This is a genomic window from Accumulibacter sp. (assembly GCF_029255285.1).
Classification (GTDB): Bacteria; Pseudomonadota; Gammaproteobacteria; order Burkholderiales; family Rhodocyclaceae; genus Accumulibacter.
This window is the reverse complement of the sequence record NZ_JAPUVI010000113.1, coordinates 1-40783: the sequence shown is the minus strand read 5'-3', so window position 1 is coordinate 40783 and position 40783 is coordinate 1. Positions and strand designations below refer to the sequence as shown.

The 40783-nt window shown below is 64.3% G+C and carries 32 protein-coding genes, 1 tRNA gene, 1 other RNA gene and 1 pseudogene; 17 read left to right on the top strand and 18 right to left on the bottom strand.

Annotation, left to right across the window (positions count from 1 at the left end; all coding sequences use genetic code 11):
- Positions 1-258, bottom strand: a transfer-messenger RNA (tmRNA) gene (gene ssrA / locus Q1M07_RS18695); the annotation flags it as partial.
- Between the two features lie 39 nt (positions 259-297).
- Here ssrA and galU point away from each other — a divergent pair.
- On the top strand, positions 298-1194 hold the full coding sequence (gene galU, locus Q1M07_RS18690) for a UTP--glucose-1-phosphate uridylyltransferase GalU (protein ID WP_300456794.1): 897 nt from the start codon (positions 298-300) through the stop codon (positions 1192-1194).
- 12 nt (positions 1195-1206) lie between these two features.
- Here the strand turns inward: galU and Q1M07_RS18685 are convergent, their stop codons facing one another.
- Positions 1207-1935 (bottom strand): M50 family metallopeptidase, encoded by a 729-nt coding sequence (locus Q1M07_RS18685; protein WP_300456791.1) that lies wholly within the window; start codon positions 1933-1935, stop codon positions 1207-1209.
- 292 nt (positions 1936-2227) lie between these two features.
- Here Q1M07_RS18685 and ybiB point away from each other — a divergent pair, with 292 nt between their 5' ends.
- Entirely contained in the window at positions 2228-3220 is a 993-nt protein-coding gene (gene ybiB, locus Q1M07_RS18680; RefSeq protein WP_300456788.1) for a DNA-binding protein YbiB, read from the top strand.
- A 117-nt stretch (positions 3221-3337) separates the two neighbouring features.
- Positions 3338-3730, top strand: a complete 393-nt coding sequence (locus Q1M07_RS18675; RefSeq protein WP_300456785.1) for an NUDIX domain-containing protein — start codon at positions 3338-3340, stop codon at positions 3728-3730.
- A 54-nt stretch (positions 3731-3784) separates the two neighbouring features.
- Here the strand turns inward: Q1M07_RS18675 and Q1M07_RS18670 are convergent, their stop codons facing one another.
- Positions 3785-4126: an ArsC family reductase gene (locus Q1M07_RS18670; protein ID WP_300456782.1), complete on the bottom strand. Its 342-nt coding sequence runs from the start codon at positions 4124-4126 to the stop codon at positions 3785-3787.
- Between the two features lie 65 nt (positions 4127-4191).
- Positions 4192-4860: an OmpA family protein gene (locus Q1M07_RS18665; RefSeq protein WP_300456779.1), complete on the bottom strand. Its 669-nt coding sequence runs from the start codon at positions 4858-4860 to the stop codon at positions 4192-4194.
- Positions 4861-5126: 266 nt separating this feature from the next.
- On the opposite strand from Q1M07_RS18665, the gene Q1M07_RS18660 reads away from it, so the two are divergent.
- The 3 genes from Q1M07_RS18660 (at position 5127) to Q1M07_RS18650 (ending at position 9553) form a co-directional block, all read left to right on the top strand.
- Positions 5127-5297: a hypothetical protein gene (locus Q1M07_RS18660; protein ID WP_300456776.1), complete on the top strand. Its 171-nt coding sequence runs from the start codon at positions 5127-5129 to the stop codon at positions 5295-5297.
- 123 nt (positions 5298-5420) lie between these two features.
- Positions 5421-6677: an ABC transporter substrate-binding protein gene (locus Q1M07_RS18655; RefSeq protein ID WP_300456773.1), complete on the top strand. Its 1257-nt coding sequence runs from the start codon at positions 5421-5423 to the stop codon at positions 6675-6677.
- On the top strand, positions 6674-9553 hold the full coding sequence (locus Q1M07_RS18650; RefSeq protein ID WP_300456770.1) for a response regulator: 2880 nt from the start codon (positions 6674-6676) through the stop codon (positions 9551-9553). Before Q1M07_RS18655 ends, Q1M07_RS18650 begins: the two co-directional genes overlap by 4 nt.
- Before the next feature lie 438 nt (positions 9554-9991).
- On the opposite strand, the gene Q1M07_RS18645 is transcribed toward Q1M07_RS18650, so the two are convergent.
- A complete protein-coding gene (locus tag Q1M07_RS18645) occupies positions 9992-10894 on the bottom strand; it encodes a DMT family transporter (protein WP_300456766.1) in 903 nt (300 codons plus the stop codon).
- A 97-nt stretch (positions 10895-10991) separates the two neighbouring features.
- Between Q1M07_RS18645 and Q1M07_RS18640 the strand changes: the two genes are divergently transcribed.
- The 3 genes from Q1M07_RS18640 to Q1M07_RS18630 all read left to right on the top strand — a co-directional run bounded on the left by Q1M07_RS18640 (position 10992) and on the right by Q1M07_RS18630 (position 13749).
- A complete protein-coding gene (locus tag Q1M07_RS18640) occupies positions 10992-11891 on the top strand; it encodes a LysR family transcriptional regulator (RefSeq protein WP_300456764.1) in 900 nt (299 codons plus the stop codon).
- A 131-nt stretch (positions 11892-12022) separates the two neighbouring features.
- Positions 12023-13036 carry an NAD(P)-dependent alcohol dehydrogenase gene (locus tag Q1M07_RS18635; protein ID WP_300456762.1) on the top strand — a complete coding sequence of 338 codons (1014 nt, stop codon included), beginning with the start codon at positions 12023-12025 and terminating at the stop codon, positions 13034-13036.
- A 263-nt stretch (positions 13037-13299) separates the two neighbouring features.
- Positions 13300-13749 (top strand): PhaM family polyhydroxyalkanoate granule multifunctional regulatory protein, encoded by a 450-nt coding sequence (locus Q1M07_RS18630; protein ID WP_300456760.1) that lies wholly within the window; start codon positions 13300-13302, stop codon positions 13747-13749.
- A 72-nt stretch (positions 13750-13821) separates the two neighbouring features.
- Here the strand turns inward: Q1M07_RS18630 and Q1M07_RS18625 are convergent, their stop codons facing one another.
- From Q1M07_RS18625 to Q1M07_RS18585, 9 genes are all read right to left on the bottom strand, one after another.
- Positions 13822-14988, bottom strand: coding sequence for a CaiB/BaiF CoA-transferase family protein (locus Q1M07_RS18625; protein WP_300456757.1), 1167 nt, complete (start codon positions 14986-14988; stop codon positions 13822-13824).
- Positions 14985-15479 (bottom strand): hypothetical protein, encoded by a 495-nt coding sequence (locus Q1M07_RS18620; protein ID WP_300456755.1) that lies wholly within the window; start codon positions 15477-15479, stop codon positions 14985-14987. Before Q1M07_RS18620 ends, Q1M07_RS18625 begins: the two co-directional genes overlap by 4 nt.
- On the bottom strand, positions 15476-16708 hold the full coding sequence (locus Q1M07_RS18615; RefSeq protein ID WP_300456752.1) for a phenylacetate--CoA ligase family protein: 1233 nt from the start codon (positions 16706-16708) through the stop codon (positions 15476-15478). Before Q1M07_RS18615 ends, Q1M07_RS18620 begins: the two co-directional genes overlap by 4 nt.
- 132 nt (positions 16709-16840) lie before the next feature.
- Positions 16841-17656 (bottom strand): ABC transporter ATP-binding protein, encoded by an 816-nt coding sequence (locus Q1M07_RS18610; protein WP_300456749.1) that lies wholly within the window; start codon positions 17654-17656, stop codon positions 16841-16843.
- 79 nt (positions 17657-17735) lie between these two features.
- Positions 17736-19073: an ABC transporter substrate-binding protein gene (locus tag Q1M07_RS18605; RefSeq protein WP_300456746.1), complete on the bottom strand. Its 1338-nt coding sequence runs from the start codon at positions 19071-19073 to the stop codon at positions 17736-17738.
- 85 nt (positions 19074-19158) lie between these two features.
- A complete protein-coding gene (locus Q1M07_RS18600) occupies positions 19159-20235 on the bottom strand; it encodes a branched-chain amino acid ABC transporter permease (RefSeq protein ID WP_300456743.1) in 1077 nt (358 codons plus the stop codon).
- A 15-nt stretch (positions 20236-20250) separates the two neighbouring features.
- Complete coding sequence (locus Q1M07_RS18595) at positions 20251-21180, bottom strand: branched-chain amino acid ABC transporter permease (protein ID WP_300456740.1); 930 nt, start codon at positions 21178-21180, stop codon at positions 20251-20253.
- Between the two features lie 12 nt (positions 21181-21192).
- Complete coding sequence (locus Q1M07_RS18590) at positions 21193-21975, bottom strand: ABC transporter ATP-binding protein (RefSeq protein ID WP_300456737.1); 783 nt, start codon at positions 21973-21975, stop codon at positions 21193-21195.
- A complete protein-coding gene (locus tag Q1M07_RS18585; RefSeq protein WP_300456734.1) occupies positions 21975-23933 on the bottom strand; it encodes a long-chain fatty acid--CoA ligase in 1959 nt (652 codons plus the stop codon). Before Q1M07_RS18585 ends, Q1M07_RS18590 begins: the two co-directional genes overlap by 1 nt.
- 238 nt (positions 23934-24171) lie before the next feature.
- Here Q1M07_RS18585 and Q1M07_RS18580 point away from each other — a divergent pair.
- Positions 24172-24847, top strand: a pseudogene (locus tag Q1M07_RS18580) (Crp/Fnr family transcriptional regulator).
- 19 nt (positions 24848-24866) lie between these two features.
- Here the strand turns inward: Q1M07_RS18580 and Q1M07_RS18575 are convergent.
- From Q1M07_RS18575 to Q1M07_RS18560, 4 genes are all read right to left on the bottom strand, one after another.
- Positions 24867-28568 (bottom strand): hypothetical protein, encoded by a 3702-nt coding sequence (locus tag Q1M07_RS18575; protein ID WP_300456732.1) that lies wholly within the window; start codon positions 28566-28568, stop codon positions 24867-24869.
- A gap of 3 nt (positions 28569-28571) precedes the next feature.
- Entirely contained in the window at positions 28572-29954 is a 1383-nt protein-coding gene (locus Q1M07_RS18570) for a toll/interleukin-1 receptor domain-containing protein (protein WP_300456729.1), read from the bottom strand.
- A gap of 193 nt (positions 29955-30147) precedes the next feature.
- Complete coding sequence (locus Q1M07_RS18565; RefSeq protein WP_300456726.1) at positions 30148-33810, bottom strand: EAL domain-containing protein; 3663 nt, start codon at positions 33808-33810, stop codon at positions 30148-30150.
- Positions 33811-34070: 260 nt separating this feature from the next.
- Positions 34071-34144 (bottom strand) — tRNA-Gly (locus Q1M07_RS18560).
- Between the two features lie 122 nt (positions 34145-34266).
- Between Q1M07_RS18560 and Q1M07_RS18555 the strand changes: the two genes are divergently transcribed.
- The 7 genes from Q1M07_RS18555 to Q1M07_RS18525 all read left to right on the top strand — a co-directional run.
- A complete protein-coding gene (locus Q1M07_RS18555) occupies positions 34267-34623 on the top strand; it encodes a hypothetical protein (RefSeq protein WP_300456723.1) in 357 nt (118 codons plus the stop codon).
- Positions 34624-34635: 12 nt separating this feature from the next.
- Complete coding sequence (gene miaB / locus Q1M07_RS18550; protein ID WP_300456720.1) at positions 34636-36006, top strand: tRNA (N6-isopentenyl adenosine(37)-C2)-methylthiotransferase MiaB; 1371 nt, start codon at positions 34636-34638, stop codon at positions 36004-36006.
- Complete coding sequence (locus tag Q1M07_RS18545; protein WP_300456717.1) at positions 36003-37025, top strand: PhoH family protein; 1023 nt, start codon at positions 36003-36005, stop codon at positions 37023-37025. Before miaB ends, Q1M07_RS18545 begins: the two co-directional genes overlap by 4 nt.
- Positions 37012-37476: an rRNA maturation RNase YbeY gene (ybeY, locus tag Q1M07_RS18540; protein WP_300456714.1), complete on the top strand. Its 465-nt coding sequence runs from the start codon at positions 37012-37014 to the stop codon at positions 37474-37476. The genes Q1M07_RS18545 and ybeY overlap by 14 nt, the downstream gene beginning before the upstream one ends.
- Before the next feature lie 102 nt (positions 37477-37578).
- Positions 37579-38424 (top strand): transporter associated domain-containing protein, encoded by an 846-nt coding sequence (locus tag Q1M07_RS18535; protein ID WP_300456711.1) that lies wholly within the window; start codon positions 37579-37581, stop codon positions 38422-38424.
- The gene (gene lnt, locus Q1M07_RS18530; RefSeq protein WP_366984264.1) at positions 38414-39949 is read left to right on the top strand and encodes an apolipoprotein N-acyltransferase; all 1536 of its coding nucleotides are present in this window, start codon (positions 38414-38416) and stop codon (positions 39947-39949) included. The genes Q1M07_RS18535 and lnt overlap by 11 nt, the downstream gene beginning before the upstream one ends.
- Before the next feature lie 76 nt (positions 39950-40025).
- A partial coding sequence (locus Q1M07_RS18525; RefSeq protein WP_300456708.1) for a LysR substrate-binding domain-containing protein occupies positions 40026-40783 on the top strand: 758 nt, incomplete at its 3' end.

Below are 40783 nucleotides of genomic sequence, written 5' to 3'. Positions count from 1 at the left end.
CGGCTACGTCCTCAGCAGGCCTAAGCGGCCAGTGCGAAACGCTCATCGTTGGCGTTTATGGATTTGCGCGGATTACGTCCGTCGCCTCTCGGGCCGCCTGCTCGCCTTCTGTCACCCTGTCGAAGCCAGTACACCCCCGCAGTGGTGGAGGTGGCGGGAATCGAACCCGCGTCCAGAACGCTTCCGGTTCGCCGGAATTACGACCATGGTAGGGATTATGGGACTGCCCGCCGATGAATTCAAGAACTCCTTGCGTTCGCGATACAATCCGCGCTCAGCAACTCGATGGTGACGCAAATGAAACCCGATGCGACCGTCCAGAAGGCCGTTTTCCCGGTCGCCGGACTGGGAACGCGATTTCTGCCGGCGACCAAGGCCAGCCCGAAGGAAATGCTCGCCGTGGTAGACAAACCGCTGATTCAATACGCAGTCGAGGAAGCCTACGCGGCTGGTATTCGAGAAATGATTTTCGTCACTGGGCGCAACAAGCGATCGATCGAAGATCACTTCGATGCTGCCTACGAACTCGAGGCCGAACTCTCTGCGGCGGGCAAGGACGATCTGATGGAAGTCGTCCGCTCGATCAAGCCGGACGACATGGACTGCGTCTATGTACGCCAAGCCAGGGCACTCGGGCTCGGCCATGCCGTGCTCTGCGCCGAACGGCTGGTACGCGGCGAACCGTTTGCCGTTTTGCTGGCTGACGACCTGATGATCGGCGAGCCCCCGATCATGCAGCAGATGTGCGAACTGTTCAGTGAGCATCACTGCAGTGTCCTGGCCGTGCAGGAAGTGCCGCCTGACCAGACCAACCGCTATGGGATCGTCAAAGGCGAGCCCATGGCGCCCGATCTGGTCGACGTCAGGGGATTGATCGAGAAGCCGCACCCGAGTGCCGCCCCATCCAATCTGGCGGTCGCCGGTCGCTACATTCTGACACCCGCTGTTTTCGACCTGATCCGCGTGCAGCAACGCGGCGCGGGTGGCGAAATACAACTTACCGACGGCTTGGCGGCCCTACTGACGACGGAACGTGTTCTCGCCTATCGCTATCGCGGCAAACGCTACGACTGTGGCAGCAAACTGGGCCTCATGCAGGCGAGTGTCGTACTCGGCGAAGCCCACCCCGAACTCGGCCCCGAGTTCGCCGCCTGGCTGCGGCAGCGGCAGGCGCCGTGCGCTTCTGCCGACTGAGCTGACACGCGATCAAGGCGAGGACCGTGTGGCCACTCGCAGTCCGGCGGTCAGCACCGCCAGCGATGTGGCCGCGATCACGCCGCCCCAGAACCAGTAGGGCAGCCACAGGGCCTGCGCGATGACGGCGGTGTCGGATGCGTGGCTCCGGCCGCCGACCGTCGCGCTGGCCGAGAACATGTAATCGAGATCGCGCAACCAGCTCAGGCACAGCAAGGCCGCAGTCAGGCGTAGGACGAAGGCGACGCTGTCCTCGCTCAGCCAGAGAGCGACGGCCGCGAAGAAGAGCGCGCAGCCGATGAGAAAGAAGACGCCAAAGGGGTTGCGTGCCCAGCAGATGACGATGGTCAGCAAGCCGCCGGCGAGCAACCAGAGAACGGCCCGCGAAAAGCGCGCGCCGCGCGCCAGAATGAGCAGAAGGCTGCCGGCAAGACTCGGTCCCAGCAAACCTCCCGCGGCGACCAGCGCGCGCGCGCCCGGCCCGCCGCTACCCTGCCACTGAGCGGTGCCCGAGCCGTCGGAATGGAGAACGAAACCGACGAATTCGCCGCCGATCAGCAGCGCGCTGAAGCCGTGGCCAAGTTCGTGGGCAGCGCTCGCCAATAGCGAGAATGGATAAAGGATCGCCTGACCGTAAGGCAATTGCCAGACCACGGCGATCAAGACCAGCACCCAAAGCAGGGCACGCAGAGGTCGGTTGGCAGGGGCGTTGGCCGGTAAGCGCAGCGATGGGCTTGCCATGTTAGTCACTCCCGCGCAGCATCGAATGCCGCGAAGTTGTTGCGAAGCTCGGCGCGAAGCAACGCGCTGTCGGCCGCGTGCAGAAAAGCGTCGAGGAATTTCTAAGCCGAGACCAGCTTACCCTGGGCAGCATGGCGCAGACAAGACCGATCGCGCTGCCGGCAACGCTGCACGACGCGCCGAAATGCGATACCTTCTGCGATTCGCCTCGGCCTGACCAGCGACCATTGATCGGTCTGTCAGACGACGCGCTCCGCCGCCACGAGGCGCGGCGGGAAATTGGGGAGACGACATGGATCTCGAGGCTTGCATCAGGGAAATCGGGCGCGGCGCCAACGGTGCTCGCGGTCTGGAGCGCGCGGCGGCACAGCAGCTTTACGGCGCCATGCTCGACGGCGAGGTGCCTGATCTCGAGTTGGGTGCGATCGTCATCGCGCTGCGGGTGAAAACCGAGACGGTCGACGAAATGGCCGGCTTCCTCGCCGCCACCAATGAACGACTGTCCGTCCTCGTCCCGCCACCAGGAGAAATCCGCCCAGTCGTCATCCCGACCTATAACGGTGCCCGCCGCAGTGCCAATCTGACGCCGCTGCTGGCGCTCCTGCTGCAGCGTTTCGGCGTACCGGTGCTCGTGCATGGGCTGAACGACGATGGCCACACTTACGGACGAGTCACCAGTGAGCAGATCTTCCAAGCCTTCGGTCTGCCATCGAGCGCGAGCCTGCAACAGGCGCAAACCGCAGTGGACGAAAACGGTCTTGCTTACCTGCCCTTGTCGGTCCTTTCTCCCGGCCTCGAGCGGCAACTCGCCTTGCGCCGCCGGCTCGGCCTGCGCAATAGCGCGCACAGCATCGTCAAGATGCTCGATCCCTTTGCCGGCCAAGGCCTGTTGCTCACCGCCGCCACCCACCCGGATTACATCATCAGCATGCGCGCCGTGCTCAGCTGCTTCGGCGCGCATGCCTTGCTGCTGCGCGGCACCGAAGGCGAGCCTTTTGCCAATCCGAAGCGCCAGCCGCTTATCGAATACCTGCACGACGGACTGAACGAGCCTCTCGTCGCCGCCGAGCACGACAGTCTGAGCAAGCTGCCCGCCTTACCCGAGAACGGCGGCGCCGAAGCGACGGTCAGCTGGATGCGCGGCGTTTTGGCCGGCGATATCCCTCTGCCACCCCCAATCGCCAGCCAAGTGGCCTGCTGCCTCTACGCCAGCTATCGCAGCGAGGACTTCGATCAGGCGATGCGACTGCTGACCAGCGGACGCCATGGGCTGCGCGTCTCGTAAGTCGTCGGCGCCGCGTCCCGGCGAAGTCCATCAAGGCGGCGCGGCGTGCCGTCGCGGCGGTTCTTGCTCGGCCACTGACGCTCCGCGTCTCCACCATTTCCAACCATGGAACCCCTAATGATCAAGCGACAGCGAGCGACAGTGATCGTCGAATTCGAACGACGGATCCTGGTCGTCGAAAACCGTGGTGGGCTGATTCTGCTCCCGGGAGGAGGCATCGGTCCACACGAAAGCCAGCAGCACGCGGCGGCCCGCGAACTCGCTGAGGAAACCGGTCTGGTTGCCGAATCGGTACGTTTCCTCTTCAGCCACGAGTCACCAAGCAACTGCCATCACGTCTTCTGGGCCGTCGCCACCGGTTCGCCGCTGGCCGGCGACGACGCGACGGCCTGGCATCTGCACGACCCGGACGACCCGGCGTCGAGCCGCCGGATGTCGCAGGCAACGCGGCAAATCATCCAAAGGTTTCTCGTGTGGCGGGCAGAAAATCCTGCCGGATTATCCGGGTGATCAGGTTGAGCCCGGTCTGGCAGCCGGCGGCCACCGACTAACGAGGCGCCGTGCTCAGGTCAGGATGGCGTATGTCTCCGCGCTGAAGCCCACCAGTAAGCACGTTCCGGTGTCGAGCACCGGCCGCTTGATCAGCGTCGGGTGCTCGGCCATCAGACGCAGCGCTTTTGCTTCGTCGACCTCGGCCCGCTCTTCCTCGGTCAATTTTTTCCACGTCAGGCCGCGCGTGTTGAGCAGCGAGCGCCAGCCGACACGGCGGCTCCAGTCTGTCAGATGCGCTGTGGCGACACCCGGCTTGCGGTAGTCGCTGAACTCGTAGGCGACACCGTTGGCTTCAAGCCAGGCAAAGGACCTTTTCATGGTGTCGCAATTCCTGATGCCAAAGATCGTGATCATCGCTTCCCCGTGCCGGAGAGCCTCGCACGAACTGACGACGGTGTCGGCCGGCGTCTGGTTCGGGATCAAGACATCGGCGGCCGGACGAATATCTCGACGCGGCGGTTCTGAGCGCGGCCAAGCTCGCTGGCATTCGAAGCCACCGGCTCGTCCTGACCCCGACCGAAGGCCTGCAGGCGCGAACTCTCGACGCCACGCCCGGCAAGATAGTTGGAAACGGAGCGCGCACGATCGAGCGACAACTTCCGGTTGCCGTCAGGCGTACCGGTACTGTCGGTGTGTCCGACGATGGTACCGGTCACGCCGCAGTACTCGCGGATCGTACTGGCCACGGAATCGAGCGTTGCGGCGAAAGAGGGGCTGATATCGGAACTGCCACTGCGAAACATCACGGCGCCTGGAATGTCCATTTTGACCGAGCCGTCCGGCTGCTCGGTCATGCCGATCATCTTGTTGTATTGTGAGCCGACCAGCGCACCGGTCAGGGCGCCCAACAATAATCCATTGCGCACACCGACCGACGATTTCTTAGCCACCGAGCCGCCGACCACGCCGCCGAGAACGGCGCCGGCAACCGCGCCGATGGCGGCGTTCTGGGCGTTGCTGTTGCCACCGCCGCCGAGCGGGCGGCAAGCACCAGACCCCGGCGCGGCGACCTGTTGCGGCGGTACGGTCGCGCAGCCGGCAACGGCGACCGCAGTTAAGGTCACGACGGCAAATCGATTCAGTTTCATGTGTGCTCCTCCCCTTTTCCCTGGCAATGCGCCGACCACAGGGTGCGGCCAGCCGTAATGGATTATCTTTGTATCCTGCGTGCCGCCCATTCGTCAAGCCCTTAAACATGCTCTGAAGTGAAAGCCTTAGCGAAGTGGCGTAGAATCTCCTGCGCTTTTCTGCCCCGGTTTCACCGGCTCGTTAATGGGGTAAAGGTACGTGCCCTTCCTGAGTCATACCGGAGTTGCCAGACACCCCGGGCCCCTGCGGCTGTTTTGGGAGAACCATGGCGCGCCTGAACATACGCCACAGCGCCGCCTGGCGGGGAATGTCGCCACCCTCGACGCCGCACCGGCTACCTTACTCCCGGACAAGGTACCGGATAGGCACGCACGGCGACATCCCGCTCGGTTTGCTCGGTCAGGCCACGGCGGATTCAGCCAAGGAAGCCGGATGAACGTGCCGCCCGCCCTACCCACCTTTACCGAAGCCGCGACCACGGCGGCCGCCCGGAGTCCGGAGGCCAGGCGCCGCGTCGCCGTCCGAACACAAGCCATTTCCGCACATGAAAGGCAAACGAATGAAAAACAAATACTTGTTCGTCTGCCGTCTGCTGTCGATGCTGACCAGCGTTCTGCTGATCGTGTTGACCTGGCGGGCATCACCAGGCCTCGCCGCGGAGCTCCGGCCTCCCGTACGGGTCGGCTTTGACGGCGCCTTCGGCACTACCGGAACCATCACCTCGGAGGCCATCAAGTACGGTCTCGAGATGGCCATCACCGAGATCAATGCGGCCGGCGGTGTGCTCGGCGGGCGGCGCATCGAGCTGGTAGTCAAGGACAACCGTGCCAATCCGGCGCGTGGCAAGGCCAACATGCAGGAATTCGGCGCCATGCCCGACGTGGTCGCGGTTTTTGGTGGGGCTTTCAGCACGGTCATGCTCGAGTCGCTCGGTACCGCACACGACGCCAAAATCGTTCTGCTCCTGCCCTGGGCGTCGGCGGATGAGCTGATCGACAACGACAGGCAACCGAACTACGCCTTCCGCATAGGCATCCACGACGATCTTTCGGCCCAGGCCATGCTTGGCCGGGCGCGCGCCCTGGGATTGAAACGCATTGGGCTGATGGTCGCCAACAGTGGCTGGGGCCGCAGCAACCTGGGGGCCTTCGAGCGCCATGTCAAGAAGATGCCCGACATGAAGGTGGTCGGCGTAGACTGGCACAACGCCGGCGCTACCAGTCTGATCGACAAATACGACCAACTGCGCAAAGCAGGCGCGCAGGCCATCATGCTGGTCATGACTGGTTGGGAACTGGCGGCCTTGTTGCACGAGATCGGCCAGCGGCCGCGCGAAGCATTCCTGCCCTTCCTGGCCCACGGCGGCGGGGTGATCGGCTGGCGGCTGTTCGACGCGCATGGCGCCGTGCTCAGACGCCTCGATTTCAGCGTGGCGCAAAGCTTCAGCCTGTTCCGTATCCCGCCGGCCAAGGCTGAGGCCATGGCGGCCAAAGTGCGCGAAGCCTACGGCATTGATCTCTACCGGGACTACGACGGCCCGGTCGGCTTCGCCAACGCCTACGACCTGATGCATATCCTGGCGCGCGCGATCCATCTGGCGGGCAGCGCCGAGCGCGCCAAGGTACGCGACGCCATGGAGCAGGTGCGAAACTATGATGGCCTGATGCGCCGCTACGCGCGGCCTTTCGAGCACGGGCGCCACGAAGCCGCCAGTTTGGCGCAGATCGTGTTCACCCACTACCGCGCCGATGGCGTGCTGGTGCCGGTGGACGCCAACGCCAATCGCACTCGTCAGCCGGCGAACGAACGACGATGACCCTGGTTCTGCGCACCGCAATCGCCGTCGCCGCGATCACCATCGCCCTATTGATGGTGGTCGGGGCCGTGTCGTTCGTCGCCATGCGCGACATGACCACCGAATTGCTGGTGCGCGCCGAGGTCGACACCGCACAGCTCGCGGCAGTACGGGTCGAGGAACGGCTGCGGCGCATGAAGGATACCGCCGTCTCCGTGGCGGCCAACCCGATCGTCACCAATGCGCTACTCGACAGCGCCGGCCGGGAAGCCTATCTGCTGCCGCTGTTGCGCGCCTCGGTACCGGCCGACGCCGAGAACGCCTTGATTGCCTTGACCGACTACGCGGGGCAGATCGTGCAAAGCTCCGCCCGAAAGACCACACTGAACTCGACAGACCGGACGTGGCTCGCTTCAGTAGTCGAAGTCGGCCGCTCCGCTGCGCGGCTGCGTAGGGACGGCGAATCGTCAGGCGGCGCGGCGCAGACCCGTCTCACCGGCCTGATGCTGGCCTGGCCAGTCGTATTTCCGCCTACCCAGGCCGTCGAAGGAGCGGTCCTGGTGGACTTGCCCATGGAGGACATCATGACCAGCCGGGTCGCCGTCAATCAGGTCGAGATCGTGCAAGGAGAGGTTCGGCAGGTGGGAGAAGTGTCGGTCGTGGGCGACGAGATCCTGGTGTCGCTGCAACTCGACGCGCCCCTGAACGGACTCGGTCTGGCGTTGCGTTCGAAGATGAACCGCTCGGTGATCGACGAGGCGATCCAGGCGCTGCTGATCCGTTATCTATGGCTGGGTGCGGCCCTCACCGCGCTGACCGCGCTGGCCAGTGCGCTGGCCGCGCGCCGCCTGTTGCGCCCCTTGCACAATCTGGCCGAGGCGACCGGCCGGGTGGTCACGGCCGCCTCCTACGAAAGGCGCTTCGACAGCGGTGGCAGTGCCGAGATCGCCGCCCTGGACGACGCCTTCAACGCCATGATGGACCGTCTTCACCAGGCCGCCGAACGCGAGCGCGCCACCCAGGAGATCCGCTTTCGCACGGTAGTCAATAGCGTACCCGACGCCATTGTCACCTTCGACGGTGCCGGCAACATCGAGAGCTTCAGCCCGGCGGCCGAGCGGATCTTCGCCAGCCGCGTCGAGGATCGGATCGGCCGTCCGGCGCTTGACTTGGTCGCCGATTTCGACCGGGACTCTCTGGCCAACCGCTTCAAGGGGGAAATGGAAGACTGTGGCGCGAGCGGCGAGATTCATGGCCGGCGCGGCGACGGTAGTGTTTTCCCGATGGACTATTCGATCAGCGCCATCGATCTGAACGGCGAGAGGCATTTCGCCGCCACCTTTCGCGATATCACCGCGCGCAAGGAGGCGGAGGTGACGCTACGTCGCCTCAATCAGGAACTCGAGGCGCGCGTGGCGGAACGTACAGCCGAACTTTCGGCCGCGAAGGATCTGGCGGAAGCGGCGAACAAGGCGAAGAGTGCCTTCCTGGCCAACATGAGCCACGAGTTGCGCACGCCGCTGAATGCCATCATCGGATTCTCCGAACTGATGCGGCGCGATGCCCGGAGCGGTCGCGCGGCACTGACGCAGAGCCAGAACGAGAAGCTGGACGCGATCCATCACGGCGGGGAGCATCTGCTCGCGCTGATCAACGAAGTGCTCGACCTGTCCAAGGTCGAAGCTGGTCAGGCAAGTTGCAACCTTGGCGACTGCGATGTCGAGGTGCTGCTCAGGGACATGCGGGAACTGTTCGGCCAGCGCGCCGCGCAGAAAGGCCTGTCGCTCAAGGTCGAGCGGCAGGCGGATACACCGCGCTACGTGAGGACCGACACGGGCAAGTTGCGCCAGGTGTTGATCAACCTGGTGGGCAACGCCGTAAAGTTCACGGCCCAGGGCGGCGTGGTGCTCGACGTCTGCCGGGCGCCGGGAGCGGCGGCGGCCGGTCGCTGCCGGCTGCGTTTTGCCGTGGGCGACAGCGGCCCCGGGATCCCGGTCGACGAACGCGAGCGCCTGTTTCAGGCTTTCGCGCAGACGCAGTCCGGGATGCGCAGCCAGGAAGGCACTGGCCTGGGCCTGACGATCAGCCGCGAGTACGTGCGCCTGCTCGGCGGCGACATCACACTTGAGAGCGCGCCGGGTCAGGGCAGCCGCTTTTTCTTCGATCTCGACCTGGAGGCGGTTGCCGCCGCGGCGCCCGTGGTCAGCCAACGCATGGTGGTGGATTTGGCAGCTGGGCAGCAGCGTTACCGGATTCTGGTGGTCGACGATCTGGAATCGAACCGCTCCCTGCTTGTCAAGCTGCTTGAGCCGCTGGGTTTCGAAGTGGAGGACGCTGCCAACGGCGAGGAGGCGCTGCGACGCTGGCGCGAATGGCATCCCCATCTGATCTGGTTGGACATTCGGATGCCGGGTCTGGACGGCTACGAGGTGACGCGGCGGATACGCGCGGCCGAGCCCGAGCGGCGCACGCAGATTCTGGCGATCACGGCAAGCGCCTTCGACGACGAACGGGAGCAGGTGCTGGCGGCCGGCTGCGACGGATTCTTGCGCAAACCGTTCCGTCCCGATGAACTGCTCGAAATGATGGAGACGCACTTGGGGATCGTCTATGAGTACGCCGAAGACGAGACAAAAGGGCCGGCCGATCTGTACACGATGGCGGCGCTGCCTGGCGTGGCACGCCTGTGCGATCTACCGGCCGAACTGCGAGACCAGTTGCGAGACGCCGTCTTGTGTCTGGACATACAGCGCACCGCCGAACTGACACAGGAGGTGGCCGCGCTGGATTCGGAACTAGGAGCGTGGCTTGCCAGCGAGGCGCGGGAGATGCGTTACGAACGGCTGCTCAAGCTGTGCGAGAGCGACCCGGGCAGCATGCAGGAACAATCTCTGTGACCCCGTGCCGCTGCCGAGCTAACGCAAAAGCACGGCAGCTCGACAGACGGCCTCCTGGTGGTCGACGGCTTGCCAAACGATCTGAGGCTGGTGACGTCGTGCTGGCGAAACCGCCATGGCGTAGTTGGCGGCTTTGCACACCGCGCTGGTTTGGGTGTGCGAAACCTTCCCATCCAAGTGGTGTTGGGCGTTCTCCCGTGCGGCGGCTCGAAGGAAGGAGCGGGAAAAGCCATGGCCAGATCGCTTGAGCGACTACTCCTTCGGTCGGTGGTCGTGGAAACGACGGGACGAACGATGTCGCCGGGGATGGTAGTTGCGAATTTTCAGATCCCTCCTGGCTCCGCTGCAACTGCCGGCGACAGCGAAATCGGGGCATTCGTTTGCTACGGCAGTCGACAGTTCCATCTGTTGCCAATATTCCCCGGTGATGAAAGCAAGCTAGCCTCCTCGGCTGACCAGCAGCACTCCCGCGACGACCAGCGCGGCACCCGCCAGTTGCGCCGCCGAGATGGGCTCGGCGAGCAGCCACCAGGCGAGAAATACGGTCATTAGGGGGCCCAGGGTACCGATCAGCACGGCCTTGGCCGAGCCGATACGGCGGATCGCCGCCGATTGCATGAATACCGGCAGTATCGTAGAGAAAACGGCCATCGCCAAACCGTAGGCATAGACGGCCGGCGGCTGGAGCAAGGCAGTCAGCGGTTGTGTAGCCAGGAAATGCCACTGGGTGGCGACGGTCGAGACGATCATTGCCAGCGCCGTGAAGCGCGCCGAGCCCAGCCGTTGAATTGCCGGTCCGCTGCCTGCGAGATAGAGGGCGTACGAAAGTGACGATCCGAAGACGAGCGCGACCCCGGTCAGCACCGTCGTCATTTCGCCGGCGACCTGCAGGTCGTGCGCGAACGCGAGTGCGATTCCTGCGTAGGACAGCAACAGCGAGGCGATCTGTCGTCGGGTTAACGAGGCGCCCATAAAGAGGGCGCCGATCAGCAGGGTCAGCGTCGGATACGTGAACAAGATCAAGCGCTCGAGAGCGGCCGAGATGTACTGCAACCCGAGGAAGTCAAGAATGCTCGCGCCGTAGTAGCCGAGAACCCCGAGGGCGACCAGCAAAACCCAATCGTTGCTGGACAACGGCGCTGCCGAGCGGCTCGCCGCGATGCCCACGCAGAGGAATACGGGTAGGGAAAAGGCCATGCGCAAGGACAAAAGGGTCACCGCATCGACTGTCGCTGCCGCATAGGCCAGTTTGACGAAGATCGCCTTGAGCGAAAAACCGAGAGCGGCAAGTATCGCAAGGGCAACCCCCAGGCGTTCGGAGGACCAGTTTTTCCAGGGCATGGGATCAAAAGACTTGGTAAAGAACGAATGATGGGCTTCATGCCAGCAAGAAACAATTGGTATATTATCAAGACAGCGTTCGTCGGAAACGAACACAATGCACTACGAACTCACGGATCTACGCCTCTTCGTGGCCATCGCCGAAGCGCGAAATCTGACCCGCGGTGCGGAGCGGGCGCACTTGGCGCCCTCCTCCGCCAGCCACCGCCTCCGCCTTCTCGAAGCGCGGCTCGGCACCCCCTTGTTTTTTCGTCAGGCCCGCGGCGTCACCCTTACCCGCGCCGGAGAGGTACTGCTGCGGCACGCGCGACAGCTTCTGGCGCAACTCGAACAACTCCAGGCCGACCTCGCGCCCTACGCCGCAGGCGTGCGCGGTCATGTAACCCTGTGGGCCAACACACACGCGACGCATAGCTTTCTACCTGACGACCTCGCCGACTTTCTGCGCCGTTACCCGCAGGTCAGCGTCACGCTGGCCGAGCATACCAGCCCGCAAATCGTCGTCGCGGTCGCGCGCGGCGAGGTCGAAGTCGGTGTCGTCGCCGAACGTATCGCAGGTGCCGACGTCGAGCTGATTCCCTACCGCGCCGACCGCTTGGTGCTGGTCACGCCCGTGGCGCACGCCTTGGCCAGGCGTGCCAGCATCCGCTTCGGCGAGGTCCTCGATCATCCGTTCGTGATGCTGCACGCTGGATCGGCGATTCACACCTTCACGATGAACGCCGCCGCCGCGCTCGGACGGCACGTCAACGTCCGTATCCAGGTCAGAAGCTTCGATGCCGTCTGCCGGATGGTCGGCGCGGGGGTCGGTATCGGACTCGTGCCGCGCAGCGCCGTCGCGCACGGTACACCGCACGACGCGCCAACCGTGCTCGAACTCGACGAGCCCTGGGCGCAGCGCGATCTGCAACTCTGCGTCCGCCGACGCAAGGACCTGTCCGGCTTCGCCGCCGCGCTGGTGGACTGTCTCGCGGCACGCCAGGACGCGTTCCAATGACCCGGCCGATTGACTGTTCTGACTCCCATCATGCACACTCTTCGGGCGACTGAGCCGTCGAGCCGATCATCGACCTCGATTCGCCGGCCGTTGGCTGGACGCCCGTCCGGCACCTCATTACGGAGCAAAAAATGCGCGTATTTCAGATTCAGGACGATTGGGGAATGGCCAACCTCAAAGTCGCCGACCGGCCGCTCCCTCAACCCAAGACCGGACAAGTCCTGCTGCGGATGCGTGCCTCGTCGCTGAATTACCGTGATCTCGTCGTTCCCGAGCGTGGCTATGGCAGCTTCACCGGAACACTACCGCTGATCCCGGTTTCGGACGGCGTCGGCGAGGTCGTCGAGGTCGGACCAGACGTCAGCCGGGTGGCCGTCGGTGATCGCGTCTGTCCGACATTCTTTCAGGGCTGGATCGCCGGCGAACCCGACCTGCCGCGCATGAAACCTTCACTCGGGGGACCTCTCGACGGCACGATGGCTGAGTTCATGTGTCTTTCCGAAGAAGGAGTCGTCAAGGTTCCCGCCTATCTCGACGACCTGGAAGCCGCCACCTTGCCGTGCGCGGCGCTGACCGCGTGGAGTGCGTTGATGACCTACGGCAAGGTCAAGGCCGGCGAGCGGGTACTGGTGCAGGGCTCTGGCGGCGTCGCGCTTTTCGCACTCAGTTTCGCCAAGCTCGCCGGCGCACACGTGACCGTAATTTCCTCCAGCGATGAAAAAATCGAGCGCCTCGAGGCACTCGGCGCCGACGCGACGATCAATTACCGGACGACCCCCGAATGGTCGAAGCCGGCGCGCGAGATCACCGACGGGCGTGGCTTCGACCACATCGTCGAACTCGGTGGCGAAAAGACCCTGCCGCAATCGCTGCGCTGCATCCGCCCCGGCGGCACCTTGTCGATGATCGGCGTCCTCTCGGGTTCGTCGCTGTCGACGCCGCTCGGTCTGATCATTACCCGGCAGGTACGGCTGCAGGGTATCACCGTGGGCCATCGCGATGGCCTGGAGGCAATGATGCGAGCATTCGCGCAACACCGCTTGCCGGTCGTCGTCGACCGAGTCTTCGAGTTCGACGAACTGAAGGAGGCGTTGAGCTACCTGCAAAGCGGCGCACAGTTCGGCAAGATCTGTCTTCGCCACTGAGCGCGAGCCGCCCGCCCACGGCACGCTTGCTGGTTAGCGCCAGGCGGCTGCCGCGAGATCCGTCGATCGTGATGCTTCTGAGTCGGCGCCCGCTTCGACGACTGAATGGCCATCGGGCTTATCCGGAAGTTGCGCCACGTCGGCAACTCAAGCCAACTCGCCGCTGTCCCATGAAAGGCGGAAATCTGGACGCTGGCCAGCAAACGCCTGGAGTGGCAAAACTTTGCTAACATGCCCCACACACCAACCACCGGAGCAACAACATGCCCAATCAAACCTCATTGATCGATCCACTGAGCTTCGCCAGAAAACTGTGGGGAGGCATGGGCGCTTCCCTGCCCGGCCTGGTGACCCCGACCCTCGACGTCGCCGAAATCGAAAAGAAGGTGGCTGACCTCAAGGCGGTCGAAAACTGGCTGAAGATGAATCTGTCGATGCTGCAGATGACGATCCAGGGGCTCGAGATGCAGTGCGTGACACTCAATGCGGTACGCGCGCTGGGCCAGATGGCAAGCGGTTATGGAACGAACGGTGCCGCGGCGGCCGACGCTGGCCAGTCGACCGCGCCGCTGGCGACAGTGACCGGCAACGACGCGCTCAAGCAGGCCGCCATGTGGCCATGGACACTGCTGCAGCAACTGCAGGAGCAAATGCAGCAGGCGGCCACAGCGGCGGCCTCGACGACGCCGGGTGAAGACGCCACGAAGCCCTGAACCACCCCGCGGCATCGGCAAACGCGCTGACCTCACCCGTCCGCCGTACAGGCGGCGGGCAAGGGTCGCGTGTCAGATGATCGACGCTTCCCGCAAGGCGGTGATCTCGTTCTCGTCGAATCCGCCTTGGCGCAGGATCTCCTCGCTGTGCTCCCCGGCCGATGGCGCGGCGCGCTCGACGGCAAACACCCAGCCGGACATTTTCACCGGCGGCGCATATTGTGTGCAGCCATCGGCCTGTACCGCCATGCCGCGCGCCACGAATTGTGGATGCGCCAGCGCTTCGGCGACGTCGAGCACCGGCGTGACGCAGCAATCGACCTCGGCGAAGAAGTCGCACCATTCCGCCTGACTACGGCTGGCGAAGAGGTCCTTCAGCTCGTGACGCAAGGCCCTTGCGGCGTCGCCACGGGCACCGTGCAGTGCTTGCCAGTCGGGACGGCCGAGCGCCTCGCAAAAAACCTGCCAAAACTTCTGCTCGAGCGGCGCCACGGCCATGTAACGTCCGTCGGCGGTGGCATAGACGCCATAGCCCGCATCGCCGCCGCTCAGGATGTCGCGACCGCGTACCGGCACGGCGCCTGTGCTCTGCAGCGCAAACAGGGGAAAGAGATTGTGCGCCAGCGCGGATTCGCTCATCGCCACGTCGACCAGCCGTCCCTGTCCGCTGCGCTGCGCGTCGAACAGCGCGGCCAGGATTCCCGTCACGGCCGTCATCGCGCCGCCGAGCAAATCGCCGATCTGCAGATTGGGGATCGCCGGCTGCCCCCCATCGACACCAATCTGGTCGAGCACGCCAGCCAGACCGATGTAATTGAGGTCGTGGCCGGCGGCCATCGCCAGCGGCCCGGTCTGGCCATAGCCGGTGATCGCGCAATAGACAATCCGCGGATTGACTGCGCGCAGCGCCGCGTGACCAATTCCCAACTTGTCGCTCACTCCCGGCCGAAAGCTCTCCACCAGGACATCGGCCGTTCGCGCCAGACGCAGAAGAACCTCGCGCCCCCGCGCCTGCTTGAGGTCAAGGCGCAGGCCGCGCTTGTTCCGGTTGACACTGCGGTAGAAGACGCTGACGCCCTGCGGACCATCGCCCAGGATGCGCGCATAATCCCCAGCCGCATGATCTTCGATCTTGATCACGTCGGCTCCCATGTCGGCCAGGTGCAAGGTGGCCACCGGGCCGGGAAGCAGACGCGTCAGATCGAGAACCCGGACGCCAGCCAAAGGAGCGCCGCTCATGGGCTGCCCACGCAACGTTGCAGCCAGCGAGCATCCATATCGATCTCCTTCCCTTTTTCCAATGTCTGGTCGAGAAACCGACCGCGAAACAACCAGCCGGTCGTACCTTGTTGCGGCGACCACGGCGTCTCCCAATCGACCACCGCCAGCCGGACGCGCAGCACATCGACTTCACGGGGCTCGACGCCCTCATCGACGCAAGGCATGGCTGCCGCCAGGCGCGCATGGTCGGCCGGCGAAAGGGCGGTGGCCGACTTGGCGATGCGCGGGCAGGCGGCGGCGAGTCGGCGCTCGCGCATTACCCCGACGACCGAGCCACGCAGCCAGTAAATTGGCGTCCGCAGCAACAACCCGGCGCCGCCCTCGCGAAAAACGACGCAGTCGCCAGGCTGCGGACCCGCCACGGCCAAAGACGAGGAGGCGACCTCCACCTCCGCGAATAGCGAGGCCGACAGCAGCGACGCCACGATGAGCAGAAAGAATCGCTTCACTCGTACTGGCGGCGATCTTCGATCACCCGGCCGTCGTTGGGCAAGGCGGCGCGAGCGCAGAAAGTCACTTCGCCGCGCAATTTGGTAATTTCCCGCAAGCTCGCCCGTAAAGAGGTCGCCAGTTCTTCCGACGGAGAATCGGTTTCGCAGTGCAGAGTCATCCGATCCTGAGCAGACGGATTGTCGACCACCAGACGCACGCGTCCGAGTTCGCTGTATCGCGCGACGATGGCAGCCACCTGCTCGGGGTGAACGAACATTCCCTTGACCTTGGTCGTCTGGTCGGCACGTCCCAGCCAACCCCGAATCCGAACGTTGCTGCGCCCGCAGAGGCTGATCCCCGGCAGCACCGCGGACAGATCGCCGGTCGCAAAGCGGATCAGCGGATAGTCCGGACTGAAGCTGGTGACCACCACCTCGCCGACTTCGCCGTCGGGCAACGGGGTCCCGGTGCCCGGTCGAACGATCTCGAGCAGGACCTCTTCCTCGACGACCAGACCGTCCTCGCTCGGCGTTTCATAGGCGATGAGGCCAAGGTCGGCGCTGGCATACGCCTGGCGCACGACCACTCCACGATCCTTCAAGGTCTGCCGCAGGGCGACCGGCAAGGCTTCTCCTGAAACCAAGCCCTTGCGCAGCGAACTGACGTCGAGACCGAGTTCGTCGGCCTTATCGAGAATGATGCGCAAGAACGAGGGCGTACCGACGTAGGCCGCCGGTCGCAGATCGGCGATTGCCTGAACCTGCATTTCCGTCTGACCGATGCCGGCCGGAAAGACCGGACAGCCCAGCTTGCGTGCCGCGCCTTCGAGCATGAAGCCGGCCGGCGTGAAATGGTAGGAAAACGTGTTGTGCACCAGGTCGCCAGACCTGAAACCGGCCGCGTACAGCGCCCGGGCAAAGCGCCACCAATCGTCGCCACGCCCCTCGGGATCGTAGATCGGACCCGGCGAGGCAAAGACGCGCGACAAGAGCGGCAGCGGCGTCGCCGTCAGCCCGCCGAAAGGCAGCGCCGCTCGCTGCAATCCGATCAGGTCGCTCTTGCGGGTTAGGGGCAGCGCCGCCAGTGCGGCTCGCGAGTCGACCGCCGCGGCGTCGACGTCAAGCAGCAAACGGCCGAAATACGGTGAATTCTGCTTGGCGTGGGCAATCTGCAGCGGCAGCCGCGCCAGCAGCGAGGCTTCGCGCTCGGACGGTGAACGGGTTTCCAGCGAATCAAAGTAGCTCATGATTATCTTGACTGGCGCCTAGGGTGGCTTGGCACGGCCGTGCGAAGTGCATCGGCAGCGCGATGGAAGAGGAAATCGCCCTGGCGGACCGCGCCAGCCAGGAAGGAGCGCGCCGAGGAATCGAGCGCCGCCTCAAGACAGCCAACGTTTGCGCCGGCGATAGTGCTTGACGTCACGGAAGCTCTTGCGTCCGACGGAGGAAAGTCCGAGATAGAACTCCTTGACGTCCTCGTTGGCGGCCAGATCGCTGGCCGCACCCTCCATCACCACGCGGCCGTTCTCGAGGATGTAGCCAAAGTCGGCGTAACGTAGCGCCATATTGGTGTTCTGTTCGGCGAGCAGGAAGGTGACGCCCTCCTTCTGGTTGAGATCTTTGACGATGGCAAAGACTTCGTCAACGATCTGCGGCGCCAAACCCATCGACGGTTCGTCGAGCAGCACCATGCGCGGATTGGCCATCAGCGCACGACCAATGGCGCACATTTGTTGCTCGCCACCCGAAGTATAGGCCGCCTGGCTGCTGCGGCGCGTTTTCAGACGCGGGAAGTAGCTGTAAACCTTGTCGAGTGTCTCAGCCACCGCGGCCTTGCCGTCGGACCGCGTATAAGCGCCGGTCAGCAGGTTTTCCTCGATACTCAGGTGAGCGAAGCAGTGGCGCCCTTCCATCACCTGAATCACGCCGCGCTTGACGAGTTCGGCCGGCGTGAGCGCCTCGATACGTTCGTTGCGCAGGTCGATCGTGCCTTTGGTCACCGCGCCGCGCTCCCCGTGCAGCAGGTTGCTGACGGCACGCAGCGTCGTCGTCTTGCCGGCGCCGTTGCCACCCAGCAGGGCGACGATTCCGCCTTCGGGAACGCTGAACGAGACTCCCTTGAGGACGAGAATTACATGGTTGTAAATTACTTCGATGCTATTGACTCGGAGAAGGATGTTGGCAGCGCTGCTCATGGCGTCCCTTCACTATGCCGCCGGTGCTCGCGTGGCGGGAGCGCCGGCAATGGACTCGCCGTGGCGAGTCCGCCAGAACCTACTTCTTGCACTCTTCGGGCGTACGCGGCTTGAGCTTCTTCTCGTCCGCATACTTGCTTGAGGCCAGCATCACCATCGGGCGCAGCACTTTATCGTCGGCCTGGTACCAGTCGGAGCTGAACTCCCACTTGCTGCCGTTCCAGGTATGAACGCGCACCCACGACGAACCCATGTGGTCGAGGCAGGAGGTCTGCACCGGGCGCATCACGCCGGCGAAACCCATGCTATCCAGCGTCTTCTGGTCGAGATTGAGGTTCTCGAGACCCCAGCGGACCTGCTCGCCAGTCATCACCTTGCCCTTGCCGTAGCGTTCCTGGGCCTTGCGCACGCCTTCGACACCGAGCATCGCCGACAAAAGGCCACGCATATAGAGTACCTGACCCACCTCGTCCTTCGGTCCGGTGCCCTGCCCTTTGGCGTAGACCTGTTCGAGCACCTCCTTGACCACCTTCGAGTTTGGCTCGGCGCCATGTTGCAAGGTCAGAGCGCTATAGCCCTTGGCGCCTTCGGCGACATCCTTGACATCGGGTTCGGCGCCGGCCCACCAGATACCCAGCATCTTGTCGCGTGGATAACCGGTAGACTGAGCCTCGCGCAGCGCCGTCGAGTTCATCACCCCCCAGCCCCAGAGCAGAACGTAATCCGGCTTTTGCTGGCGAATCTGCAGCCAGGTCGCCTTTTGCTCGACACCCGGGTGAGCGACCGGCAGCAGTTGCACTTCGAAGCCATAGGTCTTGCCGAGTTCCTGCAACACCGGGATGGGCTCCTTGCCATACGGGCTGTCATGATAGACCAGTGCGATCTTCTTCCCCTTCAGCTTGGCGACGCCACCTTCCTTCTTGCCGATGTGCTGGATGGCGACCTCGGCGCCGACCCAATAGGTGCCGAGCAAAGGAAAGTTCCAGGTGAACACGGCACCGTTCTGCGATTCGCTCCGCCCATAACCGGCCGTGATCAACGGAATCTTGTCCACCGGTGCCTTCTCGGTCAGCGCGAAAGTGACTCCCGTCGACAGCGGCTGGAAAACCGTCGCGCCACCGTTCTTGCCTTTCAGCCGCTCGTAGCATTCGACTCCGCGGTCGGTGGCGTAGGCCGTTTCGCATTCCTCGAAACTGATCTTGACACCGTTTATCCCGCCCTTGGCGTTCACCAGTTTCAGGTAGTCGACGTAGCCGTTGGCCCACTGGGTGCCATTCGGTGCGTAAGCGCCGGTGCGGTACACCAGGACCGGGAAGAACTGTTCCTTGGCCTGCGCCAGCACCGTCGGCGCTGCCACCAGCGACGACAGGACAACGGCCGTGGCCGAAGCCGTCAGTGCAAACTTGCGTAGTTTCATCAGTGTCTCCTCTTGTTGGTATGGAAGTGAAACATCGGCGGAGCAACTCGCGAACCGCCACGAAACGCCCAAGCCGGTAAAACGATCAATGCGGAAATGGCCAGAGCCGCAGCTTCTCCTTGGCCGTGGACCACAGGCGGGCAATGCCATGCGGTTCCTTGATCAGGAAGAAGATGATCAGCGCGCCGAAGACGATCAACTCGGCGTGCGAGACGCCGGCCGTCGAAATGGTGACCCCGAACAGTCCGCCGAAGGCCGGCAGAAACTGATTGAGGGCGATCGGCAGGATGACGATGAACGCGGCGCCGAAGAAGCTGCCCATGATCGAACCCAGACCGCCGATGATGACCATGAACAGCAACTGAAACGAACGATCGACCGAAAAGGCCGCCGGCTCCCACGACGAGAGGTGGATGAAACCCCACAGGGTACCGGCGGTACCGACGAAGAACGAGCTGACGGCAAAGGCCGAGAGCTTGGCGAACAGCGGCCGGATGCCGATGACCTCGGCGGCGACATCCATGTCGCGGATCGCCATCCACTGGCGACCGATCGCGCTGCGCGTCATGTTCTTCGCCAGGAGCGCGAAAACGACCAGCCAGCCGAGGCAGAACAGGTACTTGTCCACCGGCGTGGCAATCTGCCAGCCGAGAACCTGCAGATTGGAAACCGATACCGACCCGGACGAGGCGTTGTCCGTGAACCACGGGACGCGAAGGAAAACCCAGTCCGTGAAGAACTGTGCCGCCAGAGTGGCCACGGCCAGGTAAAGCCCGCGTACCCGCAGGCTCGGTATGCCGAAAAAGATCCCGACCGCCGCTGCGGTCAGGCCACCGAGCAGAAAGGAGAGCAGCAGCGGCAGACCTTCGATGCGAATATGGAAGTTGTAAGCGGCGTAGGCGCCAACCGCCATGAAAGCGCCGGCACCGAGCGTAATCTGCCCGCAGAAGCCGACCAGGATATTGACTCCGAGAGCGGCCAGCGAAAGGATCAGGAAGGGAATCAGGATGGCGCGCAGCAGATACTCGTCGACCAGGAGCGGAATACCGACGAAGGCGAACAGCAGCAGACCGACTATCGCCCAGCGATCCTGCGCGATCGGGAAAATCTGCTGGTCGGCGGCGTAGGACGTCTTGAATTGACCGTTTTCTCTATATAGCACTTGCCTGCTCCCGGATCAGACGCGGTCGATGATCTTTTCGCCGAACAGGCCTTGCGGTCTGAACAGGAGAAAGACCAGGGCCAGTTGATAGGCAAACCAGATCTCGATGCCACCACCGATCATCGGACCGAGATAGACTTCCGAAAGCTTCTCGCCGACGCCGATGATCAGTCCGCCGATGATCGCACCGGGAATCGACGTCAAACCGCCGAGGATGACCACCGGCAGTCCGCGCAGCGCGACCGTCGCCAGCGAGAACTGGACGCCGAGCTTGGAGCCCCAGATGACTCCCGCGACCAGCGCGACGACGCCGGCAACGCACCAGACGATCACCCAGATGCGATTGAGCGGAATGCCTATCGACTGCGCCGCCTGGTGGTCGTCGGCCACCGCCCGCAGGGCGCGGCCGGTGGCAGTCTTCTGGAAGAAAAGCGCCAGCAGTCCGACGAGCACGGCAGCGATCAGCGCCGCGACAAAATCCTCCTTGTTGATCAGCAGCCCGCCTTCGAAGCTGCCCTCGAGGATCATTACCGGCTCCTTGGGCATCCCGACGTCGATCTTGTAGATGTCGCTGCCGAAGAGGCTCGTGCCGACCCCCTCGAGGACGTAGGCGATGCCGAGGGTGGCCATCAGCAGCGTGGCGCCTTCCTGATTCACCAGGTGGCGCAGAACCAGGCGCTCGATCAGCCAGGCGACGACGAACATCAGCGCCCCGGCTGCCAGGAAGGCAAGAGTGTTCGCCAGCGCCGGGTTGCCAATACCCAGCCAGTCGGGAATCCAGACGGCAAAGCGGGCCATCGCCAGGGCGGCAAAGAGCACCATCGCACCCTGCGCAAAGTTGAACACCCCCGAAGCCTTGAAGATCAGGACGAAACCCAGCGCGACCAGAGAATACAGCATGCCGGCCATCAGGCCGCCGATCAAAGTTTCCAGAAAGAAACCCATCTGACTCGCTCCTCAGTGGCTGGCGCCGAGATAGGCAGTGATGACTTCGGGATTGGCGCGCACCTCGTCCGGCGCACCGTCACCGATCTTCTTGCCGTAGTCGAGAACCACGACGCGGTCGGAAATATCCATCACCACGGCCATGTCGTGTTCGATCAGCACGATCGTCGTCCCGAACTGGTCGTTGACGTCGAGGATGAAACGGCACATGTCCTGCTTCTCCTCGACATTCATCCCGGCCATCGGTTCGTCGAGCAACAGAATGCTCGGCTCCATGGCCAGCGCACGCCCCAGGTCGACGCGCTTCTGCAAACCATAGGGCAGGCGGCCGACCGGCGTCTTGCGAATATGCTGAATTTCGAGAAAGTCGATCACTTCCTCGACCTTGGCGCGATGCGCCAGTTCCTCGCGCCGCGCCGGGCCCCACCAGAAGGCCTGTTGGATCAGGTTGCTGCGGATTTTCAGGTTGCGCCCGGTCATCAGGTTGTCGATCACGTTCATTCCCTTGAACAGCGCGATGTTTTGGAAGGTGCGCGAGATTCCCGCCTTGGCGGCCTCGTAAGGATTCATCCGGGAAAAGCGCCGGCCACGCAGGATGATGTCTCCCTGCTGCGGCCGATAGACGCCGTTGATCACGTTGAGCATCGAGCTCTTGCCGGCGCCGTTCGGACCGATGATGGCGCGTATCTCGTGTTCGCGAACATCGAAGGAAATATCTGTTAGGGCCTTGACGCCGCCGAAGGACAGGGAAACGTTTTTCAAATCGAGAATGACCTCGCCGATCTGACGACTCATCAGGCGTCCCTCCCGGCCAGGCCGAAAGTCTTCACATCGCGAATCAGCAGATCGGCCGCCACCTTGCCCTGCCGCCCGTCCTCGAACTTGACCGCGGTCTCGATGAACTGCCGGCTCCTGCCGGCGTACAGCGCATCGATCAACACCGCGTACTTCTCGGCGACGAAGTTCCGCCGCACCTTGCGTGTTCGCGTCAGTTCGTCGTCGTCGGGGTCGAGTTCCTTGTGCAGAATAAGGAAGCGATGAATTTGCGAGTCGGCGAGCGTGCCCTCGCCGACCAGTTCGGCGTTGACCTGCTCGATAGATTCCTGGATCAGGCCGTAAACTTCCTCCTTGCCAGCCAGATCGGTATAGCCCGAGTAGGCGATTCCCCGCCGCTCGGCCCAGTTGCCGACCGCACCGACATCGATGTTGATGAAGGCGCAGACCATCTGTCGGCGATCGCCGAAGACCACCGCTTCCTTGATGTACTGGAAGAATTTGAGCTTGTTTTCAAGATAGTTGGGGGCATACATCGCACCGTTTGCGAGCTTGCCCACGTCCTTGGCGCGATCGATGATCTTCAGGTGACCGTCGTCGTCGAACAAGCCCGCGTCGCCGGTCATGAAATAACCGTCGGCGTTGATCGCTTCCGCCGTCGCGTCCGGGCGCTTGTAATATTCCTTGAGCAGCATCGGGCCACGCACCAGGATTTCGCCGTTATCAGCAATCTTCACCTCGACACCTGGTGCCGGCTTGCCGACACTGTCGAACTTGATCTCGCCATCGGGTTGCAGGCACACGTAGGCGCAGGTCTCGGTCTGACCGTAAAGCTGTTTCAGGTTGATGCCGATCGAGCGATAGAAACGGAACAGGTCCGGGCCGATCGCCGCCCCCGCCGTATAGGCCACCCGGATGCGGCTCATGCCGAGCACGTTCTTCAGCGGACCATAGACGAAGACGCTGCCGAGCGCATAGAGCAGGCGATCGGCCAGCGACACCGGCTGACCGTCGAGGATTTCGGCACCGCTGCGTCGGGCGACCGCCATGAAGCTGTGGAACATCTTCTGCTTGAGCAGACTCGCGTCCTCCATGCGGATCATCACCTGCGTCAGCAGGTTCTCGAAAACCCGCGGTGGTGCGAAGTAGTAGGTCGGACCGATTTCGCGCAGGTCGGTCATCACCGTTTCGGCCGACTCCGGACAGTTGATCGTGAAACCGGTGACCATCGCCTGGGCAAAGGAAAACAGGTGGTCGCCCACCCAGGCCATCGGCAGATACGAGAGGATGTCCTCGTCGGCCGTCAGGCGGTCGAACTCCGCCCCGCCACGCGCCGCGCTGATGAAGGCATGATGCGTCAGCCGGACACCCTTTGGTTTGCCGGTCGTACCCGAGGTGTACAGCATCACGCTGACGTCGTCTGGGCCGCCCCTGGCAACTTCGCTGACCAGCAGGTCGGGGTGGTTGCGGTCGTGGATCCGGCCCATCGCCAGCAACTCGCGTATGTCGTGGATGAAAGGGAGCGTGTAGTGGCGCATGCCGCGCGGGTCGTCGTAGAGCACGTGCTCGAGACACGGCAACTGCTCCTGGATCTCGAGGATCTTGTCGACCTGCTCCTGATCCTCGACGAAGACGAAGCGGACTTCGGCGTCGAGCAGCACGAACAGCATTTCGCTGGCCACGGCGTCCTGGTAGAGAGGCAGCGGCACACCGCCCAGGCATTGCACCGCGGTCATCATCATGTACATGCGTGGACGATTGTCGCCGACGATGGCCAGGTTCTCGCCACGCTGGAAACCCATCTCGGCCAGACCGCAGGCCAGCGCGCGCACCTCCTCGGCGACCGCCTGCCAGGTCCAGGACTGCCAGATACCCAGGTCCTTCTCGCGCATCGCGGTCCGGCTGCCACGGACCTGTGCGTGGTGAATCAGCAAGCGAGGAAAAGTATCCAACGCTTGCGTGGAAGCACTCTCCGGCATCTTGTCTCCTCCGGTGCATCGACCGCCAGCTACTTGGCGGCAAACCTTTATCGTCTAATTTTAGTTGGCAATTCTAGTCGCTTTTTCCCGCCAGTCATTGTGCAGCGCCGCATTGCCCGACGTAACGGCGACGCAGCAATCGAAGAGCGACCGAATTTGCGCAGTCTAATCGCGCCGGCTGACTATAATTGTCGCTCGCGAGACAATCTGGGTACTTTCTCTAACGCCCGAACCAAGGATGCAGTCACTCGAAGAAATGCTCAACGCCTCTTGCTGGGCGCGCCAGTTGTCGGCTGACGAACTCGACGAGGTCAGGAAGGACACCGCGGTGCGCATCGTCCCCGCGGGGGACTACGTGTGCATGAAGGGAGAAGCGGTCGATCATTGGCTGGGTATCGTCGACGGGCTGGTCAAGATGGCCAGCAACTGGAGTACCGGCAAGGCGACCAGTTTCGTCGGCCTGTCGAGCGGCAGCTGGTTCGGCGAGGGTTCCCTGTTGAAGAACGAGCCGCGTCGCTACGACGTCATCGCGCTGCGCGAATCGCGCATTGCCTGCATGAAACGCAGCCGATTTCAACATCTTCTCGACCACAGCCTGCCCTTCAACCGCTTCCTTTTGATGCAGCTCAACGAGCGCCTTAGTCAGTTCATCGGCAATGATCGAGCACGAACGACTGCTCGATACCGATTCCCGGCTGGCGCGCTGTCTGGCGTCGATGTTCAACCCGCTTCTCTACCCAGGCAGCAGCCTGGAGTTACCCATCTCGCAGGAGGAAATCGGCCTGCTCGCCGGCATCTCCCGCCAACGGGTGAACCAGGCGCTGCGCAAACTCGAACAAGCCGGCCTGTTGCGAGTCGATTACGGGACGCTGACCATTCTGGATCTGGACCGGCTGCGCCGCTTCGGTGACTGACACCGGTTTGGCGAAGCGCTCAGTTCCCGGGAGGGCAGACCTCCGCCGCCAGTGTCGGACCGTCCGCCGGAATCGGTAGTCCGGGACACTGGCAAACGTAGGGGATATCCGCCGGGACCGACTCCCGCCACTCCCGGCGGCTCATGTTGCGCGAAACACGGGCGCACAGTTCAGCCGGCCAAACACCCCGCGCCGGCCACAGACGCAGCGTTTCGCCGCCACTCGCAGAGACGATGTGGCTGCCGTTGCGATCGATGCCGACACTGAGCACCGCGGCCTGATGACCGCTCAATGGGCCCCCGATCGCCTGGCCCGTCTTGGCATCCCACAAACGCAGCGTTCGATCACCGCTCCCGGAGACAATGAAACTGCCGTCGGCGCTGAAGGCCACGCTGCGCACCGATCCCTCATGCCCCCTCATCGCGCCACCGATCGGCCGTCCGGTGGTCGCATCCCACAGGCGCAAGGTACCATCCGTACTGCCTGAAACGATGCGTGTCCCGCTTTCGTCGAAGGCGACACTGGTCACCAAGTCCTCATGGCCGATAATTGGCGCACCGATCGGCTGCCCGCTGGCGGCGTCCCACAGACGCAGCGCACCGTCACGACCGCCAGAAACGAGGCGCCGGCCGTCGCCGTCGAAGGCGACGCTGGTCACCCAGCTAGCGTGACCGACGAGCGGCTCACCGAGCGCCTGCCCCGTGCTCGCCTCCCACAGGCGCAGGCTTCCATCCTCGCTTCCCGAGACGACCCGCCTGCCCTGGCGATCGAATGCCGCACAGCGCACGGCATCGCGATGCCCACTCAGCGGAGCGCCTATCGGCCGGCCGCTTCGGGCATCCCACAAGCGCAGCGTGCGGTCGGCACTAGCCGAAACGATACGCTCTCCCTGCCAGTCGAACGCCACGGCGGCGATCGAATCCTCATGCCCCTCCATCGGTCCGCCGAGCGCCTCGCCGGTCCTCGCATCCCACAGGCCGAGCGTGCCACCGGCGCTGCCGGAGACGATGCGCGTCGCGTTGCGGTCAACGGCGAGGCTATACACCGAGTCCTTCTGCTCGACGATCGCCAGAGCGTAGTCAGCCGGTGCCGCTCTGGCGCTCCAGAGGCGCAGGCTGCCGTCGTCACTGGCCGAAACGACACGCTTGCCGTCGCTGCTGAAGGCGACCCCGCGCACTTGGCCCAGATGCCCCCTGAGCGGCGCGCCTATCGCCTGCCCGGTCCTGGCGTCCCACAAGCGCAGCGTGCGATCCGAACTCCCGGAGACGATGCGCGCATCCTGGCTGTCGAAGGCGACGCTGCGCACGCCGCGTTCGTGCCCAGTCATCGGCTCGCCGACTGGTCGACCGGTGTCCGCATCCCAGAGCCGCAGTGTCCCATCCTCGCTCGCCGAAACGACGCGTGAGCCGTCACCGCTGAAGGCGACGCCGAGCACCGAATCCTGATGTCCGCTCATCGGTGCCCCGATCGGCCTCAGCGTCGTAGCGTCCCACAAGCGTATCGTGCCGTCGACACCGCCGGAAACGATACGCTGGCCGCGCTGATCGAAAGCCGCGCTGGTGACCCAGATGTCGGCATGCCCGGTCATCGGCCGGCCGATCGGCTGACCGGTTTCGGCATCCCACAGGCGCAGCGTGCCATCGACGCTGGCCGAGACAATGCGCCGACCATCGTGATTGAAGGCGACGCTCGAAACCCAGTCTTCATGACCCAGCATCGGCTCGCCGAGCGGTCCGCCGGTCTGTGCATCCCAAAGACGTACGGTCCTGTCCTGGCTGCCGGAAACGATCCGCGTACCGGCACGGTTGAAAGCGACGCTATCCACCCGGCCTTGGTGCCCCCTGAACGGCTGACCGATGGGCTGGCCGCTGTTGGTGTCCCACAAGCGCACGCTACCGTCGCCGCCGCCCGACACGATGCGGCTGCCGTCGGGGCTGAAAGCGACGGCGTTGACCTGGGAATCGGCCTCGATGATGCGCTCCAGGTCGCCAAAAGCGAGCAACTGCCCGAGCATCGTTCCCTCGGTCTCGATGTCGACGACGATGCGATGCGCGGCGAGCAGTTTCAACACCCCGAACACCGCGCCACCGGCCCGCGTTCCCGCCAGCATGGCCTGCGCTTCAGCACCGAGCCGCAGGCCGGTCGCCCGCCGCGATTCCTGATTGGCGCGGTTACGCTCGCTCGCCGCCTTGTCGGCCGACCACAGGGCCCAGCCGGCCGACGCGACGGCAGCGATGAGCAGCAGCACCAGGACACGGCTCATGCGTGCCAGCCGAGCGCGGCTTCGTTCGGCCAATCGGCGCGCCTCGATTTCGGCATTGGCACGCGCCCGCTGCTCTTCGGCGAGCTTCTCGGCGGCGATCCGTTGCTCGCGCTCGATCGCCTCGCGGCGCGCCGCTTCCTGTCGCTCGACCTCCTCCCGGGCGTGCAGGCGCTGCAGTTCCTCCCGCCGCAAGCGCGCGTCGCGCGCCGCGCGGACGACGCCGACCAGCCGGTCGTGGATCAGTTCGATCCGATTCGTTCCGAGTTGCTGGTCTACGCGCAGCAGACGGTGTTTGTCGGCCAGCAAGGACAGTTGCGCGCGCGTCAGGAAGCCGTCCTGCAGCGCCTGATCGACCGGATAGCTGCCACGATAACGGTCACCCTGAATGAGGTGCGTCTCGATGAAACGCGCAACACCTTCCGGCATGCCGGCCAGAGCCTCGTCGTAAAAGTCCTCGAGAATGTCCTGGCCGGCCTGATTGAGCAGTTCGAGATCGATCCTGGCGCCGCTGGCGCGGCGCTGATTGAGTTGATAGCAGCAGAGACTGAGCAGCACCGGCTCGACCACCGGCAGCGCGCCGGCCGTCGAAAGGTCGAGGTTGCCGACGAAGTCGACCACTCGTTCGGCGACCCCCGGCGCAATCACGGCCGCGCCGGCACGGTCCACGACCTCGACCGCCTGTGTGCGCGACATCGGCAGCAGGCGCAAACGGTTACGCAGCAGCGAGGGCACCTGGCCCTTCCAGCCCTGAACGTCGGCCAGAAAATCCTCGCGGAAAGCGAGCACGATACGATAGCGCTGCGACTGCAGATCGAGTCCGGAGAGGGTCCGCCGACCCTGCTCGCCAACTGTCAGTTCGGCCGGAATGCGGTTCTCGATCAGGTCGGCCAAGGCGTCTAGGGTCGACCTGAGGCGTTCCGCATCGCCCTGCCCACGCGAGAAGATCTCCTCGAACTGGTCGAAGACCAGTACCGGCGTCAAGGGGTAATTGTCCCGACTCCAAATTTCGAGCTGGCGACGGTGCAGGTAGCACCAAAGCCCTTCGCCGACGTTGCGCGCCGGAAAATCCGCCCCCGCCGCCGCAAGCGCCTGATCCAGCTTCAGCGCCACCTGCTGGATGGCCGGCAGATGAGCCGCCGCGTCGAAGTCGAGCCGCAGGTGAACCGGAAGAAAGTGCTCGATGCGCAGCAGCGGATAGAGCCCTGCCTGCAACAAGGAAGTCTTGCCGAGCCCCGACTTGCCATAGACGACGGTCAACGGCGCCTGCCGAACCATGCGCAGCAACTCGGCGCTCTCGTCACGTCGGCCGAAGAAGAAGTCGCTCGACGACTCGTCGTAGGCCGCCAGTCCCGGCCACGGAGCCTGCGAATCGAGAGCGATTCCGGCCGGAGCCGCGGCGCTCGGCGCGACGTCGGTGGCGACGGCTTGAGTGGACGGGTTGATCTCTGGAATGGTCATCGCTCAGCCTCGCGACTGCCGTTCGGCACGAATCAATCGTTTCAGCAGGCTGCTTGTCCGCTCGTCCGGGCAGCCGGCCGGCGCATGGCCGAAATCGAGCCCATCCTGCCAGTCGCGCGGCACCCGCTCGTAAAGCTGCGGCTGGTAGTCGGCATCGACGATCAGCGGCACGACGAAGGTTCGACCCTGGATTCCCTTGGCCCGGTCGACCGCCTCGCCCCACTCGCGGCGAAAGAACTTCTCGTCGAGTGCATCGGCCGGACGCGAAATGAGAGGTACGAAATAGCGACAGCTCCGTATACCGTCAAGGATTCGGTCGCGGAAATCCTGCCCGGGTTCGAGCGCCGTCCGATCGAACCAGACTTCCTCGCGCGCCACGCCCTCGGCGACGAGCGCCGCGAACAGCCTTTCGGCGGCCGGCAGGTCGGTCGATCGACAGTAGCTGATGAAGAACATGCAGCCCGGCGGAACCGCTTCCGCCACGGAAGGAAGAGTCGCCGCCAGCGGCGCCGCCGCACCATGACGCGTCAGCCAGCGCTGATGAAGCTGGCGCACGAACTCGTGGGGCGGAATATCCGACAGGATTTCGGTTTCCTGACTGTAGGTCCTGAGGAAGCGAATCAATCCGCCTTCCGGAGGCAAGGGTTCGATTAGCCACTCGCGCCGGCGCAGCGTGTCGGACAAACGACGCTGATTGGTCAGTCGCAGGAAAAAGCGGGCCAACCATTCGGGAAAACAGCAACCGATCAACAGCAAGCTGCGCTGCTGCAGCTCGCCGAGAAACTTGACCGGTACATGGCCACCGCGCGCGATGATGTTGTGCGCATACTCGAGCACATCCTCAGCGTGGATGGCAAACATCGGTGCCGGCCGGGACTTGCCGAACAAGTAGAGAAGCTGCACCTCCGCGGTTCGCGATTGCCAATCGTTGGGCAGGTCCGAGCCCTCACTCGTCGGCAGGTAAGGTGAATGCACCACTTCGTTGACCGCGCAGCGCCGGCGCAGACAACGGCCGAGCAGGTCGTCGGGGGTCAAGGTGACGAACAGGCGAAAATGGGTGATGGCCGCGATCTGGCGGATCGGCTCCGGAGCGCTGCACTCGCCGTCGGCCGTCAGCTCGCCGATGATGTCGTGAACATCGGCGTAGAGATCCTGCAGGTCGCAGTCGTTTTTGATGCGGCTGACGGCCTCGTCGAGTTCCCGGAACCGGGGAAGCGGCTCGGCATCCGGGTCGCGACCATGAAACTCGAGCAAGCGACGCGCCACTTGGGATTGCAGTCCGTCGTCGCCGCCCTCCGGGCCCGTGAACAACTGCCGGCCCAGCACCGGTACGACCAGACCGTCCTCGATCGATCTCAGCAGCCTGTCCCACGACCTGTCGTTCATCGAATCGTCGTTCCTGTGCCCGGCACGCGTGGCCGAAAAACGTCCCTGTAACACGCCTCGTCAGGCGCCGGTTGGTCGGCGAGCCTTGCCGCGACGAGTGGCGACACCCGGTACGCATCATGCCACGTCGAATCCGCCAGCGCATCCGGATGGCTGCCGGCGGCCACCGTTCTCCCTGCCATTTCTCGCTTCCTCAGATCGGCGACTGGTCCGCCGTTGCCAGCCAAACGGCGGCGAACTCGTTTGGCGGCACGGCCTGACCGAACAGATACCCTTGCGCCAGGTCGCAGCCCTGGCCAAGCAGAATGCGCTGCTGTTCGACGGTCTCGACGCCCTCCGCCACGACCTCGAGCCCCAAACCATGGCCAAGTGCGACGATGGTACCCGCGATCGTGCGATCGTCCGCGTCGTTGACCAGATCGCGCACGAAGCTGCGGTCGATTTTCAGCGCCTTGAGCGGCAGTCGCTTGAGATAGCTCAAGCTGGAATAGCCGGTGCCGAAATCGTCTACGGTCAGTCCGATACCAAGTCGTTCCAGGGCGAGCAAGGTGTCTGCGGTCTGCGTACCGGCCTCCAGAAGGCTGGATTCGGTCAGCTCGAGTTCCAGTGCCTGCGGCGACAACTGACACGCATCGAGCAGCGTGCCGATCGAATCGGCGAGCCCCGGCTGGCGGAAATGGCGGGCCGACAGGTTCACCGCGACGCTCCGCGGCGCGATTCCAGCACCCCGCCAGTCGCCCATTTGCCGGCACACCTCGGCCAGCATCCAGCCACCCAGTTCGACGATCAGATCACTGGCTTCCGCCACCGGAATAAACTGCCCCGGAAAAATCAGTCCACGCTCAGGGTGTTGCCAGCGCACCAGGGCCTCGGCGCCAACCGTCTGCCCATCATCGAGGCGCACCTTGGGTTGATAGTAGGCGCGCAACTGCCCGCTCGCCAGGGCTCGTCGCAGTTCGCTTTCCAACACCAGCCGGTCGAGCGTGGCGGCATTCATCTGCCGATCGTAAAAAACGCGTGTGTTGCGGCCATCCTGCTTGGCCTGGTAGAGCGCCGTGTCGGCATTTTTCTGCAATTCCGCAAAACTGCTACCGTCGTTCGGGTAGAGGGCGATGCCGATCGAAACGGTCGTTCGCAGCGTATGTCCAACCACGGTAAACGGCTGGCGAAACGCCGCCAGCAGTTTGTCGGCCACCCGCAGCGCACCCTCCTGGCCGGTGTCCGGCAGCAGAAGGACGAACTCGTCGCCACCCAGCCGGCACACCGTATCCTCGATTCGCGTCAAGCGCTGCAGACGCCCCGCCGCTTGTACCAGCAAGGCGTCTCCCTCGGCATGGCCGAGCGAATCATTGACTTCCTTGAACTGATCCAGATCGAGGAACAACAGCGCCAGGCCGTTACGATGGCGCGCCGCCAACGCCAGCGCGAAGTCCGCCCGCTGGGCAAGCAGCGCCCGGTTGGGCAAGTCGGTCAGGGGATCGTAGTAGGCCAGGTGCTCGATGCGCTGTTCGGCAAGCTTCATCGCGGTGATGTCGGAAAAAGCTACGGCGAGCGATCCGGGTGCCGTCTGAAAGGCGACCATCTCGAAGCTGCCGGTGATCCGTTCATCGCGGTAGTCCACCGACCGCCATCGGCGCGTGCCGCCCGCCTGCGCCAGTTGACGGTAAATGGACGGGATGTCGGTCGCCACCAGGCCTGGAAAAACTTGTTCCAGGGGACTGCCGAGGCAGTCCGCATGGACCAGTTTGAGGATCGCATCGGCCGCCGGATTGCTGCCGGCGAACAACAACTCGCCACGCTCGGTCAAGCGATAGAAGTGGAAACCGAAGGGCGCATACTCGACGATCTGGCGGAAGCGTTCCTCGCTCGTCCGCAATGCGCTGGTCCGCTCGCTTACCAGCAGCTCCGCGCGCTGGCGCTGCGAGATCAAGGCGAACAAATAGAGCGCCGCAAGCAGCGTCAGCAAGCCACCACCGACAGGAATCCAGCGATAAGCCTGGTCATGGTGGCGAGCGACGAAAGTCGGGCTGGGGCCGACTTCGACACGCCAGACGCGGTCGGCAACCGGAAAATCGCGCTGCAATCGCAGGTTGGCGTCGCTCACCGCCGGGTACTCCGCCGGCGAAGGGTAGTCGTACAGCCAGCCTTGCGCGCTCTCCGCCGTCAGATCGAAGACGCGGAATGCCAGAGGTTGCGACGGAAGCGCTTGCAGTGCCTCATCCACCATTTCGCCGACACGCATCACCCCAAGAACGAAGCCGCGCAGTTGCCGGCGGCGCTCGGCCACGTCGCCCGGCACCGACGGCCCACGGTAAACCGGCGCGAAGACCAGAATCGAGAAACGCGCCTTGGCCGCCGAGTCCTGCACCAGCACGTAACGACCGCTGACCGCCATCCGACCATGGTCGCGCGCCGCGGCCAGCGTGGCGCCTCGCGCCGGGTGCTCTGGGGGGGGAGCAAAGCCCAGGGCAGCGGCATTGCCGGCGTAAGGTTCGAGATAGTAGACGGGAAAATACTCGGGGCGTTCGCTGGCGGGCATCAAACGCCCCTGGGCGTCACGCTCGGTAAAGCGAAATCCGGGCAGGCCGTCGTGCTGCGCCGCCGCCTCCCAGGCTGCCCGTTGGTACTGCGGTACGCGTGGCAGCCACTCGAGCGCCTGCCAACGGCGGTGCTCGAGGATCGGCGTTACGAAGTCGCGAAACTGACGGCGGCTGACCACCGAAGCACCGTCGAAAAACCGGCGCACGGTATCAAGATCTTCCAGGTTGTGCCGAATCGCCCCGAAAACCCGCTCGGCCTGTTCCGAAGCTGCGGCCTCGAAGTCGCGCATCAAGGCGCGCTGGCTGCGCTCGCGCCACTCGGCGAACAGGCCGAAGGTCAAGCTCAGGCCAATCAGCGCCACCAGAGCGGCGGTTCCCCAGGCCGCGGCATTGCCCTCGGCCAGCGCGACGCGCCCGCTGCGGGTACGCAGCCACGCGCCGCCGAGCAACAGGATCAGCGCCGCCAGGCTGAGCGCCGCCATCAGTGTTTGGCTGGTGCGCCGCGCCGTGGCGGAGATCTCCTGCCGTATCGGCGTCCGCAACAGCGCAACGGACTGGCCGCCAAGGTCGACAAGCGCTTCGTACACGAACACGGCTCCCTGCGGTCCAGGCCGAAGCACTGGCTTTCCCGCCGGCAGGGAGCTCAGATAGTCGCTTTCAATGGCCGACAGGCGTGGATCCGCCGGCCCGAGCAAGACGAAGCTCACCTGCGTCTGGGCAACCAAAGAGCGTAATAGCGAATCGTCGAGCAGACGGCCAAAGACCAGCATGCCACGCGCCGGGCCGTTTCCGCGCGTCGTCAGGATCGGCCGGGCGGCGAGCAGCAGCAGGCCGTGTTCGGTGACCAACAGTCCGGCGTCGGATTGTCCCTGTTCCAGTCGCTGCTGGAACAGCGGCCAGACTGCCGGCGGCCGGCCGGCAAAAGCCGCCGGAACCACCGAGCCACCCAGATGCGACGCATGCCCGCCGCCGTACAGGACTTCCCCGTCGCGCGAAAAAATGAAACAGAGATTGAGGCGCGATGTTCTCTCGAGCACGCGCCAGTCGCCAAGATTGGACGCGATGAAAGCCGGATCACGGGTTTCCGTAAAAGCGTAGGCATCGTCCCACTCTGCCCAGTCGCCCAGCTCGTTGCTCAGTTGACGCAGCTCACCCTGGATCGCCACCTGCACGCGCCGGCCGTCTTCCAACGCTTGCGCCTGTTCGAGACCGACAAAAGCCGGCCGGACGATCCATTGATCGAGTATCCAGATCGCCAGCAGCACCGCCAGAAACGCGGCCGCCACCGTGAGCACGGCACGAATCCTGCCGCTCATGCGGGAAGAGCCAGCCGACACCCCGTTCACGGTCATCCTGATAAAGCGCCGAAGCACGCCATCCCCGATCTCCTGCCAGCAGTCGCCAGACGTTGGTCCGGAAAGCGCCAATCGCCGGAGCGGTAACCGCGGCTATCGAGTATAGGTGGCGCGGTCGAGCGCGGTCAACGCGATGGGATAGCGGATGATCTCCGGCACGGGGGCGACGATGGTCAGATGACAGTCGCGGCCGGAGTGGTGAGCGAACCCACCGACCGAGATGGAGCGGGCGAAGGGAATCGAACCCTCGGCTCTAGCTTGGGAAGCTAGGGTATTACCATTATACGACGCCCGCGAAAACCGTCTGAGGGCGGCCATTCTACGACGATTGCCGTCGCTTCCACAATGCCCGGGGACGCCGGCAGGTAATCGGAGCTGACAGCAGTCGGCCAGCTTGTCTATAATGCGCCGATGGCGATGGATATTCCCACCACTTTGTTGTACGCGATTCTCAGCACCGTCGCCGAGATGGCGCTGACGCCGTCTCCCGACGTGCCGGCGGCGTACGAGCCGAACGCCATCGCCCGGGCACTGCCGCCCGAGGCCAAGCGGGGGGTCATGCAACCGCCGACCGGCGATGGCTTCCTGATCATCAATGGCCATGCGTGGCCACTGGCCCCGGCAGCGCAGATCCGCAGCCGGCAGAATCTCATCGTGATGCCGATGCAGATCCAGACGCCGGCCGACGTGGTCTATCTCACCGATGCCTCCGGGGCCGTTTTTCGCGTCTGGATGCTGACGCCGAGCGAAGCCGCGGCACCCCGCCCACGCTAGGTCGACCAAACGATGGCAAGAAAAGTGTTCATCCGCACCTTCGGCTGCCAGATGAACGAATACGATTCAGACAAGATGGCCGATGTGCTCGCCGCCTCCGAGGATATCGTCAAGACCGATACGCCGGAAGACGCCGACATCATCCTCTTCAATACCTGCTCGGTGCGCGAGAAAGCGCAGGAGCGCGTTTTTCACGACCTCGGCCGCGTACGTCGGCTGAAGCTGGCCAATCCGGATCTGGTGATCGGCGTCGGGGGTTGCGTGGCGAGCCAGGAGGGCGCGGCGATCGTTGCCCGCGCGCCCTACGTCGACGTCGTTTTCGGACCACAAACGCTTCACCGGTTGCCGCAACTGATCGCTGACCGCCGCCGGCTGGGCAAGTCGCAGGTCGACATTTCCTTTCCCGAGATCGAGAAATTCGACCATCTGCCGCCGGCCCGCGTCGCGGGAACGGCGGCCTTCGTCTCGATCATGGAAGGCTGCAGCAAGTTCTGCTCGTTCTGCATCGTTCCCTATACGCGCGGCGAGGAAGTGTCGCGACCTTTCGACGACGTGCTGACCGAAGTCGCCGGCCTGGCCGCGCAGGGCGTTCGCGAAGTCACCCTGCTCGGACAGAATGTCAACGCCTACCGCGGCGCCATGAACAGCGGCGGGCATGCGCCAGCCGGTGACGAGGCGGCCGACCTGGCACTGCTCATCGAGTACATCGCCGAGATCCCCGGCATCGAGCGCATCCGCTACACCACCTCGCATCCACGCGAGGTGTCGCAGCGTCTGATCGACGTTTATGCCAGCGTTCCGAAACTGGTCTCGCACCTGCATCTGCCGGTGCAATCCGGCTCCGACCGAGTGCTGGCGGCGATGAAGCGCGGCTATACGGCGCTCGAATACAAGAGCCTGGTGCGCCGCTTGCGTGCTGCTCGCCCCGATCTGTCGCTGTCGTCTGACTTCATCGTCGGTTTTCCTGGCGAAACGGCCGACGATTTCGAGAAGACAATGAAACTGATCGACGATGTCGGCTTCGACGCCTCGTTCTCTTTTCTCTACAGTGCGCGGCCAGGCACGCCCGCTGCCGAACTGTCCGACGACACGCCGCAGGCACTCAAGCTGGAGCGTCTGCAGCGGCTGCAGGCGCGCATCGACGAACTGGCCCAGGCAGTTTCCGCCGCCATGGTCGGCACGGTGCAACGCGTGCTGGTCGAAGGACTCTCGAAAAAGGACGGCCAGCAACTCGCCGGCCGCACCGACAACAATCGGGTGGTCAATTTCGCCGCCGGCACCGAGGACTGTAGTTCCTGGCTAGATCGCTTCGTCGATGTGCGTATCACGTCGGCGATGCCGCATTCGCTGCGCGGCGAGCTCGCCGGCGACCGACCGTCATGAGTGAAACCTCAGCCAGCGCCAAAACCCGGACCACGGAACTGCTGCTGTCGCCGGTCAACAACAAGCAGCTCGCCAACCTGTGCGGTCCGCTCGACGAGAATCTGCGACAGATCGAAACCGCGCTCGACGTCACCATCGCCCGGCGCGGCGAGCGCTTCACCCTGCGTGGCGAGGCCTTACAGACGGGACGCGCTTCCGAGGCGCTGCAGCAGTTTTACGCCCAAGCCAAGGACACGCTGTCGGTCGATGAGATCCAACTCGGCCTGATCGAACTGCTCAACCGCCCGGTGCGCAACATTTCCTCCGGCGGCGGTGTCTCGCCGGCCCTGATGACGCGCAAGAGCGAGCTGCACGGCCGGACGCCGCGTCAGATCGAATACCTCAGAAACATACAGGAACACGACATCACCTTCGGTACCGGCCCAGCCGGTACCGGCAAGACCTACCTGGCAGTCGCTTCGGCGGTCGACGCGTTCGAGCGCGAACTGGTACAACGTATCGTGCTCACCCGACCGGCGGTCGAGGCCGGCGAGCGTCTGGGTTTCCTGCCCGGCGACTTGGCACAGAAGGTCGACCCCTATCTGCGACCACTCTACGACGCGCTCTACGACCTGATGGGATTCGAGCGTGTCGGCAAGCTGTTCGAGCGCGGTTCGATCGAGATCGCGCCGCTCGCCTACATGCGCGGCCGCACCTTGAACCACGCTTTCATCATTCTCGACGAAGCGCAGAACACGACGCCCGAACAGATGAAGATGTTCCTGACGCGCATCGGTATCGGCGCCCGGGCGGTGGTCACCGGCGACGTCACGCAGATCGACCTGCAACGCGGCCAGAAGAGCGGCCTGATCGAGGCTCGCCAGATTCTCCGCGAGGTCCGGGGCATCGCTTTCACCGAGTTCCTCAAGGAGGACGTCGTCCGTCACCCGCTGGTGGCGCGCATCGTTTCGGCCTATGAAGCACACACTGCGGCGCTCGAAGCACGGGAAGCGGCGGCGGCCCAGCGTGTCGGCAACTAAGCGGCTCCAACTCAGCGTGCAGTACGCCTGCCCGCGCAACAAGCTGCCGAAGAAGTCACAACTGCGCGCCTGGCTACGCGCCGCCATCGACGTCGATGGTCGATGCCGTGCCGCAGTCACCCTGCGCTTCGTCGACGCGGACGAAGGTCGGCGCCTGAATCACGACTATCGTCGCCAGGACTACGCGACCAATGTCTTGTCTTTCCCATATACCCGGCAGCCAATAGTCAGCGGCGACCTGGTGTTGTGCGCTCCGGTCGTGGCGCGCGAAGCCGCCGAGCAGGGCAAGTCACTCGAGGCGCACTACGCGCATCTGGTCGTGCACGGACTGTTGCACCTGCTGGGCGACGACCACGAGGCGAGTGTCGAGCAAGCGTCCGCAATGGAAGACCGCGAGCGCAGGATTCTGGCGGCGCTGGGTTATCCTGACCCTTACGCGGCAGAGTCGTGAGACGTCAGCGGCGCCGAACGGCGGTTTCGACGCATAGATCACGCGCGGTGAGAATTCGCCGCCGCCTGGACCCGCTGACTCCTCATTCATCTTAAGGTAGCTATGGATAGCAGTACGCCAAGCGGCAAACCCGGATTTTTCGAACGTCTTTCCTCGCTCCTGGTGCGCGAACCGGAGGACCGCGAACAACTGATGCAACTGCTGCAAGCGGCGCACCAGCGCAAACTGCTCGACGCCGACGCCCTGAGCATCACCGAGGGCGCGCTCGCCGCCTCCGAACTGACCGTTCGTGACGTCATGGTGCCGCGCCCGCAAATGGAAGTCGTCGACGTCACCGACTCGTTCGAGGAAGTCGTCGAACGGGTGAACACGACGGCCCACTCACGTTTTCCGGTCATCGACGGTAACCGCGACCACGTCGTCGGCATCTTGCTCGCCAAGGATCTGCTGCGCGTGCGACGTGAATCTCCCTTCCAGTTGCGCGAGTGGGTACGTCCGGCGGTGTTCATTCCGAAGTTCAAGCGCCTCGACGTCCTGCTGCGCGAATTCCGCGTCTCGCGCAACCACATGGCGATCGTCATCGACGAATATGCGGGAATCGCCGGTCTGATCACGATCGAGGACGTACTCGAACAGATCGTCGGAGAAATCGCCGACGAATACGATTTCGATGAAGCCGACGACAACATTCAACTCGACCAGAACGGCTTCTATCGCGTCAAGGCGCAGACCACCGTGGCGGATTTCAACGCCGCGCTCGGGACCCGTTTCAGCGACGAAAAATGCCACACGGTCGCCGGCCTGATCCTGCATCACCTGGGCCGCGTACCGCTGTTCAACGAGACGATCGTCATCGACGGCACGCGCTTTCAGGTCTTGCGCGCCGATAGCCGGCGCATCTACACGCTGGTCGTCTCGACACCCGTCGGGGTGGACGATTCTGAGTAGCCGCCTGCCCTGGCGCTGCCTCGGCGCGCTGCTGCTCGGCGCCGCCGGAGTCCTGGCCTTTGCCCCCGGCGGATGGTTCGCGGCCAACTGGCTGAGTCTCGGCGGCCTCTTCGGCCTGCTCCGCGCCGAGGCCGACGGCCTCCGCAGTGCGCGCCGCGCCGCGTGGATCGCCGGCGCCTGGGGAGGCGGTCTGTTCCTGACCGGCGTTTCCTGGATCTACGTCAGCCTAAGCGTCTTCGGCGGCATGCCGACCTGGCTCGCGGTTCTGGCGACCTTCCTGTTCTGCACCGTGCTGGCGCTCTTCCCGGCGCTCGCCGGTGCCTTGTTCGTTCGCCTCGCGACGGCTGGCTGGTTGCGCCGCGCGCTACTCTTCGCCGGCTTATGGACGCTGGCCGACTGGGCGCGCACCTGGGCCTTCACGGGTTTCCCCTGGCTCGTCGCCGGCTATTCGCAGACACCACCCAGTCCGCTCGCCGGCTATGCTCCGCTGTTCGGGCTGCATGGTGTTTCGCTGCTCTCGGCGCTGCTCGGCGCCCTGCTCTTCGAAGTCGTCCGCCGCTGGCTAGCGAGCGAGGCCTGCGGCACGCGCAGCTGGCTGCGCTGGTGCCCGGCGCTACCGCTGCTGGCCAGCGCCGTGTTGTTGGGCACTGGCGGCTTGCTGCGCGAACAGCGCTGGACGCAAGCGACCGGCGAAACCCTGTCCGTCGCCCTGTTGCAGGGCAACGTCGCGCAGGAAATGAAGTGGCGGCCCGAACGTTTCGTCGACTCGCTGCGCACCTACTATCGCCTGGCGCTCGACAATCCGGCACAACTCACGGTGTTGCCCGAAACCGCCCTGCCGGCCTTTCTCGACCAGGTACCCGGCGACTACCTCGACGCCCTGCGGCAACTCGCCCTTCGCCGACAGGGCGACCTGCTGTTCGGCATCGCCGTCGCCGAGGATGGGCAGGCCTTCAACAGCGCGCTGAGCCTCGGTGCCAGCGGCCGGCAGCGCTACGACAAGCGCCACCTGGTGCCTTTCGGCGAGTTCGTCCCGGCCGGCTTCGCCTGGTTCATGGCACTGGCGAACATCCCGATGTCGGACTTCAGCGCTGGCTCTCCGACGCAGGCCCCGCTGCGCCTGGCCGGCCAGCAGGTCGCGGTCAACATTTGCTACGAAGACGCCTTCGGTCCGGAGATCATTGGCGCACTACCGACCGCCACGCTGCTGGTCAACCTCTCCAACGTCGCCTGGTTCGGCGACTCGCTGGCGCCGGCGCAGCACCTGCAGATCGCGCAGATGCGCGCCCTCGAAAGCGGTCGCATGATGTTGCGCGCGACCAACACCGGCATGACCGCGATCGTGGACGTCGACGGCCAGGTGCGTTCACGGCTGCCCGCCTTCAGCCGCGGCGCTCTGGTCGGCGAAGTGCAGGGCTATTCCGGAGCGACGCCCTACGTTCGCTGGGGCAACTGGCCGATCATCACGCTCGCCCTGCTCGCCGTCGTTCTGGCGAGCCGCCGGGCGGCGTGGCAAAGGGTCTGACGCGCGCGCCGTGAATGATGTGAGCAGTAGAACCGCTTTGCGCGACAATCGTCCCTTTTCCTGAAGAGTTCAAACGATGCCGGTGCCGCTCGTCCGCCTGCCTTCGCTCGATCTCGTCCGTGGCTTTGTCGCCGTCGGGCGGCGTATGAGCATCACGCTCGCGGCGGCCGACCTGTGTCTCACGCAATCGGCCGTCAGCCGGCAGGTGCAGGGTCTCGAGGAAGTGCTCGGCGTCCGGCTGCTGGTCCGCGGCCACCGCTCGGTCGCCTTCACGCCCGAAGGCGAGCGTTTGTTCCTGCGTGCCGACAGCGCCATGCAGCAACTGCAGGACATCGTCGGCGACATCGTTTTCGCGGCCCAGCGGCGCCCGGTGACGCTGACCGCCAGTATCGGCGTCATCGGCCTTTGGTTGCTGCCGCGACTGGCCGCTTTCCAGCGGGCGCAGCCCGACATCGAAGTCCACGTGGCGGCCGACAACCGTCTGCTCGACCTGCGCCACGAAGGCATCGATCTGGCGATCCGCTACTGTCCCTCGGCCGCGGCGCCGGCCGGCGCCAGCCGCCTGTTCGGCGAAACCATCGCGCCGGTCGCCTCGCCGGCAATCGGCCGCAAACGTCTGGAAACGGCCGCCGACCTCGCGGCGCACTACCTGCTCGAGTTGGACGACGCGCGCCGGCGCCACCTGCAATGGAACCACTGGCTGGCGGCACTCGGTTGGGAAGGCGTGCCGCCGCGCGGCGTCAATCGCTTCAACCAGTACGACCAGCTCATTCAGGCGGCGATCGCCGGCCAGGGAATCGCGCTCGGTCGGCTCGAGCTGATCGGCCCCTTGCT

Bases quoted from the DNA above. Each gene is read 5' to 3' on its own strand.
- Q1M07_RS18555 (WP_300456723.1), top strand. From the start codon at position 34,267: ATGGATATTCCCACCACTTTGTTGTACGCGATTCTCAGCACCGTCGCC.
- galU (WP_300456794.1), top strand. From the start codon at position 298: ATGAAACCCGATGCGACCGTCCAGAAGGCCGTTTTCCCGGTCGCCGGA.
- Q1M07_RS18675 (WP_300456785.1), top strand. From the start codon at position 3,338: ATGATCAAGCGACAGCGAGCGACAGTGATCGTCGAATTCGAACGACGG.
- ybiB (WP_300456788.1), top strand. From the start codon at position 2,228: ATGGATCTCGAGGCTTGCATCAGGGAAATCGGGCGCGGCGCCAACGGT.
- Q1M07_RS18645 (WP_300456766.1), bottom strand. From the start codon at position 10,894: ATGCCCTGGAAAAACTGGTCCTCCGAACGCCTGGGGGTTGCCCTTGCG.
- Q1M07_RS18635 (WP_300456762.1), top strand. From the start codon at position 12,023: ATGCGCGTATTTCAGATTCAGGACGATTGGGGAATGGCCAACCTCAAA.
- Q1M07_RS18630 (WP_300456760.1), top strand. From the start codon at position 13,300: ATGCCCAATCAAACCTCATTGATCGATCCACTGAGCTTCGCCAGAAAA.
- Q1M07_RS18590 (WP_300456737.1), bottom strand. From the start codon at position 21,975: ATGAGTCGTCAGATCGGCGAGGTCATTCTCGATTTGAAAAACGTTTCC.
- Q1M07_RS18585 (WP_300456734.1), bottom strand. From the start codon at position 23,933: ATGCCGGAGAGTGCTTCCACGCAAGCGTTGGATACTTTTCCTCGCTTG.
- Q1M07_RS18665 (WP_300456779.1), bottom strand. From the start codon at position 4,860: ATGAAACTGAATCGATTTGCCGTCGTGACCTTAACTGCGGTCGCCGTT.
- Q1M07_RS18615 (WP_300456752.1), bottom strand. From the start codon at position 16,708: ATGAGCTACTTTGATTCGCTGGAAACCCGTTCACCGTCCGAGCGCGAA.
- Q1M07_RS18650 (WP_300456770.1), top strand. From the start codon at position 6,674: ATGACCCTGGTTCTGCGCACCGCAATCGCCGTCGCCGCGATCACCATC.
- Q1M07_RS18670 (WP_300456782.1), bottom strand. From the start codon at position 4,126: ATGATCACGATCTTTGGCATCAGGAATTGCGACACCATGAAAAGGTCC.
- Q1M07_RS18595 (WP_300456740.1), bottom strand. From the start codon at position 21,180: ATGGGTTTCTTTCTGGAAACTTTGATCGGCGGCCTGATGGCCGGCATG.
- Q1M07_RS18545 (WP_300456717.1), top strand. From the start codon at position 36,003: ATGAGTGAAACCTCAGCCAGCGCCAAAACCCGGACCACGGAACTGCTG.
- Q1M07_RS18535 (WP_300456711.1), top strand. From the start codon at position 37,579: ATGGATAGCAGTACGCCAAGCGGCAAACCCGGATTTTTCGAACGTCTT.
- Q1M07_RS18660 (WP_300456776.1), top strand. From the start codon at position 5,127: ATGGCGCGCCTGAACATACGCCACAGCGCCGCCTGGCGGGGAATGTCG.
- Q1M07_RS18575 (WP_300456732.1), bottom strand. From the start codon at position 28,568: ATGACCATTCCAGAGATCAACCCGTCCACTCAAGCCGTCGCCACCGAC.
- Q1M07_RS18655 (WP_300456773.1), top strand. From the start codon at position 5,421: ATGAAAAACAAATACTTGTTCGTCTGCCGTCTGCTGTCGATGCTGACC.
- Q1M07_RS18610 (WP_300456749.1), bottom strand. From the start codon at position 17,656: ATGAGCAGCGCTGCCAACATCCTTCTCCGAGTCAATAGCATCGAAGTA.
- Q1M07_RS18570 (WP_300456729.1), bottom strand. From the start codon at position 29,954: ATGAACGACAGGTCGTGGGACAGGCTGCTGAGATCGATCGAGGACGGT.
- Q1M07_RS18605 (WP_300456746.1), bottom strand. From the start codon at position 19,073: ATGAAACTACGCAAGTTTGCACTGACGGCTTCGGCCACGGCCGTTGTC.
- Q1M07_RS18565 (WP_300456726.1), bottom strand. From the start codon at position 33,810: ATGAGCGGCAGGATTCGTGCCGTGCTCACGGTGGCGGCCGCGTTTCTG.
- miaB (WP_300456720.1), top strand. From the start codon at position 34,636: ATGGCAAGAAAAGTGTTCATCCGCACCTTCGGCTGCCAGATGAACGAA.
- Q1M07_RS18685 (WP_300456791.1), bottom strand. From the start codon at position 1,935: ATGGCAAGCCCATCGCTGCGCTTACCGGCCAACGCCCCTGCCAACCGA.
- Q1M07_RS18625 (WP_300456757.1), bottom strand. From the start codon at position 14,988: ATGAGCGGCGCTCCTTTGGCTGGCGTCCGGGTTCTCGATCTGACGCGT.
- Q1M07_RS18640 (WP_300456764.1), top strand. From the start codon at position 10,992: ATGCACTACGAACTCACGGATCTACGCCTCTTCGTGGCCATCGCCGAA.